Annotated in this window: 63 protein-coding genes (1 of these 63 running past the window's edge); 8 read left to right on the top strand and 55 right to left on the bottom strand. The window is 38.4% G+C overall.

Annotation, left to right across the window (positions count from 1 at the left end):
• Nucleotides 1–777 carry the 5' end (the start) of an isoleucine--tRNA ligase gene (gene ileS / locus DX933_RS17760; RefSeq protein ID WP_123317777.1) on the bottom strand. The gene continues 2,307 nt to the left of window position 1, outside the view, so only the first 777 of its 3,084 coding nucleotides appear in the window; it begins with the start codon at nt 775–777; its stop codon lies off the left edge, out of view.
• A 1,020-nt stretch (nt 778–1,797) separates the two neighbouring features.
• Nucleotides 1,798–3,606 carry a M3 family oligoendopeptidase gene (locus tag DX933_RS17755; protein ID WP_123317776.1) on the bottom strand — a complete coding sequence of 603 codons (1,809 nt, stop codon included), beginning with the start codon at nt 3,604–3,606 and terminating at the stop codon, nt 1,798–1,800.
• Nucleotides 3,607–3,749: 143 nt separating this feature from the next.
• Between DX933_RS17755 and DX933_RS17750 the strand changes: the two genes are divergently transcribed.
• Nucleotides 3,750–4,139: a hypothetical protein gene (locus DX933_RS17750; protein WP_123317775.1), complete on the top strand. Its 390-nt coding sequence runs from the start codon at nt 3,750–3,752 to the stop codon at nt 4,137–4,139.
• 43 nt (nt 4,140–4,182) lie between these two features.
• Here DX933_RS17750 and wrbA read toward each other — a convergent pair whose 3' ends face one another.
• The 11 genes from wrbA to DX933_RS17690 form a co-directional block, all read right to left on the bottom strand.
• Entirely contained in the window at nt 4,183–4,797 is a 615-nt protein-coding gene (wrbA, locus tag DX933_RS17745; protein WP_123317774.1) for an NAD(P)H:quinone oxidoreductase, read from the bottom strand.
• A 69-nt stretch (nt 4,798–4,866) separates the two neighbouring features.
• Nucleotides 4,867–5,469 carry an alpha/beta hydrolase gene (locus DX933_RS17740; RefSeq protein ID WP_123317773.1) on the bottom strand — a complete coding sequence of 201 codons (603 nt, stop codon included), beginning with the start codon at nt 5,467–5,469 and terminating at the stop codon, nt 4,867–4,869.
• Nucleotides 5,470–5,540: 71 nt separating this feature from the next.
• Nucleotides 5,541–6,527, bottom strand: coding sequence for a ring-cleaving dioxygenase (locus DX933_RS17735; RefSeq protein WP_123317772.1), 987 nt, complete (start codon nt 6,525–6,527; stop codon nt 5,541–5,543).
• Between the two features lie 136 nt (nt 6,528–6,663).
• The gene (locus DX933_RS17730; protein WP_223806036.1) at nt 6,664–7,116 is read right to left on the bottom strand and encodes a MarR family winged helix-turn-helix transcriptional regulator; all 453 of its coding nucleotides are present in this window, start codon (nt 7,114–7,116) and stop codon (nt 6,664–6,666) included.
• Nucleotides 7,117–7,229: 113 nt separating this feature from the next.
• Entirely contained in the window at nt 7,230–7,775 is a 546-nt protein-coding gene (locus DX933_RS17725; RefSeq protein ID WP_123317770.1) for a nucleotidyltransferase family protein, read from the bottom strand.
• 25 nt (nt 7,776–7,800) lie between these two features.
• The gene (locus tag DX933_RS17720) at nt 7,801–8,577 is read right to left on the bottom strand and encodes a class I SAM-dependent methyltransferase (protein WP_123317769.1); all 777 of its coding nucleotides are present in this window, start codon (nt 8,575–8,577) and stop codon (nt 7,801–7,803) included.
• A 172-nt stretch (nt 8,578–8,749) separates the two neighbouring features.
• Nucleotides 8,750–8,956, bottom strand: a complete 207-nt coding sequence (locus tag DX933_RS17715; protein WP_123317768.1) for a cation transporter — start codon at nt 8,954–8,956, stop codon at nt 8,750–8,752.
• Between the two features lie 28 nt (nt 8,957–8,984).
• Nucleotides 8,985–11,369, bottom strand: coding sequence for a heavy metal translocating P-type ATPase (locus tag DX933_RS17710; protein ID WP_123317767.1), 2,385 nt, complete (start codon nt 11,367–11,369; stop codon nt 8,985–8,987).
• Between the two features lie 13 nt (nt 11,370–11,382).
• Nucleotides 11,383–11,685: a metal-sensing transcriptional repressor gene (locus DX933_RS17705; protein ID WP_123317766.1), complete on the bottom strand. Its 303-nt coding sequence runs from the start codon at nt 11,683–11,685 to the stop codon at nt 11,383–11,385.
• A gap of 908 nt (nt 11,686–12,593) precedes the next feature.
• A complete protein-coding gene (locus tag DX933_RS17695) occupies nt 12,594–12,989 on the bottom strand; it encodes a hypothetical protein (protein WP_123317765.1) in 396 nt (131 codons plus the stop codon).
• Between the two features lie 304 nt (nt 12,990–13,293).
• Nucleotides 13,294–14,229, bottom strand: a complete 936-nt coding sequence (locus tag DX933_RS17690) for a putative RNA methyltransferase (RefSeq protein WP_190279589.1) — start codon at nt 14,227–14,229, stop codon at nt 13,294–13,296.
• A gap of 127 nt (nt 14,230–14,356) precedes the next feature.
• Between DX933_RS17690 and DX933_RS17685 the strand changes: the two genes are divergently transcribed.
• The gene (locus tag DX933_RS17685) at nt 14,357–14,953 is read left to right on the top strand and encodes a protein kinase (protein WP_123317763.1); all 597 of its coding nucleotides are present in this window, start codon (nt 14,357–14,359) and stop codon (nt 14,951–14,953) included.
• A 47-nt stretch (nt 14,954–15,000) separates the two neighbouring features.
• Here DX933_RS17685 and DX933_RS17680 read toward each other — a convergent pair whose 3' ends face one another.
• The 5 genes from DX933_RS17680 to DX933_RS17665 form a co-directional block, all read right to left on the bottom strand.
• Nucleotides 15,001–15,567 (bottom strand): GNAT family N-acetyltransferase, encoded by a 567-nt coding sequence (locus DX933_RS17680; protein ID WP_223806035.1) that lies wholly within the window; start codon nt 15,565–15,567, stop codon nt 15,001–15,003.
• Nucleotides 15,568–15,578: 11 nt separating this feature from the next.
• Nucleotides 15,579–16,589 (bottom strand): serine hydrolase domain-containing protein, encoded by a 1,011-nt coding sequence (locus DX933_RS17675; protein WP_123317762.1) that lies wholly within the window; start codon nt 16,587–16,589, stop codon nt 15,579–15,581.
• Nucleotides 16,590–17,181: 592 nt separating this feature from the next.
• Nucleotides 17,182–17,472 carry a CD3324 family protein gene (locus tag DX933_RS17670; protein WP_123317761.1) on the bottom strand — a complete coding sequence of 97 codons (291 nt, stop codon included), beginning with the start codon at nt 17,470–17,472 and terminating at the stop codon, nt 17,182–17,184.
• 195 nt (nt 17,473–17,667) lie between these two features.
• Nucleotides 17,668–17,838, bottom strand: a complete 171-nt coding sequence (locus DX933_RS18530) for a hypothetical protein (protein WP_190279588.1) — start codon at nt 17,836–17,838, stop codon at nt 17,668–17,670.
• A gap of 226 nt (nt 17,839–18,064) precedes the next feature.
• Nucleotides 18,065–19,552, bottom strand: a complete 1,488-nt coding sequence (locus DX933_RS17665) for a serine hydrolase domain-containing protein (protein WP_223806034.1) — start codon at nt 19,550–19,552, stop codon at nt 18,065–18,067.
• 271 nt (nt 19,553–19,823) lie between these two features.
• Here DX933_RS17665 and DX933_RS17660 point away from each other — a divergent pair, with 271 nt between their 5' ends.
• A complete protein-coding gene (locus DX933_RS17660) occupies nt 19,824–20,225 on the top strand; it encodes a VOC family protein (RefSeq protein WP_123317760.1) in 402 nt (133 codons plus the stop codon).
• 116 nt (nt 20,226–20,341) lie between these two features.
• On the opposite strand, the gene DX933_RS17655 is transcribed toward DX933_RS17660, so the two are convergent.
• The 12 genes from DX933_RS17655 to DX933_RS17600 form a co-directional block, all read right to left on the bottom strand.
• Nucleotides 20,342–21,376, bottom strand: a complete 1,035-nt coding sequence (locus DX933_RS17655) for a S66 family peptidase (protein ID WP_123317759.1) — start codon at nt 21,374–21,376, stop codon at nt 20,342–20,344.
• A gap of 51 nt (nt 21,377–21,427) precedes the next feature.
• Nucleotides 21,428–21,877 carry a VOC family protein gene (locus DX933_RS17650; RefSeq protein ID WP_123317758.1) on the bottom strand — a complete coding sequence of 150 codons (450 nt, stop codon included), beginning with the start codon at nt 21,875–21,877 and terminating at the stop codon, nt 21,428–21,430.
• 741 nt (nt 21,878–22,618) lie between these two features.
• Nucleotides 22,619–23,566, bottom strand: a complete 948-nt coding sequence (locus DX933_RS17645; protein WP_123317757.1) for a nuclease-related domain-containing protein — start codon at nt 23,564–23,566, stop codon at nt 22,619–22,621.
• A gap of 106 nt (nt 23,567–23,672) precedes the next feature.
• On the bottom strand, nt 23,673–24,131 hold the full coding sequence (locus DX933_RS17640; RefSeq protein ID WP_123317863.1) for an NUDIX hydrolase: 459 nt from the start codon (nt 24,129–24,131) through the stop codon (nt 23,673–23,675).
• Nucleotides 24,132–24,181: 50 nt separating this feature from the next.
• A complete protein-coding gene (locus tag DX933_RS17635; RefSeq protein ID WP_123317756.1) occupies nt 24,182–25,033 on the bottom strand; it encodes a hypothetical protein in 852 nt (283 codons plus the stop codon).
• Nucleotides 25,017–25,967, bottom strand: coding sequence for a WD40/YVTN/BNR-like repeat-containing protein (locus DX933_RS17630; RefSeq protein ID WP_123317755.1), 951 nt, complete (start codon nt 25,965–25,967; stop codon nt 25,017–25,019). Before DX933_RS17630 ends, DX933_RS17635 begins: the two co-directional genes overlap by 17 nt.
• A 198-nt stretch (nt 25,968–26,165) precedes the next feature.
• Nucleotides 26,166–26,867, bottom strand: a complete 702-nt coding sequence (locus DX933_RS17625; RefSeq protein WP_123317754.1) for a YqeB family protein — start codon at nt 26,865–26,867, stop codon at nt 26,166–26,168.
• A 29-nt stretch (nt 26,868–26,896) separates the two neighbouring features.
• Complete coding sequence (locus DX933_RS17620) at nt 26,897–27,325, bottom strand: NUDIX hydrolase (protein ID WP_123317753.1); 429 nt, start codon at nt 27,323–27,325, stop codon at nt 26,897–26,899.
• A 39-nt stretch (nt 27,326–27,364) separates the two neighbouring features.
• The gene (locus DX933_RS17615) at nt 27,365–28,078 is read right to left on the bottom strand and encodes an aminoglycoside phosphotransferase family protein (protein WP_123317752.1); all 714 of its coding nucleotides are present in this window, start codon (nt 28,076–28,078) and stop codon (nt 27,365–27,367) included.
• A 29-nt stretch (nt 28,079–28,107) separates the two neighbouring features.
• Complete coding sequence (locus DX933_RS17610; protein WP_123317862.1) at nt 28,108–28,653, bottom strand: AAA family ATPase; 546 nt, start codon at nt 28,651–28,653, stop codon at nt 28,108–28,110.
• A 52-nt stretch (nt 28,654–28,705) separates the two neighbouring features.
• The gene (locus DX933_RS17605) at nt 28,706–29,242 is read right to left on the bottom strand and encodes a nucleotidyltransferase domain-containing protein (RefSeq protein WP_123317751.1); all 537 of its coding nucleotides are present in this window, start codon (nt 29,240–29,242) and stop codon (nt 28,706–28,708) included.
• A 38-nt stretch (nt 29,243–29,280) separates the two neighbouring features.
• Entirely contained in the window at nt 29,281–29,826 is a 546-nt protein-coding gene (locus DX933_RS17600; RefSeq protein ID WP_123317750.1) for a DinB family protein, read from the bottom strand.
• 178 nt (nt 29,827–30,004) lie between these two features.
• Here DX933_RS17600 and DX933_RS17595 point away from each other — a divergent pair, with 178 nt between their 5' ends.
• Nucleotides 30,005–30,742 carry an EcsC family protein gene (locus DX933_RS17595; protein WP_123317749.1) on the top strand — a complete coding sequence of 246 codons (738 nt, stop codon included), beginning with the start codon at nt 30,005–30,007 and terminating at the stop codon, nt 30,740–30,742.
• Between the two features lie 44 nt (nt 30,743–30,786).
• On the opposite strand, the gene DX933_RS17590 is transcribed toward DX933_RS17595, so the two are convergent.
• The 6 genes from DX933_RS17590 to DX933_RS17565 all read right to left on the bottom strand — a co-directional run bounded on the left by DX933_RS17590 (nt 30,787) and on the right by DX933_RS17565 (nt 35,451).
• Complete coding sequence (locus DX933_RS17590; RefSeq protein WP_123317748.1) at nt 30,787–31,332, bottom strand: cupin domain-containing protein; 546 nt, start codon at nt 31,330–31,332, stop codon at nt 30,787–30,789.
• A gap of 61 nt (nt 31,333–31,393) precedes the next feature.
• The gene (locus DX933_RS17585) at nt 31,394–32,146 is read right to left on the bottom strand and encodes a hypothetical protein (protein WP_123317747.1); all 753 of its coding nucleotides are present in this window, start codon (nt 32,144–32,146) and stop codon (nt 31,394–31,396) included.
• Nucleotides 32,124–32,681 (bottom strand): RNA polymerase sigma factor, encoded by a 558-nt coding sequence (locus DX933_RS17580; protein WP_123317746.1) that lies wholly within the window; start codon nt 32,679–32,681, stop codon nt 32,124–32,126. Before DX933_RS17580 ends, DX933_RS17585 begins: the two co-directional genes overlap by 23 nt.
• 170 nt (nt 32,682–32,851) lie before the next feature.
• Entirely contained in the window at nt 32,852–34,171 is a 1,320-nt protein-coding gene (locus DX933_RS17575) for a polysaccharide deacetylase family protein (protein ID WP_123317745.1), read from the bottom strand.
• A gap of 174 nt (nt 34,172–34,345) precedes the next feature.
• Nucleotides 34,346–34,786, bottom strand: a complete 441-nt coding sequence (locus tag DX933_RS17570; RefSeq protein ID WP_123317744.1) for a GNAT family N-acetyltransferase — start codon at nt 34,784–34,786, stop codon at nt 34,346–34,348.
• 17 nt (nt 34,787–34,803) lie between these two features.
• The gene (locus tag DX933_RS17565; protein WP_123317743.1) at nt 34,804–35,451 is read right to left on the bottom strand and encodes a uridine kinase family protein; all 648 of its coding nucleotides are present in this window, start codon (nt 35,449–35,451) and stop codon (nt 34,804–34,806) included.
• 240 nt (nt 35,452–35,691) lie between these two features.
• Here DX933_RS17565 and DX933_RS17560 point away from each other — a divergent pair, with 240 nt between their 5' ends.
• Nucleotides 35,692–36,276 carry a zinc-ribbon domain-containing protein gene (locus tag DX933_RS17560; RefSeq protein WP_190279586.1) on the top strand — a complete coding sequence of 195 codons (585 nt, stop codon included), beginning with the start codon at nt 35,692–35,694 and terminating at the stop codon, nt 36,274–36,276.
• A gap of 314 nt (nt 36,277–36,590) precedes the next feature.
• Here the strand turns inward: DX933_RS17560 and DX933_RS17555 are convergent, their stop codons facing one another.
• A complete protein-coding gene (locus DX933_RS17555; protein WP_123317741.1) occupies nt 36,591–37,982 on the bottom strand; it encodes a GNAT family N-acetyltransferase in 1,392 nt (463 codons plus the stop codon).
• 26 nt (nt 37,983–38,008) lie between these two features.
• Nucleotides 38,009–38,350: a DnaJ family domain-containing protein gene (locus DX933_RS17550; protein WP_123317740.1), complete on the bottom strand. Its 342-nt coding sequence runs from the start codon at nt 38,348–38,350 to the stop codon at nt 38,009–38,011.
• A gap of 166 nt (nt 38,351–38,516) precedes the next feature.
• Between DX933_RS17550 and DX933_RS17545 the strand changes: the two genes are divergently transcribed.
• The 3 genes from DX933_RS17545 to DX933_RS17535 all read left to right on the top strand — a co-directional run bounded on the left by DX933_RS17545 (nt 38,517) and on the right by DX933_RS17535 (nt 41,637).
• Nucleotides 38,517–39,416, top strand: coding sequence for a prenyltransferase (locus DX933_RS17545; protein ID WP_123317739.1), 900 nt, complete (start codon nt 38,517–38,519; stop codon nt 39,414–39,416).
• 206 nt (nt 39,417–39,622) lie between these two features.
• Nucleotides 39,623–40,429 (top strand): ABC transporter ATP-binding protein, encoded by an 807-nt coding sequence (locus DX933_RS17540; protein ID WP_123317738.1) that lies wholly within the window; start codon nt 39,623–39,625, stop codon nt 40,427–40,429.
• Nucleotides 40,430–40,605: 176 nt separating this feature from the next.
• Nucleotides 40,606–41,637: an NAD(P)/FAD-dependent oxidoreductase gene (locus DX933_RS17535; protein WP_123317861.1), complete on the top strand. Its 1,032-nt coding sequence runs from the start codon at nt 40,606–40,608 to the stop codon at nt 41,635–41,637.
• A 627-nt stretch (nt 41,638–42,264) separates the two neighbouring features.
• Here the strand turns inward: DX933_RS17535 and DX933_RS17530 are convergent.
• From DX933_RS17530 to DX933_RS17450, 17 genes are all read right to left on the bottom strand, one after another.
• Nucleotides 42,265–43,029, bottom strand: coding sequence for a DUF817 domain-containing protein (locus tag DX933_RS17530; RefSeq protein WP_397316908.1), 765 nt, complete (start codon nt 43,027–43,029; stop codon nt 42,265–42,267).
• A 99-nt stretch (nt 43,030–43,128) separates the two neighbouring features.
• Nucleotides 43,129–43,344, bottom strand: coding sequence for a helix-turn-helix domain-containing protein (locus DX933_RS17525; protein ID WP_123317736.1), 216 nt, complete (start codon nt 43,342–43,344; stop codon nt 43,129–43,131).
• Between the two features lie 10 nt (nt 43,345–43,354).
• Nucleotides 43,355–43,837 (bottom strand): DUF2975 domain-containing protein, encoded by a 483-nt coding sequence (locus tag DX933_RS17520; protein WP_123317735.1) that lies wholly within the window; start codon nt 43,835–43,837, stop codon nt 43,355–43,357.
• A gap of 151 nt (nt 43,838–43,988) precedes the next feature.
• On the bottom strand, nt 43,989–45,281 hold the full coding sequence (locus DX933_RS17515; protein ID WP_190279585.1) for a hemolysin family protein: 1,293 nt from the start codon (nt 45,279–45,281) through the stop codon (nt 43,989–43,991).
• A 290-nt stretch (nt 45,282–45,571) separates the two neighbouring features.
• Nucleotides 45,572–46,060, bottom strand: a complete 489-nt coding sequence (locus DX933_RS17510; protein WP_123317733.1) for a hypothetical protein — start codon at nt 46,058–46,060, stop codon at nt 45,572–45,574.
• A gap of 78 nt (nt 46,061–46,138) precedes the next feature.
• A complete protein-coding gene (locus DX933_RS17505; RefSeq protein WP_123317732.1) occupies nt 46,139–46,705 on the bottom strand; it encodes a class I SAM-dependent methyltransferase in 567 nt (188 codons plus the stop codon).
• A gap of 106 nt (nt 46,706–46,811) precedes the next feature.
• Nucleotides 46,812–48,056, bottom strand: a complete 1,245-nt coding sequence (hmpA, locus tag DX933_RS17500; RefSeq protein WP_223806033.1) for an NO-inducible flavohemoprotein — start codon at nt 48,054–48,056, stop codon at nt 46,812–46,814.
• Between the two features lie 236 nt (nt 48,057–48,292).
• On the bottom strand, nt 48,293–48,748 hold the full coding sequence (locus tag DX933_RS17495) for a GNAT family N-acetyltransferase (protein ID WP_123317860.1): 456 nt from the start codon (nt 48,746–48,748) through the stop codon (nt 48,293–48,295).
• A gap of 122 nt (nt 48,749–48,870) precedes the next feature.
• The gene (locus DX933_RS17490; RefSeq protein ID WP_123317730.1) at nt 48,871–49,173 is read right to left on the bottom strand and encodes a metal-sensitive transcriptional regulator; all 303 of its coding nucleotides are present in this window, start codon (nt 49,171–49,173) and stop codon (nt 48,871–48,873) included.
• A gap of 32 nt (nt 49,174–49,205) precedes the next feature.
• Nucleotides 49,206–51,626 (bottom strand): heavy metal translocating P-type ATPase, encoded by a 2,421-nt coding sequence (locus tag DX933_RS17485; RefSeq protein WP_123317729.1) that lies wholly within the window; start codon nt 51,624–51,626, stop codon nt 49,206–49,208.
• 96 nt (nt 51,627–51,722) lie between these two features.
• Entirely contained in the window at nt 51,723–51,926 is a 204-nt protein-coding gene (locus DX933_RS17480) for a heavy-metal-associated domain-containing protein (RefSeq protein ID WP_123317728.1), read from the bottom strand.
• 427 nt (nt 51,927–52,353) lie between these two features.
• On the bottom strand, nt 52,354–52,635 hold the full coding sequence (locus tag DX933_RS17475) for a glutaredoxin family protein (protein ID WP_123317727.1): 282 nt from the start codon (nt 52,633–52,635) through the stop codon (nt 52,354–52,356).
• 69 nt (nt 52,636–52,704) lie between these two features.
• Nucleotides 52,705–53,373: a hypothetical protein gene (locus tag DX933_RS17470; RefSeq protein WP_123317726.1), complete on the bottom strand. Its 669-nt coding sequence runs from the start codon at nt 53,371–53,373 to the stop codon at nt 52,705–52,707.
• Nucleotides 53,374–53,507: 134 nt separating this feature from the next.
• The gene (gene copZ, locus DX933_RS17465) at nt 53,508–53,717 is read right to left on the bottom strand and encodes a copper chaperone CopZ (RefSeq protein WP_123317725.1); all 210 of its coding nucleotides are present in this window, start codon (nt 53,715–53,717) and stop codon (nt 53,508–53,510) included.
• A gap of 114 nt (nt 53,718–53,831) precedes the next feature.
• Nucleotides 53,832–55,775, bottom strand: coding sequence for a heavy metal translocating P-type ATPase (locus DX933_RS17460; RefSeq protein WP_123317724.1), 1,944 nt, complete (start codon nt 55,773–55,775; stop codon nt 53,832–53,834).
• A 144-nt stretch (nt 55,776–55,919) separates the two neighbouring features.
• Nucleotides 55,920–56,240 (bottom strand): ArsR/SmtB family transcription factor, encoded by a 321-nt coding sequence (locus tag DX933_RS17455; protein WP_123317723.1) that lies wholly within the window; start codon nt 56,238–56,240, stop codon nt 55,920–55,922.
• Nucleotides 56,241–56,352: 112 nt separating this feature from the next.
• Nucleotides 56,353–56,913 (bottom strand): histidine phosphatase family protein, encoded by a 561-nt coding sequence (locus DX933_RS17450; RefSeq protein WP_123317722.1) that lies wholly within the window; start codon nt 56,911–56,913, stop codon nt 56,353–56,355.
• Nucleotides 56,914–57,671 lie beyond the last annotated feature (758 nt).

Below are 57,671 nucleotides of genomic sequence, written 5' to 3'. Positions count from 1 at the left end.
TAACACATTTGCTGCCAATGCCTTTGCCACGATATATACCTCATCCCCTTGCTTCGCCCATACATATTCCATTTCTGGGTGAACCGCTAATGCGACATTCCCAGGAAGTGTCCAAGGAGTTGTGGTCCAGCCTAATAAATATACATTTTCCTCACCATGCATCCGGAATTTTGCCGTAGCAGATAGATCCGCAACCTCCTTATAACCTTGTGCCACCTCATGTGAACTTAATGACGTTTCACAATTCGGGCAATATGGAACAACACGATGACCTTTATATAGTAAATCATGCTGATGAATATGTGATAAAATATGCCAAACAGACTCTATATAATCCTGTTGTAAGGTGACATATGGATGGCCCATATCCACCCAATATCCTAATGATTTAGTGAACTCCTTCCATTCTTGCTCATAGGCAAACACACTATCCTTACAAGCCTGGATAAACTCTTCTACCCCATAATCCTCAATTCCAGCTTTTCCATGGATACCAAGCTGCTTTTCAACCTCCAGTTCAACTGGCAATCCATGCGTATCCCAACCAGCCTTTCGATATACTTGATAACCGGACATCGTTTTGTAGCGGGCAACAAAGTCCTTTACCGTTCTACCAAGAGCATGCCCAGCATGTGGTAAACCATTCGCTGTCGGCGGCCCCTCATAAAAGACAAACGTCTCTTTTCCTTCTCGTTGCCTGATGGATTGCTCAAAGGTCCCTTCCCTCTCCCAAAAATCAATCCATCTTCTTTCCATTTCCACATTGGCTTCTTTCATACCGTCACTCCTCTAATGAATTTCAATATTTTGCAATCGACTCATCAAATTAAAAAAACTCAATCCCACAGACGTAGAATTGAGTTGACATCACTCTTTTAGACAAAAATAAAAAACCATGTAGTGGTTTTATTATTCTTGCAGTATCACTACGTACCATCATACGCGTTCTGGATATCGGTAGAATGCCGGCAAGATTTAATAACGTTCAATCTTGCTTCTCGGAGAGGATCTTCATTAAGCACTTAACGTTGACTTTCAGCATACCGCCAACTCTCTGTAGATAAGGAAACTTAATTACTCATTCTCGTCATAGAATGACTATGAAATTATTATTTATCGTATCCCATGACATAAGAAAAGTCAATCAATCTGCAATCTCAAGCGAATAGAGCTGTACCCTATGCTCCCCCTTCATTACATGTGAAGAAGTAGTTTAAGTTACTTCTAATTGAGAAAAATAAGCTTTTGAATAACTTAAATCACGTTTATCTTACTCCAATTCTGATAATACATGTGTTCGAGTAACTTAAATAACGTTTATCTTACTTCATTTCTGAAAATACACGTTTTCGAGTAACTTAAATAACGTTTATCTTACTCCAATTCTGAAAATATACGTTTTCGCGTAACTTAAATAACGTTTATCTTACTCCAATTCTGAAAATATACGTTTTCGCGTAACTTAAATAACGTTTAACTTACTTCATTTCTGGAAAAAAACGTTTTCACATAACTTAAATAACGTTTATCTTACTCCATTTCCAGAAATACACGATTTCGAGTAACTTAAATAACGTTTAACTTACTCCAATTCCGGAAATACTGTATTTCGCGTAACTTAACTATGGTTTATCTTACTCCATTTCATACTTCTCCACCCATTCACATACTTTAAAATTAAAAGCATTCCCAGCACAGCAACTTGTGGCGGGAATGCTTTCGATTTTTCAACTCTGATTACTTTCCTTCTTTACCGTGGAATCATATACAACCGATTATGTCTGGTCACACCACAGATTAATTGATCCATTCATCGGTTAGACGAATAAATTCCGCCGCATCCTGCTTCATCAATTCAATGCCTGCAGCCCAGAAGTCGACGTTGGTTAAATCTACATCTAAATGCTTTTTAGCCAAATCCTCCACTTTCATGGAGCCAGTATCCCGAAGCAATGCAATATATTTCTGCTCGAAGCCTTCCGGTTGCTTCAAATATTCGGCATAAATACCAAGACTGAATAAAAAGCCAAAAGTATATGGGAAATTATAAAATGGAACACTATCCATAAAGAAATGTAATTTACTGCACCAAAAATGTGGATGATATGTGGATAAGCTGTCCGCATATGCTTCCTTTTGTGCATCCAGCATCAGCTCATTCAAACGCTTTTCTGATACAATTCCTTTTGTTCGTTCCTTATAAAAGGCGTCTTCAAATAAGAAACGGGCATGAATGTTCATAAACATAGCTGTTGCATTTTCCAATTTTGCATTCAATAACGAAATTTTCTCTTCCGGGGAAGCTGCATTTTTCACAGTGGCATTGCCGATAATCGTTTCAGCAAACGTACTCGCTGTTTCCGCTACATTCATTGCATATCCCTGATTCAATGTAGGTAAATCCCGCATCACATAACTGTGAAAAGCATGTCCAAGCTCATGTGCCAGTGTACTTGTATCATTTGGCGATCCCGTGAATGTCATAAAAATTCTAGATTCCTTCCACTCGGGTAAGCTGGTACAATAGCCGCCAGGGCGTTTATTACTGCGGTCTTCTGCTTCTACCCAGCGATTTTCAAGTGCATGCTTGGAAAATTCCGCCAACTCTGTCCCAAAGGTTGCGAAATTTTCAATGACAAAATCACAGGCTTCATCATAGGTAAAACGAGTCGGTTCCATATCCCCCAGTGCAACAGGGGCATCCACGTCCTGCCAGCCCAGCTTCTCCATACCAAATAATGCTGCTTTTTGTTGGAGAAAATCGACGAATGGTTGTTTATTCTCTGCTACTGCTGTCCACATCGCATCTAAGGTTTCCTTGGTCATTCGATTATATTCTAATGGCTCATCCAAATAGCCGTCGCGCTGATGCGCTTTTTGTAACGTAATTCGATAACCATCCAAATGATTTAGTGTATCGGCGAAAATCGGTGCATACTTCGACCAGGCAGCTTCCCAATTTTCGAACAGTTGTTTTCTAACGACAGGATCTGGGTCCGCATACATTCTGTTCATCGCTTGACCAACAGATAATTCCTGCTCCTTGCCATCTGTATCTGTGAAAGGGATGGTCATAATAGAAACCACTGTATCATATAATCTGCTCCACGCAGATATTCCATCCTTATTCAAATCTGCAATCAATTTTTCTTCTTCCTCAGAAAGCAGACGTTTACCTTGTTCGCGTATTTCATGAAGCGCGAATGCTACTTCCTTCCAGTTATCCTGTGCCAACAACTGCTGCCAATCCGAATCAGCAATAGCTACTAATTTCTTAGTAAATACATTGGACAATTTTTGTATCTCACTGTAGAGATCCATGATTTGTCCCATGACAACATTTGCATGTTCATCATCCATATAGGCATCATGATACATATGTACAAATGTTCCTGCCTGCCCCAATCCCTTTCCAATCGTTTCCTGTTTCTCTAAAATCTCTGCAAGCACTGCTGTATCCGGGTCCTGTTCAAAATTCCAGTCTTCCAAAATCTGTTTATAAGCTTTCATTTGTTGTTGAAGCGTTTGCAATTTTGTTTGTAATTCACCAGATTTGGTTCCACCAGGAAAGATTTGATCCAAATCCCATGTATCTTTATATTTCATATGTCCACACCCCTTTATGTATAGTTTATACTTTTCAAAAATTTTTAGAAACCCTAAGCATCACTCAGATTGTAATTTTTTATTAGGATGTGTTCGGATTAGCCTGTTCATGATATGATTTTTTAAAAAGGTGGTGCTCGTATATGTCCATGATGTTTACTTATCCCAAAAATTGCGGCAATTCCCCGAGAATGACAATCATGAAGGATTATCTATTTGCTTCTGCAACCGGAGATTATGCTTATTTGAAAGAAAAAAGTATGGAGTCCATCATTTGGGAACGGGTCGGCGTGTCCTCGCCCAATATTACTGGTATCGAAGCGCTAGTGGAAAAACTAGCTGACATTCCAACCATTCAAGCACTCCATATTCAAGATATTATAACGCATGGAAAAACAGCAGCCGTCCATGGAACAGTAGAATTGCAGCAGGATATCTATCACTTTTGTCATATTTTTATTTTTGCCAGTGCTGGTAAGCAAGCGAAATTAACCAAAATAAGCTCCTACCTTATTCCAGAACCAAAAGCATAACAAAAGGGCGCTCCTCAGGAACACCCTTCTGTATATCTTTTCATTATGCTTGTTGACCACGCTTGACCCATTCTGCAGTTGTTACCGTACGCTTAGCCTGATGCTTCACAGCACCTTCAACATCTTCTACCATTTTACCTTCTTGGTCGACTGTAACACTTGTTCCATAAGGGTTACCACCCGCACCAAATAATACTGGATCTGTATAGCCTGGTGCAGCAATAATAGCCCCCCAATGCATCATGGTTGTATATAGAGACAAAATAGTTGCCTCCTGTCCACCATGAGGGTTTTGTGCAGAGGACATTGCACTAACAACTTTGTTTACAGTTTTGCCGCTTGCCCATAGTCCACCTTGAATGTCCAAAAATTGTTTCATTTGTGATGGCATGACACCAAAACGTGTTGGAACACTAAAGATAATCGCATCTGCCCATTCTAAATCCTCAGAGGTTGCAGTTGGTACATCCTTTGTTGCTTCAACTGTTGCTTGCCATCCTGCGTTTCCTGCAATAACAGATTCTGGGGCAAGCTCTTGCACTTTCAACACACGCACCTCGGCACCTAATTCCTTCGCGCCTTCTTCAGCCCATTTAGCCATTTGATAATTTGTTCCACCCATACTATAAAAAATAACCGCTAATTTAACATTTGACATGACTTCCAACTCCTTAATTTATATGTTTTTTGATTCATTTATTTGCTACCAGTCGTATTCTACCCTGATTTAAAGGGCAGCATACCAATCAGCAGCAGTCTCTACTTCTTTCGGTGTTAGTTGATGACCACCTTCTTCCCAATGCAAGGTTACCTCCGCATTGGCAGTTTCCAGCAAAGCCTTTAAATCTTCAGACTCAGATGGTGCACATAGCGGATCTCTTTTACCTGCACTAATGAATACTGCTTTACCGGTTAAATCCGGTAATTCGATGCCACGACGCGGGACCATCGGATGATGCAGCGCCGCTCCTAATAAAGCATCTTGAAAATGAAATAGAAGACTGGCCGCGATATTTGCTCCATTGGAATATCCAACCGCAACCACTTGATTACGGTCAATTTGATATTTTTCAGCTGCTTCACCTAAGAAATCATGCAGCTCCTTTGTCCGATAAACCAAATCCTCTTCATCAAAAACCCCTTCTGCCAAGCGTTTGAAAAATCGGGGCATACCATTTTCCAAAACATTCCCCCGCACACTTAGCACATTGGCATTTGCATCAAACAGTTCAGCAAGCGGCAATAAGTCCCGCTCCGTTCCACCTGTGCCATGCAATAACAGCAATGTTTTACCATCAGGTTGCTTCCCTTTTATGAAAATATGCTCCATGATAACCGTCCTTTCCATTCGTTATTCTTCAACAACCATATGAAGAACCAAGAAAACAAACCCTCAATCCATTAGTCTTCATATTCTTTTTCAAAATGCTTGGTGCTTCTGACTGTATCGATTTCTCGTACAAGTCCTTCGATTTCCTCACGTTTTGATTCTAAAAATGGTGGCAAGGATAATTTTTCTCCAAGTGTTTCATATGGTTCATCTTCCATAAATCCTGGACCATCCGTTGCAATTTCAAATAGTATTTGAGGTGCTACATTCGTATAGAGTGAACCGAAATAAAAACGTTCAACAAAACCAGAGTTCGGAAAACGGAAAGAGCTTAACTGGTCGGTCCAAGCATCTAATTCCTCACGATTTTCGACACGGAACGCGGCATGATGGACTGTACCATATCCTTGACGAGCTGGTGGCAGCATATGATTGTATTCAACGATTACCTGGGCTCCATTTCCACCACGATTCGTTTCAAATAAGTGAAAATCTCCATCTTGATCTATCTCTTCAAATAGTAATACCTTTTCCATCATTTCTTTAAAATAAGCGATATTATCAACACGGACAAATATTGGTCCTAAGCCAGTAATAGCAAATTCATTTGGGATGGGACCTTTTTGCCAAGGCTTACCGGATTTAATCCCTGTATTCTGTTCATCTGATATGAGCTGATAGCCTTGGTCATCGAAATCTACAAAGGAAAGTGTCTGCTTACCAAATTGCGTCTGAATTCCTGTATGTGAAACCCCTAGTCGTTCAAATCGTTTGACCCAATATGCAAGTGCCTGATCATCTGGCACTCGAAATGATGTTTTATAAATTTCGTTTGTCCCATGTACACCTTTTGGTATACCTGGAAAGTCGAAGAAAGTCATATCTGTACCAGCATTGCCCTCGTCATCAGCAAAGAATAAATGATAGGTCTGAATATCATCCTGATTCACTGTCTTCTTTACTAGCCTTATCCCTAATGTGTTTGTAAAAAATTCATAAATCTTTTCTGCACTACTTGTAATTGCGGTGACATGGTGAATTCCTTTTAATCGATTCATCCTTTTACTCCTCCTTATTTCTTGCGTTTTAGAAACTATTTTTTCCTATTTATCGATTACATTTCCCTATAAGTACATTCTAAACACATATCTTTAATTACATTAATACGAATTCGAGATATATGACTAAAAAAATTTAAGTTGTTTGTGCGTGATGTCCTAATTTCTTTAATTGCTCCACAATCTGCTGCTTTTCTTCTGTATCTAAACCACCCATAATTTCCTGTATGGCCAATGTATGCTTGGGAAACAGATCATCCATTAACTCTTTTCCAGCAACAGTCAAAGCAGCAAATGTAACGCGACGATCTTTTGGACAAGGCTTTCGCTCTAGTAAATTTTTCTTCTCAAGCTTATCAACTACGTAGGTAATACTACTGCTTGAAATGAGCACCTTCTGACCTATTTTTTGAATGGGCTGTTCCCCTTTATGATAGATTAACTCCAAAACAGCAAATTCAGTAATATTTAAGCCAAGATGCTTAATATTTTCTTCTGCCCCTTTTTTAATAGCATTCAATGCCCGCGTTAATACAACAAAAAGCTTTAGTGATAATTCCGCATCATTTCGCTCCTTGTTATTTTCCATTTGCATCATCCTTCATTATTTATCTCAGTTTCGAGATAATTATATAAAGGATTTTTACATTTGTCAAATCGATTGTTTCCGTTTTTAAGACAAACCGATTCTAAAGGCCAGGATTAACCAATGACCTGTAAAATTCGATTGTGCAATTTTTTTGGTAATGGTTGCTGAAGTGCTTGTTCAAACAATCCAGGATGCTGTATACCATGTACTGCAAAATACCGTTCCAACAACGCCACCTTATCCTCCCTATCAGGCATTAAAGCATACAATACATACCAATCCTCTAATGCACAAAGTGGAATTGGAATACCATGCACCTGCTGAAAGCCCACAATCGATTGTGTTGTTAAATCAACACGATAAACACCCGCATCATGTGCGATAGCAAGAGCCCCCATACAATCAACCTTTGTGGATGGCATCGCATATTTTGAAAAATATTTTGTTCGGAAGGGCTCTTTAGCTGACACGACCTGTTCTTTTCCTAGTTTACTTAATAGGGCTTGCAAATCGCCAGCATCTCGTTCGGCCACTAAGATGTCGATATCCCGGGGATGTTCGAGTAGGCCATGGAAATATAACAATAGTGAACCACCGACTCCCCAAATGATAGTTTCTTTATTTGCTTCTTCGCCAATGCGTGCTAAAGTATGCAGCATCCAATCTCTCCCAATCTACTTGTCTTTATTTGATTGCTTTCCAAATTGTCCATCGATCCTTTTCAACAATAGGCTGATTCCGCAAAATCGACGCATCCACAAGGGTAACTAATTCATGTAACGCTGCATCATCCAGTTCATGCAGAATGCTCCTACCCGTCCGTTCTTTTAAATCATCGAGCAAGTCCGATTTCTGTTCATAGATTCGCCTAACTTCCCATAATGTTACTTCTTCCACTGAATGAAAGCCAATCTCTTTTAAAATCGTTTTTACCGTTGTGCTGTCATGTCTCCGCTTTCGTTCAATTTGCTTTAAATCAGGAAAGGCATCGAAGAAAAAACCACGAATATGCTGTTCATCCCCAGGTAAAAAACAATCCGCTGGTGTGCGGTCCTGTATCACAATATAACCGCTTGATTGCAGTATACGATATGCCTCCCCGATACATGAACGCAAATCCGGAATATGATGAATGAGTGCCCGTTCCAAGACAAGGTCAAATGTATTATCCGCTAAACCAGTTTGTAAAGCATCTCCTTGCTGAAAAGAAATTTGATTATAGTCGCGACAATTTTCCTTCGCACCCTCCAACATCGAAGCTGAATAATCCATTCCTAGCACATTGGGAATTCCCAAATCAGCAAGTGCCTTTGCATAAATACCGCCACCACAACCGATATCCACTGCGGAAGAGATACGTTCCAAAGGTAATAAAGAACGCATCATGTCCGACCATGTGTCACTTGCTTCTCTTGTTGTATACATATTGCGATGTTGCTGTTGATGAAAATCCATACCCATTATCCGCCCACCATCCTTTTTCAAACTTAACTCTATTATATTCGAAGGGCATATGGCGGAATAATATCAAAAACAAATGCCATCACATAACCAATACTTATCAGCTTGAATCCGACCATAGAAAATACCCGCCAGCACATCCTGACGGGCATGTTTGATTTTCAGCTAAGCATTACGCTTCTACATCATAGCCTTGGTCTTCCACTGCTTCGACCATTTCTGCAATGCTTGTCTCACCTTCCGTATAGACGACATCTACTTTACCAGTATTTAAATCTACGGTTGCATTGCTGACACCACCAAGTTCTTCTAATGCACCTTTTACAGAACTGGAGCAATGTCCACATGACATCCCTTTTACGATAAATGTTTTTTCCATGATGATACCCCTTTCTAAAATAATTGCTTTATATTTTTACTCGCTTCAATCGAAGGGAGTTGGTAACGACACTTACAGAACTAAATGCCATAGCTGCGCCGGCAATCCATGGTGCCAATAGACCAGCAGCCGCAATCGGAATTCCTGCGCTATTATAGGCAAAGGCCCAGAATAGATTTTGTCTTATGTTTTTTATCGTGGCATGGCTCATGTGAATTGCTTTTGGTATGAGAAGAAGATCCCCACCTAATATCGTTACATCAGCGGCTTCAATTGCCACCTCTGTACCAGTACCAATTGCAATCCCAATATCAGCAATAGCTAAGGCAGGCGCATCATTAATGCCATCTCCTACCATTGCTGTCACCTTGCCCGTTTGCTGAATTGCTTTTACTTTAGCTGCCTTTTCCTCAGGAAGCACTTCAGCAATGACCTTTTCAATCCCTACTTGCTTAGCGATAGCTTGAGCAGTTCGTTCGTTATCACCAGTTAGCATAACGACTTCTAAACCTTGTTGCTTTAGCGCCTTAATAGCTTGTACTGCAGTTTCTTTAATCGTATCAGCTACTGCAATCAGCCCTGCATACTCTCCATCAATTGCAACAAGCATCGCCGTTTTCCCATCAGCTTCAAGTGTTACTAACTCTTCTTCAACTGCAGATACATGAATCTGTTGATCTCTCATCAACTTTCGCGTTCCGACAAATAGATGATGACTAGCAATCGTCGCTTCAATACCGTGTCCAGGTATCGCTTTGAAGTCGTCCACATCTAATAATGCAATATTCCTATCAGCGGCATAAGCAACTATAGCATCAGCCAATGGATGTTCAGAACCTTTTTCTGCGCTTGCTAATAATTGTAACACGTCATCATCACCAGTGAAATCCGTTACCTTTGGCTTGCCATGTGTAATCGTACCTGTTTTATCAAATACGATAGCCTGCAATTGATGTGTTTTTTCTAAATGTTCTCCGCCTTTAAATAGGATGCCATTTTCTGCTGCTTTACCTGTTCCTACCATAATAGAAGTCGGTGTCGCCAATCCAAGCGCACACGGACAAGCAATAACGAGTACTGCAATAGCCGCAATAAGTGCCTGCTCCACATTACCAGGGGATACAATGGAAATCCAAATGATAAATGTCAATAAAGCAATTCCCACTACAATTGGTACGAAATAGCCAGAAATAACATCTGCTAAACGTTGTATTGGTGCTTTCGATCCTTGTGCATCCTCAACTGCCTTCACAATTGATGCAAGCGCGGTATCTTTACCAACCTTGGTAGCCACCATTTCAACGGTCCCATTTTTATTTAATGTGGCACCAATCAATGTTGCATCTACGTCTTTTTCAACCGGTATGGATTCACCTGTTATCATCGATTCGTCTACAGCAGTTCGTCCTTTTACTACAACACCATCGACTGGAACTTTTTCACCCGGTTTCACCAGTAACCGGTCGCCAACCTGCACTGCTTCGATGGCTACCATTACTTCTTCACCATTTTTTAAGACACGTGCTTGCTTCGCTTGCAAATTCAACAGTTTAGAAATCGCGTGGGTTGTTTTGCTCTTCGCACTGGTTTCAAGATATTTTCCAAATAAAATAAGCGTTATTAAAATCGCACTTGTTTCAAAATACAAATGCGGTGTATAGGCAGAATTTCCAATCGTTTGAATGACTTCATACAAACTATAGAAATACGCAGCGCTTGTACCAAGTGCAACGAGCACGTCCATATTGGCACTGCCATTCCGTAAGTTTTTGTAGGCCCCATCATAAAATTGCCAACCAATAATGAATTGCACTGGTGTTGCTAATGCAAACTGGAACCATGGATTCATCAAAATTTGTGGGAGACGGATACCAAACAGATGGTCCAGCATGGTTAATAGCAATGGTATAGACAATAATGCAGATACAATTAATTTGGTTTTCATACGCTGCAATTGTTTTTCCTTTTGAGACTGTTTCTCTGCTTTATCTGCTTTCGTTTTTGCATCATAGCCTAGTTTCTGAATCCTGCCGATTAAATCCTGTTCATTTACCAGACCCGGATTGTATTCAATCGCTGCTGTCTCATTGGCCAGATTGACGGTGGCCTTCTCCACGCCTTCCTGCTTATTCAACACTTTTTCGATTCTTGATGAGCAGGCTGCACACGTCATGCCAAACACATCAAATTCAGCACGCTCCATCCGTACACCATAGCCAATTTTTTCAATTCGATTGGTAATATCCTCTAGCTGTAATGTAGCTGGATTATAATCAATACTCGCTTTTTCTGTCGTCAAATTAACCTGGGCTTGGACACCATCCATCTTATTTAATACCTTTTCAATCCGCGAAGAGCAGGCAGCACAGGTCATGCCGGAAACCTCCAGCGTAACATGTTTTGATTCACTCATTGCCATCGCTCCTTTATTTTGAAAAATGCTTCATAACATCAATTAATTCATCAATGGCTGCATCGCCTTCGCCTGTCTTAACCGCATCACTCACACAATGCTTCATATGTCGTTCCCCGACGGATAATCCTACTTTTTTTAAGGCTGCATTAATTGCACTAATCTGTACAAGAATATCTATACAATAGCGATCCGATTCCACCATCTTTTGAATTCCACGAACCTGGCCCTCTATTCGTTTCAAGCGATTAATGACCGCTGTTTTCTCTGCGTCTGTCCGTGGTGTAACTGGATGCTCATGCAAAAATTGACCCATTGTCGTCACCTCTTTTATGTTCTATTTTTACTATACCCCCCTATTGTATAGAGGTCAACTATTCCGTTTTCAAATGAATAGCAGTTCTTTTTATCACCCAATAAACATGAAAGAACGAAGTAAGCGCTCCTGTTAAAGTGAAACTTCAATCCGAAGGGGCTCCTTTCATTGTTAGTTGAACGAATCGAGGTGCTAGCGTCCGTTTATCTCTCACCGAAACTTACAGGTGGGGTTTTACGGGCAATTAAACCGGGATAAAAAAACATGGAATGAACGGATATTCCACCGTTGTTCCATGTGTACAATTAAATGAAAGGCTGGATAAGTTGACGTTAGGAAAGTTCGAAATGGAAAAGATAATAAAGTTTACGAGATTGCTAAATACTCGTCAAAAGATAGTTAAAGAAGTTTTTGAAGTGTTTTATAAAGCGTTGAAAGGAAAATGCTTAATTGTTTACTTTGGACTGTTCAAAGAAGTCATGACAAAATTTAAAAATGGTGAATTGGACGAGTACTAGGAGAAGGATCTAACAAAATATGTTTATGCAATTCTTTATAATTGGGGAGATAAAGAATACATTGAATTAGAAAAACGATTGCTTACTGCAGATGAGATCCAAGAGATTAATGGTCTGAGATTACATGGTTCAGCAATTGCTCCTAGATCAGGAGGGATAGACGGAGAAACAATTTTTGCCCTGCGTTCGGGTTATTATCATGTTGTAATTAAGAGTGGAGATAGTACGCAGGGCCGTTCTAGTGGACCTTATTTAAAGTCTTATTATTAAATTATAGAAACCTTTATTGTATTGATTCTGCAAATTCAATAAGGGTTTCTATTTTTATGTAATTTGATTTGAATCCATATAATATATATTGGTATTTATCTCTTTTAAAAGTTAATGAAATCATTGATTTTTTTCGGGAGAATCTATTATAAATGCTTTTTTTCCATTTTTTAATGTGTAATTATAGGGTTCATTGAAAGGCTCGGTATTTAATTGTATTTTAAATATATTTTTATGATCTTTAATAAAAACTAATTTAAGTAAATCTAACTTTTCATCAAATTTCCCAAACCTGTATTTTGCTTTAAATGGTATTTTTTCAGGTAATGAAAGGTTGCTTTTAGTTTTCTCTTCAAATTTTTTAATGGCTGTATCCATTTTTTCAAAACACATTGCTTTATATATTTCTTCAATATTCATGGGTTTTTTAGATTTTACATTCCCGCAGTCGAGAGCGAATGAAGTGTTTGTGAAGCTAAAAAATATGAGTAAAGAGAGTGCTATAGATTTTTTCATGTAATTTCACCTTATATGTAATTTGCCTTTTTTAAGTTAAATTATTCTTATTATTTTAGATGACATATTTGGTACATGTATGATAGTGAATAAAATTTCATTCCTTTAAACAGTTAAAGTATTACCAAAACTTCCACGATTTCTTCTTACTTGTAGCAATCTGCTGTTTAGCTTCTTATGTTTTGCGTAATGCCAGCATTAAATTTCGATCACGTTCGGCTTGCCGTTGTTCCTGTGCATCAAGTCGCTCTAATATTTTTTGATTAAACTCTTTTTATTTTTTTATGAAATTCATTAGTTGTTTTTATGGTTCTTGTAGCGCTGTATCGGGTTTCGCTAACGAAGTTCGAGCGACCCCTTGCTTTTTTCTGCCGACTAGGATTTCTACATCGATAGTTATAGTCGACATATCCTGCTCGATTATATGCTGTCTGCTATCAGAGTCTAGTGACCATGTTAATGGTGTCATTTCCAGTAGCCATGCTTGGGCTTCCTTATTCAAATGAATGGGATACGTTAATCGGATTCGTTCTATCAATTGAAAGTTTTCATCAAATCTTGCTATCGTTTGATCATTTGAATACGTTTGTTTATCAGATCCTTGATATACCAATTCACGAATTTCCCGTAAATAACCGTGCTGTGGGACGACCTTCAGAAGTAAACCATCCTGCTTCAACAAACGATTGAATTCACGATAATTAGAAGGAGATAAAATGTTTAATACAACATCGAGTGCATCTGATTGAAATGGTACATTGGCTAAATCCGCTACCGCCCAAAATGCATCTCCCTCCTGCTTTGCCGCTGATAATATGCCTTCCTTAGCAATATCCATTCCAAAACAGGCGACGTCCAGCTGCTTATCTTCTCGCAGTAACTGACCAATATGCTGAAGATGTGATCCTTCTCCACAGCCCGCATCCAATATCGTTATCGGAGAAGTAAATCTACCATCTGCAATCACTTGGACGATATTTTCACATACCTGGTCAAAAAAAGCTGTCCTCCCCATTAGATTTCTTCGTGACTCAAATAGGTCTTTGTTATATTTCGTATGGTGAGCTGCAGTCATTAAGTGAATATAGCCCTGTTTTGCAAAATCAAATGTATGACCATTTACGCACACCAGGTGACGTAAATCCATTACTTCCACTGCTTGCTTGCATAATGGACATTGCAATTTATGTTCAAAGCGCTTGGCAAATCTAGCACGTACTTGCTGTTTCCGCTCCTTCATCCAGTTACCCCCATCCAACATTCATATATTCATGCTAACAATATAAATCGTATTTCACAACAGATCATTGAACAACCAATTTGTAAACATGTTAAAATGGAACCAATCATATAGAAGGGAGACGCAAATGCTCACATCTATCATTCAACATTGGCAAACCTATTGTACCCCTGAAAACTTCATAGGAATTGGTTCCACCCGTAAAGTTTTCCGTGTATCTTCTTTTGCAATTAAAGTTCATTTGCATCCAATTGGTTACCAGCAATCACAGCAAGAACACCTGATATACAAAAGAATGGTCGACAAAGGATGGGATCAATATGTTGCGCAAATCCATTATGTTGACACTGCTATTTCCATTCAAACATACTGTAAACCAATGGCCCTTATCAATCAGCAGTCCTATGAGCTCGACCAAGAAAATCATGGACATCTCCTTCCCCCCCATTATGGACAGCTGCTTCATCTATTAGATAAGGAATTTGATTGTTTTGATATTAAAGACAGTAGTAATTATGGCTGGCATTCAAACGGCCACCTCGTTTTAATTGATTATGGAATGACAAAAAAGTTGTACGAGGAATCATGGGTACCATTAGCGGAAAGCGGCATTTTACCACAGATTGATTTTGATCATTGCCAGATCTGCGGCATTAAAAAGGAACTACGTATGTATGGCGACTCTGATACAGACAAACGCTGTTACGAGTGCGGAAAGCAATAAAACCGCAAGTGTCATACATACACAGACACTTGCGGTTTTCACACTGGTTACGAAGAAGCGTTTCGCGCCATTAACCAGCAATCACGATATTTCCCTTCATGCATTTCATGGGCCGGGAACAGTTTTATTTTTGTAAATCCACATTTTTCATAACAGCGAATTGCACGCTCATTTGTTACTTGCGGATCTAAAATCACCCAATCCGCTTTCCGTATTTCCTCTAAATAAACAGCCATTTTTCCAACCAACATACTACCAATTCCTTGATTCCAATAAGCTGTTTCGCCGATAAATTGATCCAATCCAAAAATGATATCCTGGTCAGAAAAAGCAGGATGCAATCTTTTATTTTTTTCCACGCTATAACATTGCACATAGCCTATGGGGTGATTCTTCCACTCTACGATACATCGATCTACCCCATCCCCCCGTGCGAAAAATTTACGATTTACTCTTTCTAAATCAAACAGCTGGTCGCGGCCCTCATAGAATTCCAATACGGCCGGATCCGTTAACCACTTGACAAGAATTTCCCCATCGCTTTCTAGAAGTTTCCGAACACGCAGACAATGGTCCTGAAGTAATATTTCTGTTTCTGCAAACCTGTCCATCATTGCCCAACTCCTTACTTTTGTTGTTCTACATATTGCTCTATTTCATACATCATATTATATGCCCCTGCTGATTCATTTGAACATACAACTGCTGTAACATCATACTTCGGATAATGTACAGCATGAAAGCTAACGCCGGGATCATAGCCCATGATATGATATTTCATACCTTCCACCTCTTGATCAATCCAGACACCATAACCATAAAAATCTTCTTCTTGGTCTGAATATGCATGTGGGTGCAGCAATAATTTCGTATTTGTTTCATTCAATAACCGATGATGCATGAGAGCATCCCAAAGCCTGCCCATATCATGAACGGTTGTATAAGCACCACCATCTGAACCACCTTTTACAGGCAGGGAATATATGTTGGTTTTATACATGCCATCCGTTTCTTCCACATATCCAAGTGCTGTATTATCAGGAAGCTTATCCATCTCAAAATAGCCAGAACGCTCCATGCCCGCAGGCTGGAATATATGTTCTTGAACATAATCAGAAAAGGATTGATTGCTTACTTTTTCTACAATGAGCCCAAGCAAGATATATCCTGCATTATTATAGTGAAACCGCTCCCCTGGCTGATACATTTTCGCTTCTTTTTCGAACAACGGCAAAAAGCTTTCTAAATTTCTAATATGATACATGGGACGTTGAACCCAAAGCGCTTCAAAATCATCCATTATTTCCTCATCGAAATAATCCGCTATCCCAGAAGTATGTGTCAATAGTTGATGGACTGTTACATCATCTGCATATGGCAATGAATAGGGAAGAAGATCTTTTACCTGTTGATCAAATGAAAGCTTTCCTTTCTCCGCTAACTGACAAATTGCAATACCCGTGAAAAGCTTGCACCCTGAAGCAATACCAAATCGCGTTTCCACCCGATTATCGAGCTGCTCTGCTCTATTCCGATAACCATAGCCCTTCTCTATCAGCACCTGCCCTTGCTTCTTCACTAAAATAGTTCCCGAAAAATCACATGCCTTTTGTGCCGTATCCATGATTTCCCTCATTTGTTAACACCCCTATTTTCATTCATGAACATTGAATTACTCCTCTACTTCATCCTAGCACACGGTTCTATGAATGATGGGAACGAAATTAATTAATAATTGAATTTGCGCCTGGTTATGATGAATAACAACTTGCAAAAAAACCGCCCAAAGTAAGTAAACATACTTCAAGCGGTTTGAATCAACCATTTTATAACTTTATTCATCGTTAAATACGGGTTTAACTTACTCCACTTCAGAAAATTCGCAATGTCACGTAACTTAAATGTAGTTTAACTTACTCCATTTTAGAAAATAAATGATTTCGAGTAACTTAAATGCAGTTTAACTTACTCTATTTCAGAAAATAAACGATTTCGAGTAACTTAAATGCAGTTTAACTTACTCCATTTCAGAAAATAAATGATTTCGAATCACTTAAATGCAGTTTAACTTACTCCATTTTAGAAAATAAATGATTTCGAATCACTTAAATGCAATTTAACTTACTCCATTTTCGAAAATAAACGATTTCGAGTAACTTAAATGCAGTTTAACTTACTCCTTTTTAGAAAAAACACGATTTCGAATCACTTAAATGCGATCTACCTTACTACATTTTCTTTACATACGGACAGCTTTTTTCTTGTCTGATAATGCGTTGGATGCTTTTTTCCGACAGAAAAAAATTCCTGGCTAGATCAGCGGTTGGGTTCCCACGGAGATATCCTTCATAAATTTGTTTATTTCTCCATTGCAGCCATTCTCTTGTACCATTGCTTTCACCCCAAGCTTTTCTTCCTTCCTGCTTCCTAGGTATATACAATGGCTTGCCATCCACATACGTTTGAATGAGCTGTACCAACTCTTTTGGTAATATTTGTGACGCATTGATATAATCCATCTATAATCTTCCTCCTTGATTATGTTTACCTTCTTGTTAAATCGGAGAAAGAATTACAAATGCATCCAACACTTTCATACGTTTCAGATTAACATGTTCATCAGTTATTCACCTCGCAAGATTTTTTACCATTTTTAAATATTCAAACTTATTTTAACATAAAGGGGTCCTGTACAAAAAAGCACAAGCTTCCTACTATTTATCGAGCTGTTCTTCAAGACGGGCAACCTTTTGCTCCAGCGCTTGAATTTTTTCATCCTGCTTCGTATGAGGTTCATTTATCCAATGAGCTAAACTGCGAAAGATCATTAGCATGGTGAGCAATATAACGATACCACCAACGGTAAACAGCAAATATATTTCCATTTGTTTCTCCATCCCTTTCGTTCACAGTAGTGACATGCAAAAAAATACGTCCATTCTATCTACTCTTCATGTTACCATGTGCAGGTTCTAACCGTAAAGCAACCTCATTTTTTTACAGGATAGCTTTGTGAATTGGACAAAGAATCACTCCATCCACATCAGCTGGAACAAGACATGTTACTTGATTACCACAATGCATTATATTTCCTAATCATTTTATCGCTTTTTACGAGTGCCATTTGTCAATTAAATAATTGCTCATCCGCAATAAGGTATCATATACTTCTTCAGATATAGCATCATTTTCCATATAATATGCTATTAAGCTATTAAAACCATTTAAATGTTTGCGAACTTTATCCGCTTGTCCGCTATTTTCATAATGCTCAATCGCGATTAAATGAAGCATCAAGCTCCTTGTAACTGTTTCATCCTTGAAGGCATTTTTGCTATTGAGGCTCTCAATGAGCATTTGCATATGCTTGGCATCCCATGCATATATGGCGCTTGCTGTTAACAAAGAAGTTTTTTTGCGAATCGGATTGGTAGAAACGGTCTCTCGTGTTGGATGCACGCGATTTGTAAGTAAAATAGCCATCGTATCCAGATTTGGACTAGCTACGACAGATGTTCCAGTATATCCCGTGTGCCCAAACGTATTTTCCTCCGCTAATATATCCATATACCAATCCTGGTTTAAATCCCAACCCAAACCATGATCCTGACCAGGGTATGATGTATTCCAATTGATATTCATTAGGTGAAATGCTTCCTTTGATAGAATTTCAATTTCTCGATAACTTCCTTCTCGTAATAGCATTTGCAAAAAGATAGCCAAATCAGCTGCTGAACTAAAAATGCCCGCATGCCCTGCAACCCCATCAAGTGCCCATGCTTTTTCATCATGTACACTTCCCCAAACCAAGCCACGTCCTGTCCATGGTTGCTCCTCGTTTGCTGCAATCCTTGGTTTTAAGTCCATCGTTGGATTATACATTGTATCTGTCATGCCAAGCGGATTGATAATATTCTCCTCTACATATTCATCTTGACGTTTTCCTGTTATTCGCTCAATCAAGACCCCTAATGTCATATAATTAATATCACTATATACATACTCCTCCCCAGGCTCATTTAAAAGCGGTTCAGCCATTACGAAATCAAGCCGCTCCGTTCGTGTTCCATCTATTTCATATAATGGTTTCGAGGGACTTGGTTTTTCACCAGATGTGTGAGTCAATAATTGTCTAATCGTAATGTTTTCTTTTTCCAGGGTATGATATTCCGGTAAATAATCAGATACTGCATCTTCTAGATCAAACATCCTTTGATCCCAAAGTTGCATAATAGCAACTGCGGTAAACAGCTTGGATATAGATGCCATATCAAAAATCGTATCCACCTGCATTTCAATTGGCTCATCCATTTCAGTAAAATCTGCATCTACATAACGAGCGGCATAACCGTAGGCATCATGTTTAACCACTTTTCCGTCGCGGGCAATCAACACAACAGCCCCAGGCATAACTTGTTCAGAAATGGCAGCCTCTATTTCACGATCCAAATCCTTGAGCGGTTGCTGGAGCATCTCCACATTCTCAGGGTTGTCCGGTTGCAGCCTCCAAACCTCTGCTTCAATAGCTTGCGGTTGTAAAGCTAATACAGCAAAAATAAGTGTAAACACATATAATATTGCTGGTATTCTTTTCTTCAATTCCATCTCTCCCTTCAAAATATTCATTTGTAAGCTCAAACCAAGTATAATCAAGCAGGATCGATTTTTTTGTCGTATCATGTCGACACTTGTTAACCTTCCTCAAAATGAGTAAGAAGCCCTAAGTTGATTGATATGTAATAGTATTATGACTAAACAATTTAAACAATCCACACTAAATGTATGACTGTTTTTTAGCACATTGGCTTTTCTATGATAAAATACGGAAGAATGAATAGACAGCTATGATCATATGGAAAGGAAGAAGCAAATGAAAGTGGGAATGATTCATCATATCGAATTATACGTATCAGATTTGGATAAATCCGTTCATTTTTGGGGTTGGTTTTTGGAAGCACTCGGCTATGAGCCCTATCAGACCTGGAAGGAGGGCCGAAGTTGGAAAATCAATGAAACTTATTTGGTATTGGTCCAAACAAAGGAGAATTTTTTAGATATTCCGTATCATCGCTGTCGTGTAGGTTTAAATCATTTGGCATTCCACGCAACTTCCAAAGAGCAAGTAGATCAATTTACAAAAATACTGAAAGACAAAAATATCCCCCTCCTATATCCAGACAGGCATCCATATGCGGGAGGGAACAGCCATTATGCAGTTTATTTTGAAGATCCAGACCGTATCAAAGTAGAATTAGTTGCCCCTTCCCATTAAAGCAGTTTTTTATCTTTTCATATGAAAAAGGGTGTCATGGCAATGCTCCCCCAGAAGTTAGCGTTATTGTACTAACTTTTGGGGCGCTGTACCGGACACCCTCTCTCCTCATATGCTCATTCTACTACTGCTGCCTCTAAGATAGTAAATGTCTTCTGTTGGCAGTTTACTTCCGCTTTTACTCCATAGGGCAATACAAACTTTGGTTCTGTATGACCAAAATTTAGATTATACAAGATTGGCAGGTTTTCCAAGTCGTATTCTTTCATTACGGTAAGTATGGCTTCTTTATATGCTTCATAATGTGTTTCATCCTGCGGTTTACCAAATATCATTCCATTAGCCTGTTGAAGAATTCCTTGTGCAGCATAATTTCGAAGCCAATATTTAATTTGTGCAGGTGCCGGCTTTTCCTCGGAGGTTTCAAAGAAAAGAATACTATCCTTCCAATGATGTTTTTCAGGCCAAAGTTGGGTACCTTTGGCAAACTCCAGCACTTCAATACAGCCACCAATTAGGCGTCCTTGCACTGTCCCCGTTCCCTGCAACAATTCATAGCCTTGATTTTTCTTTAACGTACGGCGAGTATGTTTATTTTCCTCTATCCATTCCAATCGTTCACTTGTCCAATGCGTTGCCGGTTGTATGACACCAATTGGCTTGGCAGAAAACATAGCTCTCTCAAGCATGTCAATTGTATATGGATCCATCTCTACATTCTCTGCAAAATCCGTTAATATCGCAGGTCCATAGAAGGAAGTGATACCAGCCTTTAAGCAAAACAAATGGGATATCGTCACATCAGAATAACCCAGCAATATTTTTGGATTATGTCGAATTACATCAAAATCAATATAAGGTAGCAGTCGAATGCTATCATCGCCACCGATATTTGCTATGATTGCTTTTATCCTTTCATCACGAAATGCAGTCATCAAGTCCTCCGCCCGTGCTTCCGGATGATGATATAAATAATCTGCCCCTTTTAGACTGTTCGGCATTGAAATTACTTTCAAGCCAAACTCCTCTTCCAGCCGCTGAACGCCCTGTTCATATCTCCAGTTCAGTTCTGGCTCTCCTGCGCCACCCCAAGATGGACTAATCGTCGCAACCATATCGCCACGTTTTAAAAGCTGTGGTTTCTTCAGCAAATCATCATCCCCTTTGATGTACTTATTCAGTGTGCGATTCGGTATTCTATTTCATTTCGGATCCTCAATAATGAGCATATTAGTCTCATCAAATTGCCAGTCTTCCCCGTAAGCAACCTCCCAGCAATAGCCATCCAAATCTTTAAAATATCCACCGTAACCACCCCAACTTGTTTGCTTCGGTTGTTTTATTATTTCAGCACCGGCTTGGACTGCTTTTTCTAATACTTCATCCACCTCTTCCTTTGATTTCGCATTAAACGCGAGTGTGATACCAGAGAATCCGGCACTCGCGATAGCGGGTGGATTACTAGAGTTTATATCCTTCGCCAATTCTTCAATTGGAAATAAAGCAATTTTACTCCCTTCATTTTTAAAGAAAATAATGGCTGGATTCTGTTCCGAACCACGGATTGACGTTTCAAAACCAATCTCCTGGTAGAATCGATGCGCCCTAACTATATCCCTCGTTCCCAACGTGATTATATTTAATCTATTCATCCTCACTCAGCTCCCCTCTACATTCTACCTACAAATATTCTACATAGAATTCACATATCCTCTTTTTATGGTCATGTGAATTCGACCATTTTGGTGGGAACTTGATGTCACGTGCTTTAACTTAGTCTATTTTGGAACATTCAGGATTTCGCATAACTTAAATACGGTTTATCTTACTCCTATTTGGAAAAAACAGGATTTCGCGTAACTTAATTGCCGTTTAACTTACTCCTATTTGGAAAAAACAGGATTTCGCGTAACTTAAATGCAGTTTATCTTACTCCTATTCGCGTAACTTAAATGCAGTTTATCTTACTCCTATTTGGAGAAAACAGGATTTCGCGTAACTTAAATGCAGTTTATCTTACTCCTATTTGGAAAAAACAGGATTTCGCGTAACTTAAATACGGTTTAACTTACTCCTATTTGGAGAAAACACAATTTCGCGTAACTTAAATACGGTTTAACTTACTCCTATTTGGAGAAAACACAATTTCGCGTAACTTAAATACGGTTTAACTTACTCCTATTTGGAGAAAACACAATTTCGCGTAACTTAAATACGGTTTAACTTACTCCTATTTGGAGAAAACACAATTTCGCGTAACTTAAATACGGTTTAACTTACTCCTATTTGGAGAAAACACAATTTCGCGTAACTTAAATGGACCGTCTGCAAAATTTCACGTAATCTAGTTAAAAACTGTAATCAGGTTTCAAAGGTATGTGATTTCCTATAGATTATTTTTCTCGTTCCCCTTCAAATATATAATAGGTGGATTTTCTACTCGTACCAACAGAAATCAAATATTTCTTCAACATCCTTCTAATAAATGATTTTGTTTGAAATAACTCGCACCATTCATGGATAGTGTTTACTGTGATTTTTTTATTAGGGAATAAACATTGGAATTCAAGAATGCTGCGCAATACTCCAGTATAAAAATTTTCCATGTAACCACATGATTCACAAATTAGCTTTTTCCTTCCGTGAATAGATAAAAAATTAGTGCATAGATGGCATATGATCCCTTTTTTCATTTGCTCAAAATGATACTGTGGCAATTTTTCATATGCCGATTGTTTTCTATTACGGGCAATCAGTAGGTTGGTCAATCTTTTTTGATGTTCTGTGATGGTGCTGGATGTGCCAGAACGATTTAATTGATTAACAAATCGCTTTATCTGAGTTGGCAGGATGATTGGCAGGTCCATCGGTGCTTGATATAAGGTGAATGCTGGATTAATGAATATAACAAATGATTCTATGGGGTGGTTGTAACCAAGTTCCTGAAGTTGATGTCGAAGCATGATTTCGGAGCGCTTTAATTGATGTAAAGGATTTCGAATCTCTTTTTTTCGTGCAGCTGTATACCAATTTCCATTTTGTATAAAATAATCACCTTCATAATTTTTCATTTCAATCAAATAAACTTTGGTTGGACAAATGATTAAATGATCCAGTTGAAATTCTGTAGTCCCGTCAAAAAATCGAAGGGAATGCAGGTCAATCCAATTCTTCATCGGATTCTTTTGTAGCACTTGGTAAAATTCCACTTCCCCTTCATACCCTTTACACAGTTTTTCAAAATTTAATTTTTCTTCTATTGATAGATTCGTGCGGGATGCGAGGTGTTTGAAGATCTGTAATTCTTGAGGAGGATTTGGTTGATAATGAGGATGTATCATGGGATCTTTCCTTTCCTTAATTAATTTTAATTCTATTCATCTACTATAATATAGTTTAGAGAAAATTCAAACAGAAATAGACGGAGCATACTACTGATTGCCCCGCCTATGTATTAAACCTATGAAGATATTCATTGATCATCATTCGATGCGAACCAACCATATAATCTGGCAGTTCATTTGGACGGAAGTATTCCAGCTGAAGTGATTCCTCAGGGTCAGCAACGATTTGTCCAGCATAATCTACAGTATAATAAACTGTTGTGACGACATAAAATTGATCCCCATTTTCAGCAATAGTAAATTGATCAGAACCAGAATATACATTTAACAAGTGCAGATTATCTATGTGCAAACCAGTTTCCTCTAATACCTCCCGTTTTGCGACTTCCTCCGTTGATTCACCTAGCTCCATCAACCCACCGGGCAGTCCCCATTTTCCTTTTGGGTGTCTGCGCTGCTGTAGTAAAATACGGTCCTCTTGATCCAATAGGATAACCGCCGAACCAACTAATATTATTGGACGTTTTCCGACCAATTTTCGTAATTCCTGTACATATCCCATCATGATTCACCTTTCTCCATCACAACATGATTCCAGTCAGTAGCCACATATCATAAAGCAGGCTTTAAAAGGATTGGCTTCTGATTTTCCAAAACGGCTGGATATAATAAAATTCGGTAACTAGGCATAATTGGCGCATTGGAATCTGCAATAAAATCCTTTGCCAACGCAATGGTCCAAACAGCTTCTTCATCACGCTTCAGAACAATTGCCAATGTACCAAATTGCTGTACCGTTTCCCAGGCAAACAGTTCTGTGTGACCATTTGAAGTAACTTGAATACCTTCTGGATCACTATGAACACTCGCTTGTTCCCCTTCCCATGCACCATTTTCCGCTCCGACCTGATAATAGGAATAACCACCGCCGCGATCCCCATACGTACCAATAAATTGCTCGAGCTTTTGATGATTTGACTCATATGTAAGCACAGCAATATCATTTTCCAGCCATGTGATGTCATGTACACTGACAATCGGCTTAGATAATACTTCTTTTGCACGAGCCAAAATGCCATAATAGGACCGATAATAAATGGACTCATCTTGTTCTACATCTGTTTTCACGGAAAAAACCTGCTTGAAATTTGGTGAAACACTAATTACCTGTTTAACCTGCTTCCCCTTTTCCACCAACAGCATACCTTGAATGACAATAAAAACCACTGCAATCCCAATCGCCATATACCGAAACAATCGTTTGGTCTGAAGTAGTAATAAAATTGCAGCAACCAGGAAAATGATAATTATCATATTAATAATATAAAATAAGCGGTCATCTATATATTCCACCTGATAACGACCATGAATAAGGAAATATCCCATTTGCAGGCAGAAAAAAGCAATGGCAATTAAGAAACTTAACCATCCCAAAATAGATTGCCATTTAGGCGTCTGTATCATCTGCCGGTACCTCCTCCAAAAAACCCCAATTTAATCCATTATCTTTTGAAATAAACTTTCCTTTTAATAAACCGCCCTGATAATCCCCATTCGGACCTTGGTTCACAAGCACAGCTAAATGATCATCCTCAATAAACGGTGTTTCCGCTTGCACAAAAATCTGTTCGTATGTTTCTGGAATGTTAAATACTGCTTGTTCCCAGGACTTTCCGCTATCCTGTGTCACATAGACATCCGGTTTTTCCGGATTAATCGTTCCATAGGACAAAAATCCAGTCTGCTCGTCCGTAAATCCTCCATCCGCAATTAACCTTGTTGTCGGTGTTTCTGCAGCAGACTCCCATGTTTCTCCGCCATCATGTGTGAGATAGGCCAAAGAATATTCCGATGACATTGTTCGGTCTCCTGAAAGAATCGCATATCCAAAAGAATTATTTACGAAGTCTATTTTCCTATATCGAAGCCCTGGAAAAGCATCCGCAATCGTTCCTTCCTGCCACGTTTCTCCTTGGTCCACAGAATAAAGTACCATCACCTGTTGTACATGCATATCCTCACTGGCTTCAGTATATATAAATGCAACCCGATCCCCCTGAAGGATGTAGCTTTCTTCTATGAGCGTCTGTCTATTCCCATTGTACTCCCCTTGGAATAATTGTTCCTGCTCAACTGGAACCTCTACCCAATCCCCTCCGCCATTAAATGTAATGTGTAATGCATCATGTTGTAAGGAGTAGCTAATTGCATCCTGGTTGACGGGCCAAAGTGTTTGTTCCGGTTCATCTTGTTCCTCTGTGGAAGTGTGTTCCTGTTGATTATTGCCAAGCAGGACCTCCTGCGGCAATAATACCCGCTCCATTTCCTGATAAAAAAATGTTGCGATAATTAAAGCCACAAGTATCATTCCTGACAAAGATAAAATAATTTTATGCATCACGTACATCCTTTTTATTTGAACTGTTTTAATAAAGCGAAACTACAATCAATGACCTTCCCCCACCGATTGTTAGTTGAACGAATCAGGCCTTTACTGGCTGTTGATCCCCCACAAAAATTCTTGATGTGGAGGGCTTACAACCAGTTAATCTGTGATGAAAAATTGCATCAAGTATGTATCCTGCTAGTCAATCAATTACCATCCATAATCCAAGTCCACCTCTCCATGCTGCACAGCTTTCCTGGCATATTGTTTCTTTTTATCATCCTTAATAATGACTCCAGCCTGAATCAAGTCATTACGCAGTTCATCTGCTTCTTTTGTCTTCGAATTTTCCAATGCTTTTTTTCTTTTCGCAAGTAATTCATTGGCAAGCCCTGTGAAATCGGGATGATTTTCCTTCCAGCACAAATAGGTACCTTCATATGGGTCTACGTCCTCCCACGGGTAAGCATAGGTTTGAAAGGCATATGCCGCATTCTGTTTTTTCGCTTCCAACGTACTTTGAAATAGCTCCATGCCGTTTGAATCTAAAAAAGATAGCTTTTTCCTCTCCATAAAAACAACCGCTATTTCCTGCTTCGTCAATGTTTTAACCCGTTTTTTTGCCTTCAAATGAACCTGCTCATCTGTAATCGTAACTTCTAAGGAATCCTGAAAAATATATATGCTCAACAAAATTCCACCAATTGCTCCACAAATAAAAAGAAATAATTCATTCCATGAAGCAACCCATTCCAACAAGCCCTGATAAGGGATAAAAGGTAAATTTAATCGGAACAACCATGCGGCAATAGCAGGCAAAAACCAACCAATGCATGCAAATATAATTGGAAATAATACAACAATCCATACTTTATCTCCCTTGGAAAACCCAAGAACTGTTTCTTGATTCATACACTACAACCCCCTCTACCGGTATACACTTATATCTTGGTTAATTTTTCCGATGCCAATTGGATGCTATCTATTAAATAAGCTGGTGCATCAGGATGTTGGCATACATCTTCTGTTGCGAGCCATTCAACAGCCGCCACCTCGTCTGGGCTTTTGGGAAATGCTTCACCAGATTCATAGTTACATAGGAAAACGGTGTTAATAACTGTTTCTCCGCCAGTAGCAATAAAGGAGGTACTATGCACATATATTACATCTGTAGATACCTTCACCCCTACTTCTTCCATGATTTCACGAATAACTGTCTTTTCCAAAATATTTGCCGTGTTCCCTTCCTGTTCGACCTTCCCGCCAACAAGCGATAGTTCACCTGCTGCGTGTTCTTCCTGATCACTGCGCTTAATAATCAACCATTTGCCCATTCTATAAATTGCACCTTCTACATTAACGATAAACATGAAGCTCCCCTTTTCATTCAATACGTAATTCTGAATTTGCTAAACAAGATTAGCAAGCTCATAACGACGAACCTCTGAAATAACCTCAACAAAACGAGCAATTTCATCATAGTGAACATTCATTGCGCTTATATAATTTGTCGCCAACTGGGGCTGCAGCGCTTCCATTGTTTCGATATATGGAATATCCCCAGGAAGCGCACCCCTTTTTATTAAAAAATATGTCCTTGCAACGTCATACTGCCATGGTCCACGACATACATTCATGAAATCAATCAAGGTAACACCACCATCCTGACCTAACAAAACATTTCCCGGGTGATAATCACCATGACATAAGCTATTTCCATCGGGAAGTTTATCAATTTCCTTCAAAAGCTCCGCATTCTTCTTCTGTATGCATTGGCGTAAAAATTGTTTATAGGAAGAAAGCCCTTCTGCATGCCTGTGAATGATTTTTTGATGCAAACTTACCAAAGTCCCTACTGTAAATTTTGCATCGCCAGACCTTATGAAAAAATCTAATAAACTTTCACCAAAAATACGCTCATAGATAATCCCCATACGATTTTGTTGACGAAACATTCCATAACAAACCGGTACAGGAACCCCCAAATCCATCATCCTTCTCGCATGATTATATTCACGCTGAATGGCAGATTCAGGATAGCCATCGACAAATAATTTGCATACTTTCAAGTCTCCATACGCATAAACATCCGCTGTATTCCCACTGCCAATCCGCTGCTTCAATTGTTTTCCTTACCTCCCAAGGCATCATTTTAAAAAGTATTTCTACGATAAATTTCCACTTCAATCTCTGCTACAATTTTCTCAATTGACAGAGCACCATTAATAACTCGATCCGATCCTGGTTTTATCGTTTTTAGCATTTCTAAATATCCAGTCCTGCCCCTTGTAAGATAATTTTCCATATCCTTTAGCATTGAAGCACAGGTACTTTTTCGAAAATCCCTTAACATACGGCGTGCCAGCGCTATATCTAATGGAGTATCAATGAAAATAGCTAAATCAATCCATTTTCCCATCTTCATGTGTTCATATGCAAACGGATAATCTAAAATAATATAATTCCATTCATTTGATGTATGTACATATAAATCTTTTATAATGGCATCTAGGTTCCACTCATCATAACTGGCTCCTCTGCTAACCCAATCAAAAATATCATCTGGACCCTCAACATCATATGTGTCAAAATGGATTACCTTTGTATTAACTAATTTTTCAGACAATCGCTTAGAAACTGTCGTTTTACCTCCGCCAGATACGCCAGCAATTGAAACAATAAACGGCCTTTTTTTCACTTGATCATGGCTCAATTATATCACCTTCTATGTTAGGTAATGTGAATCCACTTCAAAACAATTCTGATAATATTTGGTTCAATTGTTCTTTACTAGCTGCATCTTTTTGGCGAAATGGACGACCAATTTGTTTATAAACATCTTTTTCGTCCAACAATTGTTTAGGGTGAATAACCTTAGTGGTTATTCCAAATAACTGATACGTCTGAGGCATGAGGGAATCCGGTCTCCATTTCCAAACCGGTAGACCATTCATAATTAGGTTTTTCTCCCCATCAAACGTCAAGTAGCCAACAGAAATATCAATATTATTTTTGCGAAAGTCTGATTGCCTATCTCGAAATGCTTTTTTAACTGAAACTTGTTGAAACCCTTCATTAACAAGTTTTTCTTCCAACGCTGTCCTATTATCTATCCAAGTCACTGTATCAATATCTTGATGCACACGTGTCACCTTGCCAAGTAAAAAATCAATTGCCCATCCACCCCGTAGCCAATAACTAGCATCCAGGCTCTCCACGATAGAATTTATATCACGTAGAATTTGAAGTTGCATATACGTTTGTATGTCTAAATGTTCTAATTCCATATTCCCTCACCTATCTAATAATTATTCCCTTTACACAACTACAACCTTTCATATTTTTTCACCAGGTCAAAATGATGCTGTTCATGAATTGCTAAGAGATGTATGCTTTGGATAAGGTTTGGATATTTGGCGATTGGATCTGGATAACGAATATGCCCGGCGATGCAATCATCGATATGAACTACCTGATGAATCAGTTTTTTGGTTTCTGTTTCCAGTTGCATATTCAGTACAGATAACATCCATTTATTTTCCAAGCCTTTAGGAGGAATAAGTATGGACGGTGCTGGCATGGCTTTCTTTTTTACAAGTTGATATTCCTCATATATGTTATATGTTTCTGTAGCATAGCTGTTATGTTTTGTGATATTTGCAAATGGATACACCAGAGGTATATACCAGCTTGATACTCTTCGAAATAATTTCATCATGAGCAGTAGATGATAAAGCGTTTCGCCTAGTGACCATTTATCTGACTGGGGTCTTCGCCAAGCTGGAACATGCTTCGTGTCAGCAAAGAATTGTTCGCGTTGTGTAAAGATAGTCTGGAAGTATTTTGTCATATATTTACTTTTTAATTGCATAACCCATACTCCTCCCATAATCAGTCATTCCATGTACATTCTATCATATCATCTGTCCATTCAGCATCGACTTTCAAAATATAATGAATAATGAATATCACGAATAAAAATGACATGTGAAACTTTTTTTGGGAAATTGACGTATACTTTACTATAGGCATATTAAAGGATGATTTAAATGAAAACATATGAAAATAAAGCGCGGCATGAACTGCAGGTATGGCGAAATAAACTGTTGAAACGACCGAGCTTATTCAATAAAATGTCCAAGCAAGCACAAACCAAACTCAATAGCTATATACCAGAAAAAGCACATCAAATCATTACAGAAAGCATAAAAAATATGGTAAAAGCAACATTGGTTGGTTCCAATATGACAACGAAAAAGCCACAAATCATTGGCCAGAGTCTGTTTGAAATGGAGGAACAGGTAAAGGAAAAGCTCACCGCCTATCGGAAAACAGCGGTCATTGAAGGGGCTGGTACAGGAGCAGGTGGTATTTTCCTTGGTTTAGCAGACTTCCCTTTACTTTTATCGATTAAGCTTAAATTTCTATTTGAAGCAGCAGCCATTTACGGCCATGATACAAAGCAATATGAGGAACGACTGTTTTTACTACATGTTTTCCAGCTGGCATTTTCAAGCGATGAAAAAAAGAAGGAAACATTATACATCATTGAACACTGGGAGCAGGAAAAAGAAAAGCTTGTAGATATGGATTGGCGAGTATTCCAACAAGAATATCGGGATTATATTGATTTGGTTAAAATGCTGCAATTGATTCCAGGTTTTGGGGCGATTGTAGGAGCTTATGCAAACCATAACTTACTGGACACACTTGGCGAAACCGCTATGAATGCGTATAGGATTAGATATTTTCATATGTCCCCTATTAACGAAGGAAAACACCATTGACGGAGCTGCCAATGGTGTTTTTCATAAGAATATGTTTTGCTCGATTAATAATCACCCTCTGCCGCCAGTGCATCTGCCTTCGTGGCATGGACCGTACCAAATGGGTGCTCTGGTGGGGCATAAATAGAGTATAGTTTCAATGGACCTCTACCTATATTGCGAACATTATGCCAAGTCCCTGCTGGTACAACTATAGCCGCATCCTTGGACACCCTTTTTTCTACATTCAAATGGTCCTTGCTTTTCCCCATTTGCACCAATCCTTGCCCCTGTTCGATGCGTAAAAATTGATCATGATCCGGATGAATTTCTAAGCCTATATCCCCCCCTACAGGAATACTCATCAATGTTACCTGCAAATGACTTCCTGTCCACAGTGTTGTACGATAATTTTGATTTTGTTTAGCTGCTTGATTGATATCAATCACAAGCGGATTTGGTCCAAAGTCTTCCAGTACCAATCGATCATGCACTGGAGTATGACAATAAGCACAAATTGCCCCAGCCTCCCAAGCACGGTTCATATGAATAGGCTGTCTCGTTTCTTCAAACATAGGCATATTATAATAATAATATGGAATAAAATACATCGTCTTACCCCTCCTTCAAACTCCTATATATTATGAGAAGCGGGCAAAGATGTGCATCTTCCTATTCTTCGGTAATGATTTCAAAGCTATCCAACATCGCATCAAATCGCGTACCATGCCCTTCCGCAGCTTCCAAGAAATACAACTGTTTAATGACATAGAACTGATCTTGCTGGGTTTCCGTAATATAGTAACGATAAATCGGTGTATCCCATTGCGAATCCCCTTTACCAATCGCGCGAATGACGATACCCTCAATGGGCTCATTTGTTTTTTCTTCTTGTCTAATTTCCATTTGTTCAGATGCTAGTTCTTGTTTTATCTGGGCCATTTTTGCTTCACGAGTCGCCCCTTCTATCCTCATTATTTCCATAACCACTTCAGGATAATCATCCCCAATTGGAGGGTTCGGAATGATACGATCTGTCCCTTTGCCTTTCATTATTTTATATCTTGACTCATCGATATAAATGACGTAATCCAGCTCCTGATTGGTTTCAACATGGACATGGACATCCTCTTTCATTCCTTCAATTTCCAGTTCGACATCTTTTTCTTTCACAAACATCTTTTTAATGTCTTGGATAATTGCCTGACCTGTTGCCGTTGATAACCCTGCCCAAACAACAGAAATAAGCAGTACTGCCGCAGCAATCAAAACCGCACGCCATTTTTTCATTCGAGGTTTTTCCACCCTTTCACTGGCTAGTTGCGCCTGCACTTTTTCCCATGTTGTTTCGATATATGCCTCGGATGGATCTGTCTTTTTCATTAAATAATCTCGCAATTGGTCATCTTGATTTTTCCTGGTCAAGCTCAGCACCCCCTAGCCACTTTTTCATTTGATTTCTAGCACGATATAATCTTGACTTCACTGTATTGATATTGAGCTCTAATATTTCTGCAATTTCCTTTTCCGTACATTCATTTACATACTTAAGCAGTAAAATAGTCCGATAGGTTTCCGATAATTGATCCAGCGCATCCTCCAGCTGTTCATGGTTTTCCAGCATGTTTTCTTCCGCATGCTGGTGGTGTAAATAATCGATTATTTCTTCCGATTCAACCGCAAACGGCTCCTTGCTTTGTTTTCGCAAATAGCTTCTGCCAGTGTTTATAAGAATTTGATAAAACCAAGCTTTAAAACTTCGATTTGGATCGTATTGATCGATAAAACGGAACACTTTCAAGAACGTTTCCTGCACAATATCAGATGCCGCTTCATGATTTTTTGTCATCCCATATGCAGTACGCAATGCATAACCAGCATGTAATTCATATAATTTCCTAAAAGCCCGCTGATTCCCTTTTTTCACTTTTTTAATCAAGCTTTTCTCAGCATCCAGCACGTCATGCAAACCTCCCTCGCAAGCCTCACTATATATATCCTCGCCAACGCAAAAAAGTTTCTTTTGGAAGGTGTTTTTTTATATTCCCTTTTCCTGCAATTATACGTTCAAAGTTTCAAGTAAAATCAAAAATACAGCTTCCATTACGAAACTGTATTTTTGATGTACTTCTATTCAAATGTAACGGTATCTACTATAAACTCTTGAACATCACTCACCATGCCAGATAGTGCATAGCCTAAGTCCAGATAAGGCTCTTCATATAATTCTGCGGACATACCTCCCGCTGGTATTACAGTAAACGCATTATTATTATGGGTAGCAAATAGTGTTTCGAACGGGCCATATTCAAATTGGGACCAAGCCTCTTCCTCTGGGATATCTTCCATTACCCTGATAGAAAAAATGGTCCCTACTAATTTACTACCCTCAACCATACTAAACGTTATGGTCTTCGATACTTCCTTTATAGAAGACATATCAGAACCTTCCTCTACTTCTATACTATATTTTCCTTTCCATGATTCGGGAAATTCAATTGTGAATCCATAATCGGGATCCGTGTAAAATAGTTCTTGTTGAATTTTTCCTTCAAAAGGAGATAAAAAATATAGGTCATCATAATCAGATTCCAAATCTTGATTGTCTAGTGCGTTTTCCTCCATGTACGCTTCTACATCGCTCCATTTTAGTTCTACACCAACAATTCCGTCACTATTTGAAAATAAACTATAAAATTGTTTATAAAATATAATCGATTCTTCCGTTAAAGTAAAAAAGGAAAAATCAAAGTTTCCAGGTTCCATCTCTTCTCTAACTTTTGCTATATAATTTTCTGATGCATCACCATAACGAAGTTCTTCAAAGTTTTCACCGTAGATCAATTCTAAGGAAATTAGTTCTCTCATCGTATCTTCCGTTGTGGAATGCTGTTGTAAAACTTCATCAATTGTGATCATGTGATTGTTATGTAAATTAAAATTAAAAGTACTACCTAACTCAAACCCTGTATAACCCATTACCATATATTCTTCAAAATAAATGGATATAAAATCCTTTGTAATTACAATCGGCTCCCGTATAATGGAATTAAATCGATGCTTATAATCACCCAAAAAATAATCTTCCTCTTCTTCCTCTTCTTCATATGTTTCGAATACTTTTTGTTCCTCGAATAACTTATTCTTCACAGCTTGTAACAACTTATCAATTGGGGCATAAGAAAACTTTGGATATTCAATTTCAATTTCATATAGCTCATCTTCATATTCAAGCTTTTTCATTTCATAATTTGCTAAGGAATCAATTGATATGACTTCTTCAGTTGCAATTTCTTTTTCTTCAACCTTGTTTTTTTCTTTCGTTTCAGTTTTATCTATTTTGGATAATGTTGATTCGGATTTAACTTCCGTATTACTAATATGATTTTGACATGCCGGCAAAATGATAAGTACAATAAGGAAAAATATCGATTTAACAGCAAATTTCATGATGACACCTCATAATTTGTATTTTATGATGTAACTAATATTCCGCTTATATTATATAGGTAAAAAGAACCACTTTTTTTTATATCGGTCATTTTTTTATGGAGTTTAAGATTAATTATGAAATACTTCCCCACAGAAAAAGATCCTGATAATGTTCAGAATCCTTTAGCGAGTTCATTCATTTAATGGTTTCTCTAAAATAATCTTTGGTTCGCCTTCTCCATCTGTATAGGTGCCAATGATATCGAAGCCAAATTTGATGTTCAATAATAACATATTGCGAAATTTGTTTTTTGTTTTTGTTTGTATAACCTGATATCCTTTTTCCTTTGCATGGTGATGTTGACTTTTCATTAATTCAAGTGCAATACCCCGACTTCGATAGGCCATGTTCACTCCGCCGAGCCAACTGTAAAACTGCTCCCGATTTAAAGCGTAGCCTATCTTGTATCCAATAATCTGCCCAGCATCCATTGCTAACTCAATCATAAGCTCGGGCTTTTCCCGCATCCTTCCTACCAAATCATCTGAACGGCCAAAAATATCTTCATGTAATGCCAAAATACCAACTAATTCTTGTTCAGTCGCCATCCCATGGATATGTCTAAATTCCATTTACCTACACCTCATTGTTATAAATTTAGGCTATCCTTTTCAATGTAACTAGTTGCCCCAACCTGCTTTACAATGATATCAAACTGGTCACTGAAGGGATGCATAAACAGTTCATATTGAATCCTGCGTTCTTCATGGGAATGCTGCAGATATGTCAAATCCATTCCCCTTTCATTTACATCCCGAACGCTTCTTCTTTGAAATTCTGTCTCCCCATCCGTAAATAAATAAATGCCCACATCCAGTAAAGCCGGATCAAGATAGGCAACACTCATACCTTCAATGATATTTATTTGTTTTTCCGATGAAATAAGGACACTTTCCGAGTAATGTGTTCCAATCGTATAAAAATCTATCCCGCTTCGCACCATGATAATATCTCTTTCCAATGCTGGCAAAAAATGCGCATCCGGATGGCATGCCGTCATCTTATAGCGATGTATTTTACCTTCGTAAGTATAGTCAATGGCTGCATGCTTTCGTAAATTTGAACTAATAATGTAGGGATCTGTATGGATATAATTGATTTTTTCTTTCCCTAATTTTTCAGCAAGTTGTCTGGCAAAGGTAGATTTACCGGCAGCCCCATGACCGGAAATTCCGATGGTCATTCGGTCATCCCGTTGGCTAACAAAACCTCGAACTTTTTCTATCACCGTATCCATATTCCATCCCCATTTCACTATTATTTGTAAAATACTTTCCATGGAAAATTTGATTATTAAAAACCCTCAAGCAGCATTTAAAGACAAAGTAGTATAGAATCCCTTTGAAAAAAGTCACCATTCTAGCATATCCTATTTTGAAATGATTTTAAATTTTTTGCAAATAATGATGATTGACATAGTCAGTATAGGAAATAAGACTTATAATTGCCATGTTACATGCTTAAGGGGGAAAAATTATTGAAACAGCGATTTTGTACAAACTGTGGGAATGAACTGGAAGAACATAGCGGATTCTGTAGCAACTGTGGTGCACCACTACAGCAGGTTTCCCAACCATCTGGGCATATATCCGCAACCTCAGAAGCCCAGCCGATTCGGAAAAATTATAAATGGCTGGGGATTGTTTTAATTACTGCTATTATTATATTTACTGTATTTTCCATGCAAAAAGATAACCCAGAAAAAGTGGCGAATACATTTTTGGAACATATGGTTAAATTTGATATCAATGAAGCATATGACATGATTGGCTTTACAGCTGATACCTATTTTCGTCAGGATTTTAATATGGCAAAAGAATTTATTACCAACAATAGCACTCAAGCATTTTACGATGACTTGGAACAATTTAAAAAAGATGGCTACGTCTTTGAAACATTTCAAGTAACTGAAACAAAGACATTCGAAAAAGATAATATTCGGTTATACGGGGAATTAAAGTTGGAAAATAACAGAAATGTGAAAGGCTTTGTAGAACTTGTCAAAGAAAAAGGGAAATGGATGATTGCCGATTCAGATATTGTAAATTATATATGGGATTAACATGACATTAAGCCTGATGCCATTTTTCAATCGCTCCAGGCTTACTTCATTTTGTCTGAATCAATCCAAGCACCCGCTGCCATCAAGTCAATTAGCTCAAATGAAGCGGTTCAGTTGAATTTTCTATTGATTCCACTGATTTTTTTCACCCGTCAAGGAATGAGGCGAATTTTCCACCGATGTCTTCAGATTTTTTCACTCGAACAGCACGCGAGACGAATTTCCAACGGATTTCATCTGATTTTTTTTCTCGAATCGTTTTCGAGGGTAATTTCTGGGAGAATTCCGCCTAAAAATTCCCCATCACACTATATTCATTTTTTTTGCAGCGTGATCCATGCTGGGGCTGGTTCAAAGGGAAACTGCTTTAAAACCGCCATTGCAATTGGGTCGGTCGTATCAAATTCCCCTATGATTTCAAGGATACCGCGGGCGATACATCCCTGAATTTGATGCAGAATGAGGCTATGAAGTTTACTAGTATACACGCTATCCGCGATGCCGCACCATCCTAACTCAACCGCATTCCCTTCTTCAGAAAAATGCAGCATACTGTAGGCCAGCACTTCCACACTAGCTTTTTCCACGTATAAAAAGCTCATTTCTTCGATTACATCATCTGAAAAAATCATTTCTCGCCAAGTTTCCAATGGAAGGTCAGCGACTGGATTAACGAGATGGCTTGTTTCATAGTTTTTTTTCACAAGACGGAGAAATGAATTCATCATCTTCGGGTTCATTTTCAAATCCGATAAGGAAACCAAATCTCCATCCTTCACGTCCAATACAGCTTTTTGCGGCTCCACTACGGCTTCCAGCTGCTGCAATTTAGGCATATAAGTCCGACGTATTTCCACAAATCCATCTTTTTCATAAACATCGCGTAAGAAAGTCGATGTTTCCCATAAAGAAGTCTGTAAAATACGTGGCTGGAAAGACTGTCGCTCCAACATGGCTAACAGTCTTTCCTCTACATTTTCAGCACAATATACTGGATTGCTGATGATTTTCATATACATACTATAGGGATGAAATCTGCTTTTCCAAGCAACCAGAATCCCAGCCATTCCAGCCTTAACCTTTGCAACGTAGGCATAAGCATGACCCGGAGAATTTAGTAACGAAAACAAATCCTCTCCCTCTCCCGCTAATGCCAACAGCCTTCTCAAATCTGATTCATCTACAGGCTTATATTTCCTTATCTCCACAGGGGGATTCACCATTTGCAGCTCCAATTGAATCAAATCCGTTATTTCTCCCATGTACACTTCTTGATCTACTCTTGCTATTTCCCGGAATCCTGCCTTCCTTAACATTCCGCGGGCCCTTGCATTGGTCGCGTGTGTTTCAGCAAGCAGTTTGGTCATTCCAAATTTCTTCTCAGCAACCTCTATCATAAGCTTGAGTGCGGCAGTACCGAGGCCTTTGCCCCAAACGGTACTATCCCCAATTGCAATTCCCAGCTCCATGGCACCATTATCCGTGGCGACAAAATCTCCATAACCAATCAATTGATCTCCTTCAGCTATTCCCATTCGTCGAAAACTTTCCGTCTGTAAATCATGACAGCAGTAATGCCACCATCGATACAGCTCCTGTTCCTCCCTGTTTTGCTCCCAATCATTCGCTGCACAAAACTCATGATTTTTACTCCATGTTAAAACTTCTGCAAAATCATCCAACCGTATTTCCCGTAGATGAAGCATCTGAATTCCCCCTTGCGTCTTGCCGCTTATCGCCACACTTTTTTAGCATATTCCAGTCTGTCTATGTTAATTGGCGGTTTTTGCATCGGCGGCGGACAAAGTGAATTATATTTTTTAATTTGCTCATTTATTATGCCGACATCTTCCGCAGTTACTGCCTCTTGCACAAGCGCTGCAATTTCTTTTTGTAACGTTAACCATGCTGGTAAATACCCCGCTTCTTTCGCTTTTTCCTGGAAGTTTTGAAATAAATCCTTCTCCATATAATTTTTAGGCAGCGGCTTTCCTTTTCCCTTGCCCTTATAATTATCCTTTTCTCCTCTTTCCGACAAAATATCACCGATTAAATCATTGTATTTTCTATCCATCTACACACCTCCGAGTTCATATCGATTAATCGCAAACGTTCTATTTTTCATTATACAGAATAGTGACAATCGTACGAGCAATGAAAGTGACAATTTACCATCTTTCCTTATAAAATTGGTATCTTCAGCACAATACTTTAACATAGTAGGAAGAGGAGTGTCTGATATGTTAAAAATATGGGTACTTATTCGGGTAATAGCAGTGATTTCTTCTAGTATGGCAACCATTTTATCAAGCTTGCTTCCAATTTATTTGCGCACATCCATTTCGTCAATATCACTCGGCTTTCTATTTATATTTCTTAGTATTGCAGCTGTGACGATTCATGGCATTTTAACCCATGCCTTAAATGACTATACCGATTACCGAACTGGTACAGATGCACACAGTCCCGCAATTTTATCCGGTGGCAGCAGGGTGATTCAGACTCGTCTGTTTACAGCTAAACAGCTGCGTATGTTAGGTAAATGGCTAACCATCTCCTTACTCCTACTCGTATTCATCCTACTCATCACGGCTAAATTTAAACTAGCATGCCTTTTATTCATTGGAGTCTGGGCAACAGTTTCCTACTCTGTTCCACCATTTCTTTTTAGCTATCGCCCCTTTGCTGGTGATTGGCTAAGCCTTTTTCCCTCTCTTTTTGCCCTTGGAATTGCTGGTCCATGGCTCGTTTTGGACAGCATACCAATTTGGGCAATACAAAATGCGCTTATTAACGCATTTATTTGTATGGGCTGGGTGATGGTGCATCACATTCCGGATTTACAGGCAGATCAATTTGCTACACCCAAAAAACGTACGACTGTCGTATTTTTCGTCGAACGATTTGGTAAAAAAGCTGCTCGCCTTCCAGCTACCGTTTATTACATTTTGGCAATCCTATGTAGCTTCTGGGTGTGGATAGACAGGCCATTTGCTGCTATCGGCACATTCTTGCTTTGCGCGATAGCTATCATACTGGTGCAAAAGATAATAACCGACAACGTTCAGCAAATCAGTCAAATTGAAAAAATACTGTTATTACTCGCTATGATGACAGCGGTTATTTTAGGAATTGGTTAAGCCATCATTTGGCAACACCTCGTAAACCAATCTTATACAATTCCACATGTCATGAATCCCTTCTTTTCACAAATCCTTTCCGTTGTATCCATGATTAGAAATTCCCTCTCCTACATGGACCATAAAAAATCCAATTGACATTGAGAATCATTATCAATATACTTATTAGTAATTGAAAATGATTCTCAATGATGGGTGTGTGAAAAATGTTTGCACTAAAGGCAGAAGATATAAATGTGGGCTACACGAAGTCGCTAATCGTAAAGGATTTTTCCATCTCTATTCCGGAGAAAAAAGTGACGACGATTATTGGTCCGAATGGCTGTGGTAAATCAACCTTTTTAAAAACGATTGCCCGAATTCTAAAAGCTCAACACGGTACCGTTCTTTTGGAGGGAAAGGAAATTCAAACGATTCATACGAAGGAAATCGCCAAAAAAATGGCAATCCTACCACAAACAGCGCAAGCACCAGATGGTTTAACCGTGTATGAGTTAATTTCCTATGGACGTTTCCCCCATCGCCGTGGCTTCGGCAGCCTAACCAGTGAGGACCATGAATATATGAATTGGGCAATTCATGTAACTGGATTAGATGAATTTAAAGATCGTACTATTGATGCGCTATCAGGTGGACAACTGCAACGTGTCTGGATCGCGATGGCATTAGCCCAAGGAACAGACATACTAATTTTAGATGAGCCAACCACCTATCTGGATTTGGCACATCAGATGGATATCTTATTATTACTACAAAAATTAAATGAAGAAGAAGGCAAAACCATTGTCATGGTGCTGCATGATTTGAACCATGCTTCCCGTTTCTCCGATTATTTAATTGCAATGCGAGATGGCAAGCTTATTACCGAAGGCACACCGGATGAAGTGATGACACATGATAACCTGCAAAAAATCTTTGGCATTGATGCTTATTTTGCTGCTTGCCCATTTAGTAATAAACCAATTTGTCTATCTTATCAATTACAATCTACAATGCACGGCCAAATAAGTTAACCGTGATATTGATATACACACCTTGGAGGATGTGGTTTGATGGGTAAGGCCGATTACAGCGGAGAAGTCGGTGCATGGGCAACACCTCCATTTTTAGTTTTCAAGTATTTATTTTAAGCAATCTGACTGCCTGCACCCTAAATTATCACATTATTTAGAAAGGAAGATAGCTGTTGATTAACACAAAAGATATATTTGACATCACCATAATTGGCAGTGGTCCCGCTGGTTTATTTGCATCGTTTTATGCCGGGCTAAGGGAAATGAAGGTTAAAATAATCGAATCCCATGACAGGCTGGGCGGAAAAGTACATGTCTATCCTGAAAAAATGATATGGGATATTGGTGGACTTACTCCAGTTCCAGGACGACAATTCATCCAGCAAATGGTAGAGCAAGGGCTTACCTTTTCACCCACTGTCGCACGAAATGAAACGGTACAGTCGATTCAACGGGATGACACAGGTATGTTTCATATTCATACAACCAAAACAATTCACTACGCTAAGACCGTACTCCTAGCAGTTGGTGGCGGTGTCATCGCCCCAATAAAATTGGAGCTTGATCATGCTCACCAATTCGAACAAGGAAACCTGCATTACAGCGTGAAGAGACTGAAGGACTTTCAAGATAAACGTATCCTCATATCCGGTGGTGGAAATGCAGCCATCGATTGGGCAAATGAATTAGCACCAATTGCGAAACAGGTTACGTTAATTTACCGCGGAGAAGCTTTAAAGGGCCATGAAAATGAAATTTCGCGATTACATCATAATCAGGTGAATTATCTCACCCACACTCAATTGGGAAAATTAATTGGCACAGATGGGCATATACATGCTGCTCATTTGAAAAATACGGAAACGCTGCAAACCCATATGCTTGAGGTAGACGCAGTCATTGTCAATCACGGATTCCATCGGGATTATCAGTTAATCCGTGAAAGCAATTTAGACATTGACTTGAAGGATGACTATTTTGTCAAAGGAAATGCAGCGGGGGAATCTTCTGTGCCGGGCTTATTTGCAGCAGGAGATATTTTAACCTATCAAGGAAAACTACATCTAATCGCCGGGGCTTTTCAGGATGCCGCCAATGCTGTTAATAGTGCCAAGCTTTATTTGGAACCTAATACCGTCGAAACAGCACTCGTCTCCTCACATAATGAAGCTTTTAAAGAAAAAAACAAGCAATATATGTACAATTAATTTTTTCAGATCATGATTGGGCCATGCTCTCTTCCTATATATTATTTAAAGTATGTGATATTGGTGTTTTTGCCTAAATGGAGTAAGATAAATGGCTTTTATGTTACGCGTAATCATGATTTTTCCCAATTGGCATAAGTTAAAAAGCTTTTATGTTACGCGTAATCATGATTTTTCCGAAATTGGCATAAGATAAAAAGCTTTTATGTTACGCGTAATCATGATTTTTCCGAAATTGGCATAAGATAAAAAGCTTTTATGTTACGCGTAATCATGATTTTTCCGAAATGGCGGAAGTTAAACAGCTTTTATGTTACGCGTAATCATGATTTTTCTGAAATGGCGTAAGTTAAAATGCTTTTATGTTACGCGTAATCATGATTTTTCCGAAATTGGCATAAGTTATACAGCATTTATGTTACGCGTAATCATGATTTTTCCGAAATGGCGTAAGTTAAAATGCTTTTATGTTACTCCTAATCACGAATTCCCTTAAAAGAGGTAAGATTGCTCATGCGGTGATTGCATTGTTGTCAGGATGTGATTTATCATCGCATACAATAAGAAGCGTATTTTGTCTGCTTCATGCAAAAGGCTGATAGCAACATTTCTGCTATCAGCCTTTGATTATCCTTCGACCATCTTCCCTTTCACCCGCTTCAATGTAGCTACAATAAGGAAGCTTACAATAACCAGTAATAGCCAGGAGCTAATTTTCCCTAAATGTACAAGGCTCCATGCACCGTGCTGATTCGGATATTGCCACGCGCCAAAAAAGGTAGCGATATTTTCTGCAATCCATATGAAAAACCCAATTAACACAAAAGAACAAACAATTGGCATTCGATATACTTTTTCACCTACTTGATAGGAAACCCATGATTTCCAAAACACGATTAGTACAAGTGCAGACAAATACCATCGAATATCAATCCAAAAATGGTGAGTGAAGAAATTTAAGTAAATTGCTGAAGCCAATAAAACGACAACGATAAACGGGGGCCACTTGATTAAGTCAATATGTAATCTTCGCCAAGCCTGACAAAGATAGCTTGCCACACTTGCATACATAAATCCGCTATACAATGGAACACCCATTATCTTAAAAAATCCTTCCTCGGGATATGCCCAGGAGCCCATATTTACTTTGAATATTTCCAGCGAAAGACCAATTAGGTGAAATAGGGTAATGACCTTCAGTTCGTCCTTCGTTTCTAGACCGGAACGAACCATCCACCACTGCATAAGCAAAAAGATAATTAGTAGCCAATCATACCGCGGCAAAATGGGTAAGGATACAACCTTGGTAATTGCTAAACTTGCAAAAATCACTACCGGAAATACACAAGACCACGCCTGTTCCCATCCAAAACGAGTGAGCTGCTTCACCATACCAATGAATTGCCCCTTCCAGGATGGTTGCTGTGCTTTTTGTTGAACCGTTACACTCATCTATGGCAACTCCTTTCAAATCAAAATAGCTGCGTGACCTTACCTTTCCTTATCATCTATATATTCCAAAATATCACCAGGCTGACAATCCAATGCTTTACAAATAGCATCCAAGGTTGATAAACGAATCGCTTTTGCCTTGCCATTTTTTAAGATAGAAAGATTAGCCATCGTAATCCCAACCCGCTCCGATAACTCTGTTACGCTCATTTTTCTTTTTGCTAGCATGACATCAATATTAATTTGAATAGCCAATATCTCCACCTCAGACCGTAAATTCATTTTCTGTTTTAATATGAATGACTTCCTGTAACAGTCGCTGTAAAACAGCTGCAAAAACGGCAATAACAAGTGATGCAAAAATTATCACCAATCCAATCACCATTAAGCCTGGTGCATCATCTAAATCCGCTACCTGGTATATAAATGGCAAGCCGATCACATAGATTCCACTGATTGTGATTGCACAATATTTAATATTTTTTAAAGCAGTTATAGAAGTATCTGCAAAAGCTTTATTACTATCGATATAATTTAGGAGCTTATAAGCTTGGAATAATGCTATAAAATACGCTATCGCAGAAAGGTAGATACCTATAAGCGCCAAATAACGGAATGGAACCAGCTCTGGAAAATATTTAGGCATCTCTTGTACCAGCCAGATTGATAACAGCACACAAAGCACAAGGATTGGTGCCGCCATTAAAAAAACTGTAATCTTCAAAAATAGGGTTGACCCACGTTTCATCTTACACACCTCATTCACATAATATAATTTATATATTAATATAAATTTTATCGTTTTACAATAAATTATTATTAAAAGTAGATATATTTTTATTGTATTACCCTATAAACGCATAAAAAAAACAGCAGATTCCCATCTGCTGGATTAAGTTTTATGATTCGATTTTATGAATTTTAATTCGTTTAACCTGATAGCCTTCTATTTCCTCTACAATGAATTGATAGCCCTCGTGTTCAATGGTTGTTCCCACAGTTGGTTCCAAATTATTTGCAAAAATCCAGCCACCAATCGTGGCGATTTCCTCATCATCCAAATGAATATTTAATAATTCATTGATTTCTTCAATCTGCAACTTCCCTGATACTACCATGGTGCCATTACCTTGCTTCTCTATTAATGGGCTTTCATGGACATCGAACTCATCACGAATTTCACCAACAATTTCTTCCAATATATCTTCAACAGTTACTAAACCAGCAGTACCACCATATTCATCATTCACAATTGCCATATGAATGCGTTGTTTTTGCATTGTTAGTAAAACCTGCTTAATCGGTGTTACTTCTGATACATGTATAACGGGGCGAATATATTTCTCAATAGAAAATGGCTGATCACTATCAAATCTTTCGGTAAAGATATCCTTTAAATTAACTAAACCAATGATATGATCTTTATCTTCATCAGCAACAGGATATCGTGTATATTGTCCTTCATGAATAATTTCTAAATTTTCTTTAAAGCTATCTCCTTTAAAAAAACAAACCATTTCTGTCCTTGGTACCATGATTTCCTTAGCAAGTCGCTCATCAAATTCAAAGATATTATTGACATATGTCATTTCCGATTGATTAATTTCACCACTTTTATAGCTTTCTGATAAGATTAAACGTAACTCCTCTTCTGTGTGTGCAGATTCATGCTCCTTCATCTCTTTAAAACCAAATAAACGAATAATCAGCCGCGCTGACCCATTTAATAACCAGATAAATGGATACATGATTTTATAAAATAAAATTAATGGTCTTGCCAATACCAATGCAATTTCCTCCGCCTTTTGAATGGCTATTGATTTCGGAGCGAGTTCCCCGATGACAACATGCAAAAATGTAATCGTAAAGAAAGAAATCACAAAGGATAAAATCGAAGCCGTAGTCGCATTTAAATGCAGCGCATCGAAAAGTGGGCTTAGTAAACGCATGACCGTCGATTCACCTAACCACCCTAGCCCTAGCGCTGTAACGGTGATTCCCAATTGACATGCGGATAAATAGCCATCTAAGTTATCAAGCAGTTTCTTGGCATGAACCGCTCGCTTATTGCCTGATTCAATTAAATAATCGATACGAGTTGATCGCACCTTTACAATCGCAAATTCGGTTGCTACAAAGAATGCCGTAATTAGTATCAGTATAGCAACCAACAGTAAGTTAACAATTTCCAAATAATATCCTTGCATCCTAATGATACAAGGATTCACCTCCCGGTATCGTTCGTTTTTCAATTCATATTCGCTTATTCAATCTCTAGTAGGATGTCATCCTTTATTTGCTTGGCATCCCTCGCCTTATTTTGATTCATTTTAGAAGAATTAATCTAGTTTAACTAGATACCTTTATTTTATCATAAAAGAAATACAGCATGATTGTATTTACACCTAATTTATTGAAAAAAAGCAAAAATAAAAAGAACTTCCATTAGCAGGAAGTCCCCAATAATCTCAAACGGTTAGATTTAATTACATAATACGATGATTTGATATGGCGTCGTTTGTGCTGGAATACTTTTTGTGGAAGGACCGTAAACGACAACAAGATCACGATTGCCAATATGGTCGGAAATAGCCTGCCCGTTTGTGGTAATGATAGAGGTGCGAGGCCCGATATTTATTTGCAGCTGATGATCATCACTTACAAGTTGACGGTTGAAATGACTCACCTTAACACTTCGATTATTCATTTCCTTCACCATTACAAGTGCAGTAAATTGTGGTGGATATATTAATATTGCTGGCTTATTCGCATCATAGTAGCCAGTTACTATATCGCCAACCATCAGCATACTTTGATCCAAAACGAACGTGTCCGGTGTAAGTATAAAATTCGTCTGAACACCCTCGTCATTCCGAAGCGAAATCATTTTGGAGCAGCCTGCCCCAAATTCACCAGTATTAAAGTCTTCAACCGCTATAACTGTTCCACGAAATGACATATACTGTACCATTTTCTAAACTCCCCATTTTCCGTATTCATTTACATCATATGCACATCTGCCCCAATTGTTTATTAGGAGAAAAATATATTATTTCGACTTGACGGCATCGATAATCAAAGAAGGAAATTTCAAACGATCCCCTTGGTTCCGTGGATCACATTGTTTCGAGCGAAAAATCACCCCATCCTCCTTTTTCCAATGCTTGTGATGAAAGTGTCCATTCTCATCACAGTATTCCAATAGCTTCACTTCAAACCCAGCCATTTCAAACATAGCGGATAACGTGCGGTAATTATAAACCATTTTGTGATCTGCAGCAGGATGATCTGCAGGACCTGGGCCACCAATTTGAATAATATGTTGATACTGTTCATCCGGGAAAAAACCATCTGGTACAGCGCAACGAATATACCCTGATGGCTTCAGGTAAATAAAGCATCGTTTCGCAGCAGCTAGCCCTTCTTCATAGGTCAAATGCTCCCAAACATGCTCAGCTAAAATAGCTTGAATCGTAGCTTTCGCGAATTTACTTTTCCAAGTTACCTCGTTCAATAAATCTAATTCTTTTTCATTTGTATGTAACCAGCCAGGATTATTTATATAATCTCCCGCTCCAATGACAACTTTAACCTCAGACAATTGAACCCTCTCCAATCAAGGTATGCTTATTCAACAAACACACCTATACGTCACACTTTTTTAGTATAAATGAAAAGGGATACCATTTAAACTGGCATCCCTTTTACATTATCTTAAAATATTAGCTTGCAGTGATACTTGCAGCTGGGCCAAAGAATTCGTAATTAATATCACAATCTTTGACGCCATTTCCAGTTAAAGCACGGTACATCGCGCGCATAAACGGAGCTGGTCCACAGAAATAAAATGCTGCATCAACGGTTGGAATAACTGATTGTATCCATTCCGCATCGATAAATCCTTCTTTATGATAGCTTTTCGCTAGCTTATCCTCATTGGACGGACGCTCATAAACAATATGAGAAGAAACCTGCGGATGTTTTTCTGTAATATCCTCAACTGCCTCACGCATGGCATGAACATTACCAGATTGTGCTGCATGAATAAAATACACCTGACGATTTGGCTGTTGGTTTACGACTGTTTCCAGCATGCTCATCATTGGTGTTAGTCCAACACCTCCACTCATTAGTACGAGTGGACGCTCATCCGTTTGATCCAATACGAAATCTCCAGACGGCGCACTAATTGGAAGAACACTACCAACTTCTATTTCACGATGCAAATAGTTCGATACAATACCGGCAGGAAGCTGATTCATTGCATCTTCTCGTTTTACACTAATTCGATAATGTCCTTGATTTGGGGCACAAGATAAACTATATTGACGCAAATGATCATGTGGCTCCCCATCAATTGTTGCCTTTACTGTAATGTACTGTCCTGGTAAGTGGGCAGGGAATGGTTCTTTATCAACCGGCTCCAAGTAAAATGATGTAATCACATCACTTTCTTTCACCTTATTCACGATTTTAAAATCACGGAAGCCGGTCCAGCCGCCAACTTTATCTGTCATATCATCGTACATGTTCTTTTCTATATCGATAAACACGGAAGCAATCACGCCATAAGCACGTTCCCAAGCACTTAAAACTTCGTCTGTGGCTGCATCTTCCAATACCATTTTCATAGCCAACAATAAATGTTTACCAACGATTGGGTAATGCTCAGGTCGAATGTTCAAGCTCGTATGCTTCTGTGCGATTTGTTTAACCTGTGGAAGAATTTTTTCCAATTGGTCAATATGGTAAGCGGCAGCGTAAACAGTTGCGGCAAGTGCTTTTGACTGATCACCTTTTCGCTGATTTGTTTGATTAAAAACATTTTTCAGTTCTGGATGATTTTTAAACATCTGTTGATAAAATACCTTCGTAATTTCATCACCACGTTGTTCTAAAACTGGAACCGTAGCTTTAATAATGTCAATTGTCTGTTGATCTAAACCTGTTTGTGTTTGTGTAGCCAAAACAAAACACTCCTTTTTTATTAAAACTATTTTCATTGTTCAAATGTTAACAATCTAAGCGTAACATGTTTTTTCGATTCATTAACGCTTAACTTGTAACAACTTTGTGCATATCAAGTTACAACTTTGTTAACAAAATATAACCAGGGTTAAACTGGAATTCTACACAAAAAATGGAAGCATCCTTGTATATAAGGCTGCTTCCCGATTTATAGCTTGCTAGTAATTTGTATGATCTACAACTCCAGATTCGTATCCACTTGACGTGTTAATCGCATGATCTTTTCATTTCCATCCGAATTACCAGTAAAGGCAAATCCGATGCTTTCATATAAATGGATCGCACCCGAATTATTTGGATACACACTTAAAATGATTTCTGTGCATGGATATTTTTGTTGCAGCGCTACGATTATTTTTTTCAAAAAATGCCTGCCCAACCCTTGTCCTTGCACGTGCTCATCAATTAAAAAACGATCCAGCCACAGCTCTCCATTAAATACGCCATACATTGCAAAGCCAACTGCAATCTGGTTTTGATATAGTCCCAATGGGATAAAGCGTTGATCCTCCTCCGCCTCTTCTAAACATTCCGGTATGGATTCTATAAAACCTTTTTGTTCATCAGCAATTTGCAACGCCAATATTTCTTTAACATTTTGAGTTGTGACGCTTCGTATTTCCGTAACCATGATTTCAAAACCCTTCATTTTTGTATAACCTTTTATAATAAATAACCCATACCAAATTTGGTATGGGTTATGTTCAAAACCTTTGAAGCTTACCAAACATTCTACGTGAATCTATCTTTCCATTACTTAGAAACATGCTTCAGCACATCTAATAGTTCTTCAATTGCTGCGTCACCTTCACCATTTTGGATTGCATGACCGATACAATGCTTCATATGGCGTTCTGTAACGGTATAGCCAACTTTTTTCAAGGCAGCATTAATCGCACTGATTTGTACCAGAATATCAACACAATAACGATCTTCTTCAACCATGCGTTGTATCCCGCGTACCTGACCTTCAATCCGTTTCAGGCGATTGACTACGGATTGCTTTTCATCATCTGATCTTGGAACAATTGGTTTTTCATGGAGGAACTTTTCCATATTATACCCCTCCTTCCTATTTTCTTAACATCTTATTTTTTCAAATCAACTCGCTGTAATCTTAGCGCATTTAATACAACAGATACGGAGCTAAATGCCATCGCTGCACCAGCTACCCATGGGGCAAGTAAACCGATTGCTGCCACCGGGATGCCAATGGTGTTGTATATAAATGCAAAGAACAGATTTTCCTTGATATTACGCATTGTTTTTTTACTCATGATGAATGCGTCGGCCACACTGTTTAAATCGCCGCGCATTAGTGTTATATCCGCAGCCTCAATAGCAATATCCGTTCCAGTACCAACTGCCATACCAACATCAGCCATCGCTAAAGCTGGGGCATCATTAATTCCATCTCCGACCATCGCAACCTTCTTGCCTTTCGCCTGAAGCTGTTTAATTTGCTCACTTTTTTGGTCTGGTAAAACCTCTGCGATAACACGATCAATCTGAACCTGCTTTGCAATTGCACCAGCTGTTCTTTCATTATCACCCGTCAACATGATTACTTCGAGACCTAGCTTATGCATTCTGGAAATAGCTTCTTTTGAGGTTTCTTTTACTGTGTCAGCAACGGCAATAACACCAGCAAGCTTATCGGAAACAGCGATAAGCATCGCTGTTTTCCCCTCTTGCTCCAAATCCTTCATCATTGTTTCTGTCTCATTTGTTAAGCTAATATTTTGCTCGCGCATTAGCTTTCTTGTACCGACATAGATTTTTTGCGCACTAATTTCCGCATATATACCATAGCCGGGTAAAGCTTCAAAATGTTCAGCTTCTAATAAAGAAATCTGTTTTTCTTTAACACCTTTTACAATTGCCTGGGCAAGTGGATGTTCTGACTGACTTTCGGCTGTTCCTACCAATTGTAATATATCTTTTTCTTTAAATCCATTAGCTGCAAAGACATCTGTTAATGTAGGTTCCCCTTTTGTTACAGTTCCTGTTTTGTCCAAAACAACTGTATCTATGGATTGTGTATTCTCTAAATGCTCCCCGCCTTTAAATAGCATTCCCATTTCTGCCGCTCGGCCGGAACCAGCCATAATGGAAGTTGGAGTGGCAAGACCGAGTGCACATGGGCAGGCGATAACTAAAATAGAGATCATCGGTATTAAACTTGAACGAAAATCACCAGGTGTTACAATAAAATACCAAATAGCAAACGTAGCAACAGCAATGAGCACTACAATAGGTACAAACACACCAGATATTTTATCTGCCAAACGTTGAATATCTGCTTTTGATCCTTGAGCATCCTCTACTACTTTTACAATTTGTGCTAAAGCTGTGTCTTTCCCCACTTTAGTCGCTTCGACTCGTAATGAACCATTTTTATTGATTGTTGCACCAATAACCGTATCGCCAGGTATTTTATCGATTGGAATACTTTCACCAGTCAGCATCGATTCATCAATAGCAGATTGTCCTTCGATAATTTCTCCATCAACCGGGATTTTTTCCCCTGGACGAACGATAATCGTATCGCCTTCCAATACATCTTCAATTGGAATTTCCTGTTCTATTCCATCTCTAACCACACGTGCAGTCTTTGCTTGTAAGTCAAGTAATTTTTGAATCGCTTGACTTGTTTTTCCCTTTGCACGTACTTCAAATAATTTCCCCAGTAAAATTAATGTGATGATCACCGCAGATGCTTCAAAATAAAGTTCGGGTTCTCCTACACGCCCAGCTTTCATCCATTCAATGGATAAATATAAGCTATAAAAATAAGCTGCACTTGTACCGAGCGCCACTAATACATCCATATTGGCACTTTTATTCTTGAGTGATGTATAAGCACCCTTATAAAACTGAGCCCCAATGATAAATTGAACTGGTGTTGCCAGCGCTAACTGGAACCATGGATTCATCAAAATATCCGGTAAATATATGAATGATAAAAAACTAAAATGGGCAACCATCGTCCATAACAACGGTAAAGTTAGGATAACAGAAATAATGAATTTTCTAGTTTGCTTACGGATTTCTGCTTGCTTATGATCCATTTTCTCCTTACCATCTTCTTTTGGACGTAATTCATAGCCAAGCTTGTGAACTCTTGCAATCATATCCCTAGGCTGAACTTCTTTATCATTATATGACACAGAGATTGTCTCAAGAGCAAAATTCACATTTGCACGTGAGACACCGGGCATTTTCCCAATCGATTTTTCTATTTTTGTTGCACATGCCGCACAAGTCATTCCAGAAATATCAAATTCTGCTTTTTCCTCGATAACCCTATAACCAATTCTTTCAATTTCTTCCTTAAATGCGCGTACATCTGTTTCAGCAGCATCATATTGAACGGTTAATTGTTCTAATGCAAAGTTAACGTTAGCATCATTCACTCCAGCCATTTTCTTGATACCTTTTTCTACGCGTGCTGCACAAGCAGTACATGTCATCCCGCTAATTTGTAATGTACTCTCTTTCATTGCCATTTTTTCATCCCTCCTAATACGGTATAGGGGTATAATATTTTTGAAAAGAAAGATCATACCTTTTGGTACAATCCTCTTTTCATTCCCCATTTCCTATTAATCAACTTGATATCCTTCTCGTTTAATTTTGTCCTTAATTTCATCTAATGATACAGCAGCATCACTAAAATCTACTTGAACTTCTGATTTATCTAAATCTATTTTAATAGAAGAAATGCCATCCAATTCATGGATGCGATTTTCTACTTTTCCAACACAACAACCACAAGTCATTCCTGCTACTTTTATTGTTTCTTTCATTTTATGAAATACCTCCTAATTACTTTATAATTCCATGCTACCATACCCCTGTATGGTATGTCAATGAATAAATTTATTCATTCATATCACGTAAAGTGAAACTTCAATCAGTGGGGGTTTTGCACTTCCCCCAACTGATTGTTAGTTGAACCAATCAGGCCTTTACTGGCTGTTGCCCCCAGTTACAATTCTTCGTATCAACAAAAATTCTCAAAGTGGGGGCTTACAGCCAGTTAATCTGTGATAAAGTGAAACTTCAATCAGTGGGGGTTTTCGCACTTCCCCCAACTGATTGTTAGTTGAACCAATCAGGCCTTTACTGGCTGTTGCCCCGATTACAATTCTTCGTATCAACAAAAATTCTCAAAGTGGGGGCTTACAGCCAGTTAATCTGTGATAAAACTTTCTACTTTCAAATGAGTTACCTTTACTTTATATCTAGAATTTTTTTAATTTCATCTACATGATTTTCAAAACCAATCAAGACGTTCGGCTTACGAAGCAGCCCTTTTAAAGATTTCTCTTTCCACACAAAAGCTGGAACAATTCGGGTCCCCGTTAGTTTTCTTAGATCCTTTTCCTTTTCAGGATGCTCTGATAAATCGTGATTGATATAAGAAATATGATGTTTTTTTAAAAATGCTTTCCCTGCTTGGCAATCTGAGCAGGTTGGACGTGTATATAGCTCTAATTGTATCTTGTTTTTCATCTGCTCCATTCCTTTCCCACACAGAAGCCATGCAGCTTATTTTGTGCATGGCCTTCATTTATTTTTCAATTATAAAACTTCTATGACAAACGGATAAGCATGTACAGTACCATCAAACTTAAATTCTACCCACATCTTATAAATGCCGCGTTCATCAAATTGCGTAACAAAAGTCGTTTCATTTACAGATAATGGGTGCACATGGATAAATTGGTGCCCCTTTTCATCGGTGATAACAACATGCCCTAATGCACCTAAATAAGGCTCTGGTGTATTTCCCTTAACGTCAAATGTGAATGTTACTTCTTTATTCACTTTTATTGAATCCGTAATTAATTCAACCGTCTTACCTTTAACTGTTTTCGTTAATTTCGTATCAACCTTTAGTTTATTGATTTGTTCGTCTGCAACACTGCCAACTTTCAAATGGATTGGTGTAACTGCATAATTATGATTTTTAGGATTTATATCAACAAATGCGTTGTAGTTGCCCTCCGGCAAGTCAACCTTTTGTACATACACCCCTTCCGTATGTTTTTCCGGGTGCAGATGATAATAATCCTGTAAATCAGAGCTCATGATGATCAGATGCATATGTTTTTCATGAGAAGTTTGCAACTCCGGAATGTATCCGTTATTATCCTTTATTTCAATTGTTAGCTTTCCTTGGTCATAACTTACTACTGGAGTTATTTCACTTACACCTTGATGGTGATGATGATTGTGATGATGTTCCATGTTTTTCGCCTCCTAAATCATTAGCATACACATCATGCCTCAGCGATGCGATTTGATATAAAATACATCGTAGCGGTATATAAAATAATCATGCCAATAACGGCATGATTATTTTATAATGTGCGTTCATCTATTTATGCGGCAACGTCATATCCTTGCTCTTCAATTTCATTTTTAATATCTTCCAAGCTCACTGCATTTGCATCAAATTCAATATCAACAGTACCTTTATCTAAATGCACCTGGACAGATGCAACACCTTTTAGTTTACCTACACTTCCTTCAATTGAATTAACGCAATGACCACATGACATACCTTGTACCTGTAGTGTAATTTGTTCCATCATCATAACCTCCTATTTTTTATTTCGATTTCATTATACAATACCCCTGTATAGTATTTCAAGTGTCGTGCTCATTATCGTTTCACTTATTGTCATTTTTATACGAGACAATAACTATATTTCTTTAATCCCTTTTAACAATCTTAGTCCATTAAAAATGACTGCCAATGTACTACCTTCATGAAAAATAACTGCAAGCGTCATATTCATTTGACCAATGACATTGGATACAACCAAAAGAACAACAACCGCTAAAGCAAAAGTAATATTTTGCCAGACTATTTTTCTGAGCTTTTTAGCCAATCTGTGAGTATAAGCAAATTTTGAAAGATCATTTTTCATTAATACGGCGTCTGCAACGTCGATTGCAATATCCGTTCCTTCTCCCATTGCTACACCAATATCTGCCGTTACAAGTGCTGGTGCATCATTTACACCGTCACCTACCATTGCCATCACGGGATATGTCTTCTTCAATTCGGAAATAATGGTTGCTTTTTCTTCTGGCATTACATTTCCACGTACTTCATCAATCGCTAGTTGACGACCGATTGCCTCACCTGTCCTCTTGGCATCCCCTGTTAACATCACGGTATGAATTTGTTGCTTCTTAAAATATTGAATGGCAGCTTTAGATGTTTCTTTAGGAATATCTTGAATGGCAAGTAATGCTAGCACTGTATCTTCTGTTCCAAAATACACGACTGTCTTTCCTTCGTTTTCCAACTGTGTTGTTTGATTTTGGATATCCGCTGGAATCGTATGATATGAATTAGGCTTACCAATTTTATACGTTGTATCCTCTGCTCTGGCAATTAAACCTACACCAAGGACATTCTCTACCTCAAGTTCGATGGTCGCAACGGCAGCATAATATTTCATGATTGCCTCTGCAAGCGGATGATTTGATTTGCTTTCCATAGACACAATTATTTTTTCAAATTCCTGCTGCTGTATTTCTGTTGTTTCTCCGCCAAAATAAACCTCTGTCACTACAGGTTTTCCTGTTGTTAATGTACCTGTTTTATCGAAAGCAACAGCTGTTAAATCAGATAAATTGGATAAATACGATCCACCTTTAAATAATACGCCTCGTTTTGCCAAATTACTGATTGCAGAAAGAGTTGCCGGGATATCTGTAACCGCAAGTGCACAAGGTGACGTAGCAATCAAAAATACCATCGTTCGGTAAAAGCTATCGTAGGCCGACCAGTGCATAACAAGGTAACCTAATAAAAAGAATATCGGTGTAAGAAACAAGACAATCGTAACGTAGATCGGCTCTATCTTTTTGATAAAAGCAGCTGTTTTTGACATATTGTTTTTGGTTTGGCTCACCAATTCAATAATTTTAGATATAACTGTTTCCGAGCTATCTTTCGTTACTTCCATCATTAATGTGCCCGCGCCATTCATCGTACTGCCATATAATACATCTCCTGCCTGTTTCTCTACAGGAATGCTCTCACCGGTAATTGACGATTGATCCACCGCACTCGTTCCCGAGACCACGATGCCGTCAGTCGGGATCTGATCTCCATTGAGGACAGAAAGTTTATCCCCTATCCGCAATTCAGCCACATCAACAATTTCCGTTTTCCCATTTTCAATGACTCTTCTTGCCGTCGTAGGGTTGATTTTAATTAAATTCGTGATTTCTTTATTGCTCTTATCCTCAGCATAATGCTCCAAAAAATGTGCCCCGCCAAAAATAAGTATTAATAGAGCGGCTTCCATATATTCACCAATTATGACAGCACCAACTGCAGCCAGCGTCATCAAAATATGAATATTTGGCATGAACTTTTTCCGTTTAATCGTTTGCCTAAATGTGTCCAAAATCCCTTCCATAATAATGTGATAGCCAGATAATACTAAAGAAGTAATAAATAAAGCGGCCTGGATTGCACCACCGTTTACAAATAAGGCAATCAAGAAGGCAGCTATACCAGTGAAAAATAAAATAACTTCCTTTTTGCCTCCGTGGCTATGGTCACATTCATGTTCATGCTCGTGATTGTGTCCATGTGGATGATCATCTTTTACGAATTTACTCATGTAAATAACACTCCTTTATCTGTAAAATAATGTAAGTAATCATTTCATATCGAATAACATTATATGAGCATATAGTCATATATAGGATGTAAAAACTCCCCATTTTGGGGGATTTTCCGCTTATGTAACTGGTTTCTTCCTATATTACGTGTGGCGCGCGTGTGCTATCATTTGCTCTAATATTTGTATGACGTGTTTATCATCATGTGAATAAAACATAGTCGTTCCAGCTCGTCGATTTTTTACCAATCGTAAATTTTTTAAAAAGCGTAATTGATGAGAAACAGTAGATTGACCTAAATCTAAAATATCGGCTATTTCATTCACAGAGCATTCCTTTTGATAAAGTAAATGCAGAATTCTAATCCTCGTTGGATCACCGAGTGCTTTAAAGGTTTGAGAAACAATGAATAACGTTTCTTCATCCAAATCCGTTTCCATCACGTCTTTATCCTTTTCCTCCATCTATCACACTTCCTTCCTTATATGAACATATTATCATATATACATTCTTAGTACAATAGGAAAAATTGATTTATACCATGTTGTTCATTAACATTTTCATATCTTTGGATATTTAACGCTCTCCCCATAGCCTATTAACCTTAACAAGTGTACTATCACGAAAGGATAATCTATATATATCTGGCATGGTGAGTCTTTTCCAGAATTCAAATCCATATTGATGATCAAAATAATTCATCATCAAAACCATGATATTACCGTGAGTTCCTATGACTATCTGCTCACCCTTGTGTTCATTTAAAATTTGCAACAACGTATCTACTCCTCTAGCTTGTGCAATACGATTTGATTCTCCACCATCCCATGAAAAATCTTCCTCATACCATACCTTTTTTATAGCCTTGGAAAAGTCATCCACCGGGGCTTTAGCTAAAATCCGTTCCTTAAGATCGTCTACAATTATTATTTCTTTTTCCCTGGTATTAGCTATTCCTTCAACTGTTTGTAGTGCCCGTTTGTATGGGCTTGAATATACTTGATTGATTTTTTCTCTTTTTAATATGTTAGTCACTTTTTTTGCATCGAGTAAACCTTGTTTTGATAAAGGTCTTCCATATTCATTTGGGGCATAAATAGAATGTGCATGTCGTACAAAATATATATTTGTTATCAATGGTCACCACTCCGGCTATAATATAGTTCCAATAATAAAGTGAAACTTCAATCAGCGGGGGTTTTTGCACTTCCCCCACGGATTGTTAGTTGACCCAATCAGGCCTTTACTGGCTGTTGATCCTCCACTTACAATGCTTGTTATCAACAAAAATACCTGATGTGGGATCTTACAGCCAGTTAATCTGTGATAAAGTGAAACTTCAATCAGCGGGGGTTTTTGCACTTCCCCCCACTGATTGTTAGTTGAACCAATCAGGCCTTTACTGGCTGTTGATCCTCCACTTACTAACCCTGTTATCAACAAAACTTCTGGATGTGGGGGTCTTACAGCCAGTTAATCTGTGATAAACCATGTTTTTTGTTATTCTTTTAATGAGCGCTACTTTATTATCTTTGATTATTACGACCGCACCTCTATCCCGCAATTATATTACCTCCCTCTCTTGTGACGCAAAGGCTTTTCATCATCCAAAGATTCAGAGGCTATTTTTTAGTCATACGATTTATAAATGGGGCTAATCTTTCCCTTTGTGTTGGGATACACGCAGAGGATTCCATATACTTTAAAAAATCATGAGGTGAAACCCAACGGTAGGATATTGTCTCTCCTTCTTGCAAGGTCACGCTTGTGGATAGGTTATACTTAACTAGACAGATTCATTAAGGTCATATAAACTTGGTTCAACGGATATTGGAGGAGAATCAACTATGACTAAAAGAAAGCGAAGAACATTCACTAAAGAATTCAAAGAACAA

It is taken from the genome of Ornithinibacillus gellani (assembly GCF_003730295.1).
Classification (GTDB): Bacteria; Bacillota; Bacilli; order Bacillales; family Amphibacillaceae; genus Ornithinibacillus_A; species Ornithinibacillus_A gellani.
The sequence above is the reverse complement of the archived record's forward strand: the minus strand, read 5'-3'. Positions and strand labels throughout refer to the sequence as shown.

What these genes read in the sequence shown, in the direction of transcription:
- DX933_RS17755 (WP_123317776.1), bottom strand. Translation starts at nt 3,606, where the DNA reads ATGAAATATAAAGATACATGGGATTTGGATCAAATCTTTCCTGGTGGA.
- DX933_RS17750 (WP_123317775.1), top strand. Translation starts at nt 3,750, where the DNA reads ATGTCCATGATGTTTACTTATCCCAAAAATTGCGGCAATTCCCCGAGA.
- wrbA (WP_123317774.1), bottom strand. Translation starts at nt 4,797, where the DNA reads ATGTCAAATGTTAAATTAGCGGTTATTTTTTATAGTATGGGTGGAACA.
- DX933_RS17740 (WP_123317773.1), bottom strand. Translation starts at nt 5,469, where the DNA reads ATGGAGCATATTTTCATAAAAGGGAAGCAACCTGATGGTAAAACATTG.
- DX933_RS17735 (WP_123317772.1), bottom strand. Translation starts at nt 6,527, where the DNA reads ATGAATCGATTAAAAGGAATTCACCATGTCACCGCAATTACAAGTAGT.
- DX933_RS17730 (WP_223806036.1), bottom strand. Translation starts at nt 7,116, where the DNA reads ATGGAAAATAACAAGGAGCGAAATGATGCGGAATTATCACTAAAGCTT.
- DX933_RS17725 (WP_123317770.1), bottom strand. Translation starts at nt 7,775, where the DNA reads ATGCTGCATACTTTAGCACGCATTGGCGAAGAAGCAAATAAAGAAACT.
- DX933_RS17720 (WP_123317769.1), bottom strand. Translation starts at nt 8,577, where the DNA reads ATGGGTATGGATTTTCATCAACAGCAACATCGCAATATGTATACAACA.
- DX933_RS17715 (WP_123317768.1), bottom strand. Translation starts at nt 8,956, where the DNA reads ATGGAAAAAACATTTATCGTAAAAGGGATGTCATGTGGACATTGCTCC.
- DX933_RS17710 (WP_123317767.1), bottom strand. Translation starts at nt 11,369, where the DNA reads ATGAGTGAATCAAAACATGTTACGCTGGAGGTTTCCGGCATGACCTGT.
- DX933_RS17705 (WP_123317766.1), bottom strand. Translation starts at nt 11,685, where the DNA reads ATGGGTCAATTTTTGCATGAGCATCCAGTTACACCACGGACAGACGCA.
- DX933_RS17695 (WP_123317765.1), bottom strand. Translation starts at nt 12,989, where the DNA reads ATGAAAAAATCTATAGCACTCTCTTTACTCATATTTTTTAGCTTCACA.
- DX933_RS17690 (WP_190279589.1), bottom strand. Translation starts at nt 14,229, where the DNA reads ATGAAGGAGCGGAAACAGCAAGTACGTGCTAGATTTGCCAAGCGCTTT.
- DX933_RS17685 (WP_123317763.1), top strand. Translation starts at nt 14,357, where the DNA reads ATGCTCACATCTATCATTCAACATTGGCAAACCTATTGTACCCCTGAA.
- DX933_RS17680 (WP_223806035.1), bottom strand. Translation starts at nt 15,567, where the DNA reads ATGATGGACAGGTTTGCAGAAACAGAAATATTACTTCAGGACCATTGT.
- DX933_RS17675 (WP_123317762.1), bottom strand. Translation starts at nt 16,589, where the DNA reads ATGAGGGAAATCATGGATACGGCACAAAAGGCATGTGATTTTTCGGGA.
- DX933_RS17670 (WP_123317761.1), bottom strand. Translation starts at nt 17,472, where the DNA reads ATGGATTATATCAATGCGTCACAAATATTACCAAAAGAGTTGGTACAG.
- DX933_RS18530 (WP_190279588.1), bottom strand. Translation starts at nt 17,838, where the DNA reads ATGGAAATATATTTGCTGTTTACCGTTGGTGGTATCGTTATATTGCTC.
- DX933_RS17660 (WP_123317760.1), top strand. Translation starts at nt 19,824, where the DNA reads ATGAAAGTGGGAATGATTCATCATATCGAATTATACGTATCAGATTTG.
- DX933_RS17650 (WP_123317758.1), bottom strand. Translation starts at nt 21,877, where the DNA reads ATGAATAGATTAAATATAATCACGTTGGGAACGAGGGATATAGTTAGG.
- DX933_RS17645 (WP_123317757.1), bottom strand. Translation starts at nt 23,566, where the DNA reads ATGATACATCCTCATTATCAACCAAATCCTCCTCAAGAATTACAGATC.
- DX933_RS17640 (WP_123317863.1), bottom strand. Translation starts at nt 24,131, where the DNA reads ATGGGATATGTACAGGAATTACGAAAATTGGTCGGAAAACGTCCAATA.
- DX933_RS17635 (WP_123317756.1), bottom strand. Translation starts at nt 25,033, where the DNA reads ATGATACAGACGCCTAAATGGCAATCTATTTTGGGATGGTTAAGTTTC.
- DX933_RS17630 (WP_123317755.1), bottom strand. Translation starts at nt 25,967, where the DNA reads ATGCATAAAATTATTTTATCTTTGTCAGGAATGATACTTGTGGCTTTA.
- DX933_RS17625 (WP_123317754.1), bottom strand. Translation starts at nt 26,867, where the DNA reads ATGAATCAAGAAACAGTTCTTGGGTTTTCCAAGGGAGATAAAGTATGG.
- DX933_RS17620 (WP_123317753.1), bottom strand. Translation starts at nt 27,325, where the DNA reads ATGTTTATCGTTAATGTAGAAGGTGCAATTTATAGAATGGGCAAATGG.
- DX933_RS17605 (WP_123317751.1), bottom strand. Translation starts at nt 29,242, where the DNA reads ATGGAATTAGAACATTTAGACATACAAACGTATATGCAACTTCAAATT.
- DX933_RS17600 (WP_123317750.1), bottom strand. Translation starts at nt 29,826, where the DNA reads ATGCAATTAAAAAGTAAATATATGACAAAATACTTCCAGACTATCTTT.
- DX933_RS17595 (WP_123317749.1), top strand. Translation starts at nt 30,005, where the DNA reads ATGAAAACATATGAAAATAAAGCGCGGCATGAACTGCAGGTATGGCGA.
- DX933_RS17590 (WP_123317748.1), bottom strand. Translation starts at nt 31,332, where the DNA reads ATGTATTTTATTCCATATTATTATTATAATATGCCTATGTTTGAAGAA.
- DX933_RS17575 (WP_123317745.1), bottom strand. Translation starts at nt 34,171, where the DNA reads ATGAAATTTGCTGTTAAATCGATATTTTTCCTTATTGTACTTATCATT.
- DX933_RS17570 (WP_123317744.1), bottom strand. Translation starts at nt 34,786, where the DNA reads ATGGAATTTAGACATATCCATGGGATGGCGACTGAACAAGAATTAGTT.
- DX933_RS17565 (WP_123317743.1), bottom strand. Translation starts at nt 35,451, where the DNA reads ATGGATACGGTGATAGAAAAAGTTCGAGGTTTTGTTAGCCAACGGGAT.
- DX933_RS17555 (WP_123317741.1), bottom strand. Translation starts at nt 37,982, where the DNA reads ATGCTTCATCTACGGGAAATACGGTTGGATGATTTTGCAGAAGTTTTA.
- DX933_RS17550 (WP_123317740.1), bottom strand. Translation starts at nt 38,350, where the DNA reads ATGGATAGAAAATACAATGATTTAATCGGTGATATTTTGTCGGAAAGA.
- DX933_RS17545 (WP_123317739.1), top strand. Translation starts at nt 38,517, where the DNA reads ATGTTAAAAATATGGGTACTTATTCGGGTAATAGCAGTGATTTCTTCT.
- DX933_RS17540 (WP_123317738.1), top strand. Translation starts at nt 39,623, where the DNA reads ATGTTTGCACTAAAGGCAGAAGATATAAATGTGGGCTACACGAAGTCG.
- DX933_RS17530 (WP_397316908.1), bottom strand. Translation starts at nt 43,029, where the DNA reads ATGGTGAAGCAGCTCACTCGTTTTGGATGGGAACAGGCGTGGTCTTGT.
- DX933_RS17520 (WP_123317735.1), bottom strand. Translation starts at nt 43,837, where the DNA reads ATGAAACGTGGGTCAACCCTATTTTTGAAGATTACAGTTTTTTTAATG.
- DX933_RS17510 (WP_123317733.1), bottom strand. Translation starts at nt 46,060, where the DNA reads ATGGTACAGTATATGTCATTTCGTGGAACAGTTATAGCGGTTGAAGAC.
- DX933_RS17495 (WP_123317860.1), bottom strand. Translation starts at nt 48,748, where the DNA reads ATGGTTACGGAAATACGAAGCGTCACAACTCAAAATGTTAAAGAAATA.
- DX933_RS17490 (WP_123317730.1), bottom strand. Translation starts at nt 49,173, where the DNA reads ATGGAAAAGTTCCTCCATGAAAAACCAATTGTTCCAAGATCAGATGAT.
- DX933_RS17485 (WP_123317729.1), bottom strand. Translation starts at nt 51,626, where the DNA reads ATGGCAATGAAAGAGAGTACATTACAAATTAGCGGGATGACATGTACT.
- DX933_RS17480 (WP_123317728.1), bottom strand. Translation starts at nt 51,926, where the DNA reads ATGAAAGAAACAATAAAAGTAGCAGGAATGACTTGTGGTTGTTGTGTT.
- DX933_RS17475 (WP_123317727.1), bottom strand. Translation starts at nt 52,635, where the DNA reads ATGAAAAACAAGATACAATTAGAGCTATATACACGTCCAACCTGCTCA.
- DX933_RS17470 (WP_123317726.1), bottom strand. Translation starts at nt 53,373, where the DNA reads ATGGAACATCATCACAATCATCATCACCATCAAGGTGTAAGTGAAATA.
- copZ (WP_123317725.1), bottom strand. Translation starts at nt 53,717, where the DNA reads ATGGAACAAATTACACTACAGGTACAAGGTATGTCATGTGGTCATTGC.
- DX933_RS17460 (WP_123317724.1), bottom strand. Translation starts at nt 55,775, where the DNA reads ATGAGTAAATTCGTAAAAGATGATCATCCACATGGACACAATCACGAG.
- DX933_RS17455 (WP_123317723.1), bottom strand. Translation starts at nt 56,240, where the DNA reads ATGGAGGAAAAGGATAAAGACGTGATGGAAACGGATTTGGATGAAGAA.